The sequence below is a fragment of the Lactiplantibacillus sp. ME-2 genome, from assembly GCF_022549155.1.
In the GTDB taxonomy this organism is placed as follows: domain Bacteria; phylum Bacillota; class Bacilli; order Lactobacillales; family Lactobacillaceae; genus Lactiplantibacillus; species Lactiplantibacillus plantarum.
This window is the reverse complement of record NZ_JAKZEQ010000027.1, coordinates 1-48,502: the sequence shown is the minus strand read 5'-3', so window position 1 is coordinate 48,502 and position 48,502 is coordinate 1. Positions and strand designations below refer to the sequence as shown.

At 44.9% G+C, this 48,502-nt stretch carries 44 protein-coding genes, 1 other RNA gene and 1 pseudogene; 37 read left to right on the top strand and 9 right to left on the bottom strand.

Annotated elements, in window-relative coordinates:
• Positions 1–56 precede the first annotated feature (56 nt).
• The 3 genes and pseudogenes from MMY95_RS10550 to MMY95_RS10540 all read left to right on the top strand — a co-directional run.
• Positions 57–365: pseudogene (locus MMY95_RS10550) on the top strand (DapH/DapD/GlmU-related protein); the annotation flags it as partial.
• Between the two features lie 175 nt (positions 366–540).
• Positions 541–1,314: a TerC family protein gene (locus MMY95_RS10545; protein ID WP_003646594.1), complete on the top strand. Its 774-nt coding sequence runs from the start codon at positions 541–543 to the stop codon at positions 1,312–1,314.
• Positions 1,311–2,171, top strand: coding sequence for an NAD(P)-dependent oxidoreductase (locus MMY95_RS10540; RefSeq protein WP_202861110.1), 861 nt, complete (start codon positions 1,311–1,313; stop codon positions 2,169–2,171). Before MMY95_RS10545 ends, MMY95_RS10540 begins: the two co-directional genes overlap by 4 nt.
• Positions 2,172–3,357: 1,186 nt before the next feature.
• Here the strand turns inward: MMY95_RS10540 and MMY95_RS10535 are convergent.
• The 4 genes from MMY95_RS10535 to trpX all read right to left on the bottom strand — a co-directional run bounded on the left by MMY95_RS10535 (position 3,358) and on the right by trpX (position 7,660).
• Positions 3,358–4,713: an FAD-dependent oxidoreductase gene (locus MMY95_RS10535; RefSeq protein ID WP_003646597.1), complete on the bottom strand. Its 1,356-nt coding sequence runs from the start codon at positions 4,711–4,713 to the stop codon at positions 3,358–3,360.
• Between the two features lie 274 nt (positions 4,714–4,987).
• The gene (locus MMY95_RS10530) at positions 4,988–5,770 is read right to left on the bottom strand and encodes an ATP-binding cassette domain-containing protein (RefSeq protein ID WP_003642726.1); all 783 of its coding nucleotides are present in this window, start codon (positions 5,768–5,770) and stop codon (positions 4,988–4,990) included.
• Positions 5,757–6,665, bottom strand: a complete 909-nt coding sequence (locus MMY95_RS10525) for an ABC transporter permease (protein ID WP_003642727.1) — start codon at positions 6,663–6,665, stop codon at positions 5,757–5,759. Before MMY95_RS10525 ends, MMY95_RS10530 begins: the two co-directional genes overlap by 14 nt.
• Positions 6,662–7,660 (bottom strand): tryptophan ABC transporter substrate-binding protein, encoded by a 999-nt coding sequence (gene trpX, locus MMY95_RS10520; protein ID WP_241277637.1) that lies wholly within the window; start codon positions 7,658–7,660, stop codon positions 6,662–6,664. The genes MMY95_RS10525 and trpX overlap by 4 nt, the downstream gene beginning before the upstream one ends.
• Positions 7,661–8,278: 618 nt before the next feature.
• On the opposite strand from trpX, the gene MMY95_RS15980 reads away from it, so the two are divergent.
• The 9 genes from MMY95_RS15980 to MMY95_RS10480 all read left to right on the top strand — a co-directional run bounded on the left by MMY95_RS15980 (position 8,279) and on the right by MMY95_RS10480 (position 17,922).
• Entirely contained in the window at positions 8,279–8,413 is a 135-nt protein-coding gene (locus tag MMY95_RS15980; RefSeq protein WP_003642730.1) for a hypothetical protein, read from the top strand.
• A gap of 669 nt (positions 8,414–9,082) precedes the next feature.
• The gene (locus MMY95_RS10515; protein ID WP_015380668.1) at positions 9,083–9,958 is read left to right on the top strand and encodes a homoserine O-succinyltransferase; all 876 of its coding nucleotides are present in this window, start codon (positions 9,083–9,085) and stop codon (positions 9,956–9,958) included.
• Positions 9,959–9,960: 2 nt separating this feature from the next.
• Positions 9,961–11,247, top strand: coding sequence for an O-acetylhomoserine aminocarboxypropyltransferase/cysteine synthase family protein (locus tag MMY95_RS10510; protein ID WP_003642732.1), 1,287 nt, complete (start codon positions 9,961–9,963; stop codon positions 11,245–11,247).
• Positions 11,248–11,297: 50 nt separating this feature from the next.
• A complete protein-coding gene (locus tag MMY95_RS10505) occupies positions 11,298–12,113 on the top strand; it encodes a homoserine dehydrogenase (RefSeq protein WP_238352226.1) in 816 nt (271 codons plus the stop codon).
• Positions 12,103–12,579, top strand: coding sequence for a hypothetical protein (locus MMY95_RS10500; RefSeq protein ID WP_238352225.1), 477 nt, complete (start codon positions 12,103–12,105; stop codon positions 12,577–12,579). Before MMY95_RS10505 ends, MMY95_RS10500 begins: the two co-directional genes overlap by 11 nt.
• Positions 12,580–12,729: 150 nt before the next feature.
• Positions 12,730–13,626, top strand: a complete 897-nt coding sequence (locus tag MMY95_RS10495) for a DegV family protein (protein ID WP_003644677.1) — start codon at positions 12,730–12,732, stop codon at positions 13,624–13,626.
• A 605-nt stretch (positions 13,627–14,231) separates the two neighbouring features.
• Entirely contained in the window at positions 14,232–15,206 is a 975-nt protein-coding gene (locus MMY95_RS10490; RefSeq protein ID WP_013355767.1) for a 2-dehydropantoate 2-reductase, read from the top strand.
• 189 nt (positions 15,207–15,395) lie between these two features.
• Positions 15,396–17,384 carry an N-acetylglucosamine-specific PTS transporter subunit IIBC gene (gene nagE, locus MMY95_RS10485; RefSeq protein WP_016527245.1) on the top strand — a complete coding sequence of 663 codons (1,989 nt, stop codon included), beginning with the start codon at positions 15,396–15,398 and terminating at the stop codon, positions 17,382–17,384.
• A 196-nt stretch (positions 17,385–17,580) separates the two neighbouring features.
• Entirely contained in the window at positions 17,581–17,922 is a 342-nt protein-coding gene (locus tag MMY95_RS10480; RefSeq protein ID WP_003646603.1) for a hypothetical protein, read from the top strand.
• 86 nt (positions 17,923–18,008) lie between these two features.
• On the opposite strand, the gene MMY95_RS10475 is transcribed toward MMY95_RS10480, so the two are convergent.
• Positions 18,009–18,458, bottom strand: coding sequence for a VOC family protein (locus MMY95_RS10475; protein WP_016511435.1), 450 nt, complete (start codon positions 18,456–18,458; stop codon positions 18,009–18,011).
• 1,060 nt (positions 18,459–19,518) lie between these two features.
• Here MMY95_RS10475 and MMY95_RS10470 point away from each other — a divergent pair.
• Both MMY95_RS10470 and MMY95_RS10465 read left to right on the top strand, forming a co-directional pair.
• Entirely contained in the window at positions 19,519–20,106 is a 588-nt protein-coding gene (locus MMY95_RS10470; protein WP_104795876.1) for a GNAT family N-acetyltransferase, read from the top strand.
• A gap of 84 nt (positions 20,107–20,190) precedes the next feature.
• Positions 20,191–21,744, top strand: a complete 1,554-nt coding sequence (locus MMY95_RS10465; RefSeq protein ID WP_003646605.1) for an ABC-F family ATP-binding cassette domain-containing protein — start codon at positions 20,191–20,193, stop codon at positions 21,742–21,744.
• A gap of 260 nt (positions 21,745–22,004) precedes the next feature.
• Here MMY95_RS10465 and MMY95_RS10460 read toward each other — a convergent pair whose 3' ends face one another.
• Positions 22,005–23,195, bottom strand: a complete 1,191-nt coding sequence (locus MMY95_RS10460) for a GGDEF domain-containing protein (protein ID WP_003646606.1) — start codon at positions 23,193–23,195, stop codon at positions 22,005–22,007.
• Positions 23,196–23,418: 223 nt separating this feature from the next.
• Between MMY95_RS10460 and MMY95_RS10455 the strand changes: the two genes are divergently transcribed.
• Positions 23,419–23,649, top strand: a complete 231-nt coding sequence (locus MMY95_RS10455; RefSeq protein ID WP_003646607.1) for a hypothetical protein — start codon at positions 23,419–23,421, stop codon at positions 23,647–23,649.
• Positions 23,650–23,674: 25 nt separating this feature from the next.
• Positions 23,675–23,896: a hypothetical protein gene (locus MMY95_RS10450; RefSeq protein WP_053267711.1), complete on the top strand. Its 222-nt coding sequence runs from the start codon at positions 23,675–23,677 to the stop codon at positions 23,894–23,896.
• A gap of 146 nt (positions 23,897–24,042) precedes the next feature.
• Here MMY95_RS10450 and MMY95_RS10445 read toward each other — a convergent pair whose 3' ends face one another.
• A complete protein-coding gene (locus MMY95_RS10445; protein ID WP_003646608.1) occupies positions 24,043–24,507 on the bottom strand; it encodes an Lrp/AsnC family transcriptional regulator in 465 nt (154 codons plus the stop codon).
• Between the two features lie 221 nt (positions 24,508–24,728).
• On the opposite strand from MMY95_RS10445, the gene MMY95_RS10440 reads away from it, so the two are divergent.
• The 7 genes from MMY95_RS10440 to MMY95_RS10410 all read left to right on the top strand — a co-directional run bounded on the left by MMY95_RS10440 (position 24,729) and on the right by MMY95_RS10410 (position 30,540).
• A complete protein-coding gene (locus MMY95_RS10440; protein WP_241277636.1) occupies positions 24,729–25,622 on the top strand; it encodes a C40 family peptidase in 894 nt (297 codons plus the stop codon).
• Between the two features lie 66 nt (positions 25,623–25,688).
• Positions 25,689–26,552, top strand: coding sequence for an alpha/beta hydrolase (locus MMY95_RS10435; protein WP_015380656.1), 864 nt, complete (start codon positions 25,689–25,691; stop codon positions 26,550–26,552).
• 561 nt (positions 26,553–27,113) lie between these two features.
• Complete coding sequence (locus MMY95_RS10430; protein WP_003642746.1) at positions 27,114–27,278, top strand: hypothetical protein; 165 nt, start codon at positions 27,114–27,116, stop codon at positions 27,276–27,278.
• 58 nt (positions 27,279–27,336) lie between these two features.
• Positions 27,337–28,080, top strand: coding sequence for an NUDIX domain-containing protein (locus tag MMY95_RS10425; protein ID WP_003642747.1), 744 nt, complete (start codon positions 27,337–27,339; stop codon positions 28,078–28,080).
• 105 nt (positions 28,081–28,185) lie between these two features.
• Entirely contained in the window at positions 28,186–29,373 is a 1,188-nt protein-coding gene (locus tag MMY95_RS10420; protein ID WP_003642748.1) for an MFS transporter, read from the top strand.
• Positions 29,374–29,586: 213 nt separating this feature from the next.
• Positions 29,587–29,904 carry a hypothetical protein gene (locus MMY95_RS10415; RefSeq protein ID WP_003644671.1) on the top strand — a complete coding sequence of 106 codons (318 nt, stop codon included), beginning with the start codon at positions 29,587–29,589 and terminating at the stop codon, positions 29,902–29,904.
• Positions 29,905–29,979: 75 nt separating this feature from the next.
• The gene (locus MMY95_RS10410) at positions 29,980–30,540 is read left to right on the top strand and encodes an ECF transporter S component (protein ID WP_003642750.1); all 561 of its coding nucleotides are present in this window, start codon (positions 29,980–29,982) and stop codon (positions 30,538–30,540) included.
• Positions 30,541–30,842: 302 nt separating this feature from the next.
• Here the strand turns inward: MMY95_RS10410 and ssrA are convergent.
• Both ssrA and MMY95_RS10400 read right to left on the bottom strand, forming a co-directional pair.
• Positions 30,843–31,214, bottom strand: a transfer-messenger RNA (tmRNA) gene (ssrA, locus tag MMY95_RS10405).
• Positions 31,215–31,296: 82 nt separating this feature from the next.
• Positions 31,297–32,235 carry a DMT family transporter gene (locus MMY95_RS10400; RefSeq protein WP_011101810.1) on the bottom strand — a complete coding sequence of 313 codons (939 nt, stop codon included), beginning with the start codon at positions 32,233–32,235 and terminating at the stop codon, positions 31,297–31,299.
• 196 nt (positions 32,236–32,431) lie between these two features.
• Here MMY95_RS10400 and MMY95_RS10395 point away from each other — a divergent pair, with 196 nt between their 5' ends.
• From MMY95_RS10395 to MMY95_RS10335, 14 genes are all read left to right on the top strand, one after another.
• Positions 32,432–32,701 (top strand): ACT domain-containing protein, encoded by a 270-nt coding sequence (locus MMY95_RS10395; RefSeq protein WP_015380652.1) that lies wholly within the window; start codon positions 32,432–32,434, stop codon positions 32,699–32,701.
• A 9-nt stretch (positions 32,702–32,710) separates the two neighbouring features.
• Positions 32,711–34,054, top strand: a complete 1,344-nt coding sequence (locus MMY95_RS10390) for a PFL family protein (protein ID WP_003642754.1) — start codon at positions 32,711–32,713, stop codon at positions 34,052–34,054.
• A 372-nt stretch (positions 34,055–34,426) separates the two neighbouring features.
• On the top strand, positions 34,427–35,155 hold the full coding sequence (locus tag MMY95_RS10385; RefSeq protein WP_003646617.1) for a response regulator transcription factor: 729 nt from the start codon (positions 34,427–34,429) through the stop codon (positions 35,153–35,155).
• Positions 35,152–36,675, top strand: a complete 1,524-nt coding sequence (locus tag MMY95_RS10380) for a HAMP domain-containing sensor histidine kinase (protein ID WP_003642756.1) — start codon at positions 35,152–35,154, stop codon at positions 36,673–36,675. Before MMY95_RS10385 ends, MMY95_RS10380 begins: the two co-directional genes overlap by 4 nt.
• 295 nt (positions 36,676–36,970) lie before the next feature.
• Positions 36,971–38,152 (top strand): class I SAM-dependent methyltransferase, encoded by a 1,182-nt coding sequence (locus MMY95_RS10375; protein WP_011101808.1) that lies wholly within the window; start codon positions 36,971–36,973, stop codon positions 38,150–38,152.
• A gap of 234 nt (positions 38,153–38,386) precedes the next feature.
• Positions 38,387–39,244, top strand: a complete 858-nt coding sequence (locus tag MMY95_RS10370) for a GRP family sugar transporter (RefSeq protein ID WP_003642758.1) — start codon at positions 38,387–38,389, stop codon at positions 39,242–39,244.
• Between the two features lie 220 nt (positions 39,245–39,464).
• Positions 39,465–40,817, top strand: a complete 1,353-nt coding sequence (locus tag MMY95_RS10365; RefSeq protein WP_003644669.1) for a glucose-6-phosphate isomerase — start codon at positions 39,465–39,467, stop codon at positions 40,815–40,817.
• A gap of 425 nt (positions 40,818–41,242) precedes the next feature.
• On the top strand, positions 41,243–41,434 hold the full coding sequence (locus MMY95_RS10360) for a hypothetical protein (protein WP_003646619.1): 192 nt from the start codon (positions 41,243–41,245) through the stop codon (positions 41,432–41,434).
• A 404-nt stretch (positions 41,435–41,838) separates the two neighbouring features.
• Positions 41,839–43,833: an ABC transporter ATP-binding protein/permease gene (locus MMY95_RS10355; RefSeq protein WP_241277635.1), complete on the top strand. Its 1,995-nt coding sequence runs from the start codon at positions 41,839–41,841 to the stop codon at positions 43,831–43,833.
• 17 nt (positions 43,834–43,850) lie between these two features.
• Positions 43,851–45,428 (top strand): glycosyltransferase, encoded by a 1,578-nt coding sequence (locus tag MMY95_RS10350; protein WP_047673776.1) that lies wholly within the window; start codon positions 43,851–43,853, stop codon positions 45,426–45,428.
• The gene (locus MMY95_RS10345; protein WP_087614988.1) at positions 45,400–47,163 is read left to right on the top strand and encodes an ABC transporter ATP-binding protein; all 1,764 of its coding nucleotides are present in this window, start codon (positions 45,400–45,402) and stop codon (positions 47,161–47,163) included. Before MMY95_RS10350 ends, MMY95_RS10345 begins: the two co-directional genes overlap by 29 nt.
• A gap of 636 nt (positions 47,164–47,799) precedes the next feature.
• Positions 47,800–47,931, top strand: coding sequence for a hypothetical protein (locus MMY95_RS15975; protein WP_003642764.1), 132 nt, complete (start codon positions 47,800–47,802; stop codon positions 47,929–47,931).
• A gap of 171 nt (positions 47,932–48,102) precedes the next feature.
• Positions 48,103–48,246 carry a hypothetical protein gene (locus MMY95_RS10340; protein WP_003639252.1) on the top strand — a complete coding sequence of 48 codons (144 nt, stop codon included), beginning with the start codon at positions 48,103–48,105 and terminating at the stop codon, positions 48,244–48,246.
• 30 nt (positions 48,247–48,276) lie between these two features.
• Positions 48,277–48,420 (top strand): hypothetical protein, encoded by a 144-nt coding sequence (locus MMY95_RS10335; RefSeq protein ID WP_011101805.1) that lies wholly within the window; start codon positions 48,277–48,279, stop codon positions 48,418–48,420.
• Positions 48,421–48,502: the final 82 nt, after the last annotated feature.

Genomic DNA, 48,502 nt, shown 5'->3' with positions numbered 1-48,502 from the left:
TAAGTGATTGCTTTGGGCTTTTTAATTTCTGTTCGGATTAATTATAGAATTTGCCTAATTATAACTTAACTATTTTGGATATCGCGCCAGTTCATATAGGGGATAACGTGATGATTGGCCCCAATGTTGATATTTATACGGTCAATCACCCGTTGACGGCTAGTGGTCGACGTGCTAGCTTGGCCCAGGGTCATCCAGTCACGATTGGTCATGATGTTTGGATTGGGGGGAGAGCGGTGATTACGCCCGGCGTGACGATTGGTAATAATGTTGTGATTGCGGCTGGAGCAGTCGTTACTCATGACATGCCTGATAATACGTTGGTGGCCGGGGTACCAGCCAAAGTTATTCGACAATTAGAATAAGAAAGGTCGCAATTGGCTAGCTTTTTGGGCACTTATTTTACTCATTGGCATGATGAGTCGTAAATACGACGAAAATAAGGTTTATTTTTGAAAATTAGTCCACGTAAGCGGCACCAATTATTTTTACAGGTATACTTAGATTAACAAACTAATATTAAGAGAAAGAGGATGCCGTTTGTTATATTTAATCGAACAGTTGTATGGACCCTTCTTCAGTGCGACTAACTGGGGTAACGTCATCACATCTGCTAATGACTGGTTAATCATTTTATCGTTAGCAATTATTGAGTGTTTACTATCAGTTGATAATGCCGTTGTCTTAGCTGCTCAGACCCAGAGTTTAGATAATTTACAAGAGCGGGAAAAATCGTTATTCTATGGCTTGTGGGGGGCCTATATCTTTCGGTTTTTAATCATTGGGATTGGCACGTATTTGATCAGTTTTTGGGAGATCAAAGTGTTAGGTGCGGCTTACCTTGGGTACTTGGTGTATCGATACTTTAGTCAGCCGAAAAATGGGGCCAAGGTGGCACAGAAACCCAAGCAACAACGACGCTTCTTCGGACTAAGCAACTTCTGGTCGGTCGTCATTCAGATTGAAATGATGGATATCATTTTCTCAATTGATTCTGTATTGGCGTCATTGGCAATTTCGGATAATCCGGTGATTGTTTTGATTGGTGGGATGATTGGGATTGCCTGCATGCGGGGCATTGCCGAGGTCATTATGCGCTTAATGCGCAAGATTCCCGAGTTGGAAACCATGGCGTATTGCTTGATTGTCTTGATTGCCATCAAATTATTTATCTCAATTCCTGCCATTGGTTGGGATATTCCCGCAACGGCTTTTGGTGGTATCGTATTAGTAGCATTTATTATTACGTTGCTGATTCATTTTTGGCGTCGGCGCCGCAATGAACAGTGCGTGGAAGGAAAGGTGCGTAAATGATGAAATTAGGTTGGATTGGTACCGGCGTCATGGGGGCAGCGATTGTCCGTAACCTGATGACGGCCGGCTATGACGTAACGGTTTATAATCGAACAAAAAGTAAGGCGGATGCGCTAGTTGCGGCGGAGGCCACTTGGGCTGATACACCGGCTGCCGTGGCAGAAACGAGTGACGTGATTTTCACCATGGTTGGGTTCCCACGGGACGTCGAACAAGTTTATTTTGGTGATCACGGGATTTTCAGTGGATTGGCCGCTGGAAAAACGGTAATTGACATGACGACGAGCCAACCCAAGTTAGCCGTTAAAATTGCGACGTACGCGCGTGAACATGACATGCACGCTTTGGATGCGCCCGTGTCCGGCGGTGATATTGGCGCCCAAAACGCCACTTTGACGGTGATGGTCGGTGGCGATGCCGATACGTACGAGGCGATGTTACCATTATTTAATGTGCTTGGTCACAAGGTCAATCATTTTGGGGATGCTGGTACTGGTCAACATGCCAAGATGGCCAATCAGATCATGATTGCAGGGACGATGACTGGGTTAACTGAAATGTTATTGTATACCAAGGCAGCCGGTCTTGATCCGGAAAAAGTCTTGGCAACGTTATCTAGCGGTGGTGCTGACAACTGGAGCATGGATAATTACGTGCCCCGGATTCTGAAGGACGATTACACGCCTGGCTTTTTTGCCCGCCATTTTCTTAAAGATTTGCGGATTGCTTTGAGCGAGGCGGATGCGATGGGACTTAATCTGGTTGCGACGGCGCAGGCTAAACGACTTTATGAAGTAATGGTCGATGTCAAAGGCTTGGGTGATCAAGGAACTCAGGGATTGATTAATATTTATTAGCGCGTGGCTGACTTGATGAAAGTCGCTCAAACATCATATATTTATTGAAATAATAGTTATCAAGGCGGGGATTCAGCGAGTTTAATCTTTCTGAATCCCCGCCTTTTATTAACATGATACGCATTATGCGAGTTAATTTGTCATGAATCGTGATTAAAACGTGCCAGTTAAATTACTGTTCGTCAGCCGGTGCGCGTCCTATGCCGACCTCCGGGGCTGGGTGCCAATTGCTGGAACGCAGCCGACGTCGATTTGAGCTAACGCATAACCCGCGTCATCTCAAATACGAGTCTTATTCTAAGCCGGAAGAAAAACACTTCCAGCTAAGAATAATTTGGCTACTGAGCATTGTCACCCAGCCCCTCCAGTCGGGAAGCCGCTCAAATGGCAAATGAACAGCCACTTAACTTGGTACAATTAGTCGCTGACTATATTTTTTACTGGAAATTTAAACATAACGTTAGGGTGGCGTTAACCACTTTGTCGAGACGTTTAATTATTACTATGGTGATTTGGGAATAGTAAATTATCACAATATCATTTTCTGTCTGACAGTTGATTGACAAAGTTATCGTTTATAAAAAGCAATGACAAGTCCATCAATGATTGGGTACATCCATGTCCGCCATTCGAACACTGTCCCGACTGGAAGGCGTTTCGGCCAATGCTCAGCACTGCCAAGAGTGTGAGGTTCAGACGGGTGAGACTGAGGATTAGCCTAGCTAGGGCGTTAAGCGGTGAATTTCCGCTTGACGTCATAGCGTAGCTAACCGGAAGTCTCAGTCTGACCCGAGCACGTTTCACTAATATGCCATTAAAGCGTGGAAGACCAGTATTTAAGACTGGTCTGCGGCTTAAATCTGTGTCCACCGCGTTCCAGCAATTGGAAGAAATACCTGGAAGTCGGCGTAGGACGCGCCAACTAAGTAATTTTACGCTAACTCGAACTTTTTCCAGCAGGCCTAAGCTGGCTGCTTTTGAACTGACATAACTGGCACGTTTTAATCACGATTAATGCTAAGTAATAACTAGTACAACGTCTAGCATGGTATTTTATGAAACGATATCTGAAAATAAACTTGGTATACTGTCAATCTTGATGACTAGCATTTTGATGCATTAAAAAACGGATTCTTCAGCGATGTGTGGCTGAGGGATCCGTTTGATGTATTAAGGCTTAATTGATTTAGTTTAAGGTTGCGGCTGCTTTTTGGGCAGCGAGGTTGATGATGTTCCAAGGACGGTCAAAGCCTGGTTGGAAGAAGAAGTCCGTGTAAGCTAAGTCAGCAACAGTCAGTTTAGCTTGAATAGCCACTGAGATGGCGTTGATGTTAGCAGTAACATCGTACTTCGACATGATTTGCGCACCAAGCACGCGACCATCAGTTGGGTCAAAGGTTAGTTTGAACCAAACTTTGGTGTTGCCAGCATCTTCAGAGACAAATTTAGGCCGAATGGTATCGGTGACTAACACGGATGCCGTCTTAACGCCCAGCTTGTCAGCCGTGCCTTCTTTAACACCAGTGGAAGCAAAGTGGTAGTCAAAGACGGAAAGTGCGGATGAACCAGAAACAGCAGGCATTGGTACGTTTTCGCCAAGTAAGTTCTTAGCGGCAATCCGACCTTGCCGACGAGCGTTAGTGGCTAACGCAATGCGGTTATCCTTGCCAGTTGGGGCAAATGGGACTAAGGTCGCGTCCCCGACGGCGTAAATGTCAGTGTCACTCGTTTGGAGGTGGTCGTTGATCTTGATCAAACCGTGATCATCTAAGTCGACAACGCCTTTCAAGAAGCCAGTTGCTGGCCGAATCCCGGCGGCAGTTACGACCAGGTCAGCTGGATATTCGCCTTGATCGGTCACTACTTTGGTGACGTGGCCGTCAACACCTTCATACGCTTTAATACCTTGGCCAACTGCAGCATAGATGCCGTGATCGGCCATCGTCTTAGTCAAGATATCCGTGAATTCTTGATCAAGGTAAAGACTAAGTAAACGTGGTAATAGGTCGATAACCGTGACGTGCATGCCAGCTTTGGCAAAGACTTCAGCCGCCTCAATCCCAATATAACCGGAGCCAATGACAACCACATTCTTAACGCTAGGGTCAACGGTCTTGGCCTTTAATTTGATGGCCCAGTCGCGTCCACGCATTGCGTAGATGTTGGCTAAGTCATGGCCGGGTACTGGTAGGTCAAATGGTACCGCGCCGACACTTAGGACTAGTTTGTCATAAGTTTCATCACGTTCGTCACCAGTGGCGTGGTCAATGACGTGCACACTGTGACTAGCAGGGTCGACCTTACTAATTTCACTATTTACAAAAACGTGGACGCCTTGGGCTTGCATGCCAGCAGGAGTGGCATAGCTGACGGAGTTAACGTCTTTAACGGCACCTTCGAGGTATAATTGCATCCCACATGAGAGGAATGACAGAAAATCACCTTTTTCATACCATTGAATTTCAGTATCTGGTTGAGCGGCTAAAATACCGCGAACCGTTTCATAACCACCATGAGAAGAACCAACGACAATAACTTTCATAATTGTAAAGCCTCCAAATTTTAGTTTAGAACTGTTCTAAATAGAATATAACACGAACTAAGTTTGTCGGCAAGGGCAGTTTGTAATTATTCTAAATTATCAGTGAAAAATAGCTGTGCCCGTCGACACCATTTAGTTTAGAAATATTCTAGTTAGAATATAGCACTAAAATAAATTGTTCACAACTAAAACGGTTACAATTAGCTGCAAAAAACACCCAATCATCAAAAAATTGATGACTGGGTGTCAGTATTAATAGGGATGGACTTAATGATTATTCAATAATATCGAAGAAACTTAGCAACTTTTCTTTGGTCAATTGGGCTTTTTCCTCATCACGAACATCATACTTAATCTGGCCCTGATCAAGGACAATCAGGCGATTACCATAGCGAAGCGCATCGTCTAAATGGTGGGTGATCATCAGACACGTTAACTTTTCCTCCGTGACCCGTTGATTCGTTTGTGTCATTAGTTGAGCGCTGGTCTTAGGATCGAGTGCGGCTGTGTGTTCATCTAGTAACAAGAGATCAGGGCGCTGCTCGGTAGCCATTAAAAAGCTCAGAGCCTGGCGCTGCCCCCCAGATAAATTTTCTGTTGCCGTGTTGAGCCGAGCTGAAAGACCGTTGCCATCCATCGTTTCCGTTAAGGCTTGAAAGTGGGGCAGGTGCTTTTTCAATTGGCGTAATTTTAACGTACGTCGCTTACCACGTTGGCTGGCAAGCAGTAAGTTTTCGGCAACGGTCATCCGGGGTGCGGTGCCCATCTTGGGGTCTTGGAAAACGCGCGCCAGGAAAGCGGTCCGCTTTTCAACGGATAGTCGGGTGATGTCCTGGTCACGTAACTGGATGGTGCCACTATCAACCGGCAACTCGCCACTGATCGTGTTGAAGAGGGTCGACTTACCAGCACCATTTGAACCAAGTACGGTAATAAAATCACCATCATAGACGTCTAAGTTCAGGCCCCGCAAAATTTTGACCTCATTCGGGGTTCCCGAATTAACTTTGGTCACGATATTTTTTAATGATAATAATGGGGCACTACTGTTCGTCATAACGGGCCACTCCCTTCTTTAAAACGTGATTAAGATGTAGAACTTTACTGAATTGCGGTAACATTAAGCAGATTGCCAGAATTAATGCGGATAACAGGTTCATGTCGTTGGTGTTGAAGCCCAGTTGGAGGACTAACAGGCGCACGAACTGATACAAAATACTGCCGAGGGTAACCGCAACGAGTCGTTGATTCAACGTTAATTCACCAAAGACAACTTCACCGATGATGATCGAGGCTAGCGCAATTACGATGATTCCGATTCCCATGCTGACATCGGCATAACCGTTATTTTGCGCAATTAATGCGCCGCCCAGGCCAATGATACCGTTAGAGACCATCAATCCCATGATGGTCATGTTATCGGTGTTAATACCAATTGAACGTGCCATTTCACGATTGTCACCAGTGACAATGAAGGCTTGGCCGAGGTTAGTTTGCAAGAAGACAATCAGAAGCACGGTAATGATACTGATCACTACTAGGCCAACAAAGACGCTGTCAAAATATTTAGGCAGTGATTCCAAAAAGTGATTAGAAAAAATAGTTTGTTTGCCTAGCAATGAAACGTTGGAACTGCCGCCCATAATGCGCAAATTGATTGATAAGCACGCGGTCATCACTAGAATCCCGGCTAAGAGAATGGGCACTTTACCCTTGGTATAAAGTAGGCCGGTGACCAGGCCGGTAATCGCGCCCGCAACGAAGGCTAACAGGGAAGCGGTAACGGGGCCCATTCCATGGCTAATCGCCATGACAGCAGTGGCCGCACCGAGTGGAAACGTCCCTTCGACGGTCATATCAGGAAAATCAAGAATTCGAAATGTCAAAAATAATGCGACGCCTAAGGTTGCCCACAAGAGGCCTTGGCCGATACTCGATACGATCATACTCATTTGTAAATAACCCCTTTCGCTTTGGCTTCTTTAAGGACACTTGCTGGGAACTTGATGCCGAGCTTTTTAGCTTCACTTAAATTGATGGTCATCTTACCCTTAGTGATGACTTTGATTGGGTAGTCGCTAGTTGCTTTGCCCTTTAAAACTTGGGCTGCCATTTCACCAGTTAGTTTACCAAGTTGATACTGGTCAACGGATAAGGTTGCGAGCCCGCCCGCTTTAACCATCGTATCAACGGCTGGAATGACTGGTACCTTAGCCTTATTTGTAACGGAGACTAGCGTTTTCATGGCACTTGCGACGCCATTATCTTGCGGCGCATAAACGGCGTCGACATTGGCGGCCATGGTTTCAGCCACTTGCTGCATATCGTTGGTGTTAGAGATAGTATATAACTTGTATTTCACACCTTCTTGTTTACAAATCCGTGCAAACTTTTTGGCGTTATATTCACCACCATGATCTGAAGTGGTGTAAATAATTCCGATTGTTTTAGCGCTGGGAACGAGCTTCCGCAACAAGTCTAAGTGGGATTTCAATGGAGATTCACCAGAAGTCCCCGTAACATTGGCACCGGGATGTTGGTCGCTTTTAATTAGGCCGCTACCCGATGGATCAGTAATACCTGCTAACATAACAGGGTTTTGCTTGTTAGCCGCAGAAGCGAGGGCCTGCGCGGCGGGGGTGGCAATTCCGACTGTTAACGCGGCGTTTTCGTTCATGAATTTTTGGCTCATGGTTTTCAAGTTACTTTGATCGCCCTGGGCATTTTGATAGTCGATTTTGACCGTCTTGCCATCGACATAACCATATTCCTTTAGACCAGCGACCACGCCACGATGAATCGCGTCGAGTGCGGGGTGGGTCTGGAGTTGAAGAATGCCGACCGTCGGCACTTTCTTTGTACTGGTCGTCTTCGTGGCGGTGGTTTTGCCTGTCATGACAAAGGCCACTCCCAGAAAGACGATCAAGGCACTAATGAATGCAATCATACGTTTCAATCTAATCACCTCAAAAAATTTCTTAAGCTCGGGCAAGTTCAAAGCCAATAAAAAAGGGCAAACCAGTAAGCTCTGGTTTGCCCTTTACGGAACCGAAGCCTGCTGTGTTAAAACCCATGCAGACTTCTTTGAATATCAAAGTGAGCCGGCACAGATACAAACTGTTTGCCAGATTGTATCCGTGTGGACGGCATTACAATCTGAACGGCCGGCTTTGCCATGAACTGTTCAAGTTAGTAACTGACTTTGACATGCTTGGTTCCTCGCTTTCGTTATTGAATGAGTTCAGTATAGGCAAAGTCGAAAAAAGTGTCAAGGATAAATTTCACCAAATATTAAAATTTGTGGTGAAAATCTTGTGAGATGCGGATGCTTGGTCGTCGGCATTTGTTCGTTCTAGTCCGACCTCCGGGGCGGGGTGCCAATGGCTGGAACGCAGCCGACGTCGATTTAAGCCCGAGCAAAACCCGCCTGGTCTCAAGCCTATGAGGGGCCACGGTTGAAGCCGAACATTGTCTAGTAACGGATTAATACGGTTTTGACATTAGTCTGTTGGCGTAGCAAGCACAGAATTTAGTGGTACCGAACACGTTTCGGGAAACCGCTCGAATGGCTGATGAACGACCACCGAGCTTAGCGCAACTTATCGGTGCCTATTTTGATACTGGCACTTTAAACAAAGCGTTAGGTTCATTAAAGCATTCTGTTGAGAGATTAAATCTTACTACACCGATTCAGGATTAGTGAGCTATCTCAATATCACTTTCAGTCTGACAGTTGATTGACAAAATAACTGTTGATAAAAAGCAACGACGAATTCATCAACAGTTGAGTACATCTTTGTCCGCCATTCGAATACTATCCCGACTGGAAGACGTTCCGGCAATTGGCAGAAATGCCTGTAAGTTGGCTTAGGACGAACCAGCAAAGCATGTTTACGCTAACTCGCACGTTTTCCAGCGGGCCTAAGCTGGCTGCTTTTGATTTTAGTTATTCAGCAAGTTTTGAATAAGCATTCAAGTAAAACATAACGAAAAACAATAAAATGAGTTGACAATGAATAAAGGTGGTGCTAAATTAGTTTTAAATTAAAAACAGATTAAGACGTTGAAGAGAAGAGTAATCGCATCACTGATTTGCAGAGAGCTTCGTAATGGTGAGAGAAGTATTCAGGAGTGCGGTGAAGATGAGCTTGGAGTCATGATGCGGGTCGTAGTGGCTACGCATGCGGTGGCAACCGATATATTGCGGGGTTTCCTAGATTTTTCAGGGTACTCGTCGAGGTTGTGATCGTGAGATGGCAGCGAACAACGGTGGTAACGCGAAAGCTTTCGTCCGTTAGTTTCTAACATATTAGAGACTAATGGATGGGAGCTTTTTTTTGTTTCAATACAGGTGAGAGGGAGCGGTTAGATGACAGTCACAGCAAATAATGGATTATTAGCGGCCCGTGGAGAATGGGCGAACGCAACGTGTCAAGAAAGTCATCAGGCACAACAGATTTTAATTTTAAACTTGATGCCGACTAAGGTAACGACGGAGCGGCAGTTCCTAAAGCGTTTTGCAGCCGGTAACACAGATGTGGCTGTGACGTTTATGTATCCCGCGAGTCACCATTTCAAGAGCCTGCCACAAGCAGTCGTCGCGGCACATTACGTGACGTTGGCTGATATTCAAGATCAGTATTTTGATGGCTTGATCGTCACCGGCGCGCCAGTTGAGACGTTACCGTTTGAAGCAGTCGATTACTGGAACGAATTGTTAACAATCATTGATTGGTCACGACAGCACGTTAGCCAGACTTTATTTGAATGCTGGGCAGCACAAGCAGGGCTATACGCACAGTTTGGAATCGCAAAGCGCGCTGTTGCTCACAAGATATTCGGTATTTATAGTGCGACTAGTACTGATGTTAAGTCGCCGCTGATTAGTGGACTGAATGCAGGAGGTTTGCTAAAAATGCCACAGTCACGGCATACAGCACTAGTGATGCCGGAACGCTTACCCGCTGGATTGCAGGTTGTCGCTGACAATCCGAAGGTGGGACCGCTCGTCTTATCTGCCCCCAAGCTGCACGCGGTCTATGTGACCGGTCATCCTGAATACGAGCGCCGCACGCTTGCCGATGAATATTTGCGCGACCGACGTAAGCACTTGCCGATTCAGTTACCTGAACATTACTTTGCTACTGAACAATTAACAACAGTTGATTACAGTTGGCAAACTTCAAGCAATCAACTGTATCAAAACTGGTTAGCAACTTTGAATTTAACGAAAGTAGGTTATTAATTATGACAACAACGAATCCTGAAAATTATCACTTTGAAACGTTACAAGTCCATGCGGGCCAGACGGTTGATGAAACGGGCGCACGGGCCGTGCCAATCTATCAAACGACTTCATACGTCTTTAAGGATGCCAAGCAAGCCGCGGGTCGCTTTGCCCTGACTGATGCCGGCAATATTTATACACGACTGACGAACCCAACGACGGACGTGGTCGACAAACGAGTGGCCGCCTTGGAGCACGGGACGGCTGGGGTAACGCTCGCAACGGGTTCTGCTGCGATAACCGCGGCAATTTTAAACATTGCGCAACAGGGGGATGAAATTGTGGCGGCCAACACCTTGTATGGTGGGACCTATGACCTGTTTAGCGTGACGTTAAAGAAGTTGGGCATCACAACGCACTTTGTTGATCCTGACGAACCGGCAAATTTTGAGACGGCAATTAACGATCATACTAAGGCCTTGTACGTTGAAAGTATCGGTAATCCTGGCATTAACTTAGTTGATTTTGAAGCCATCGGAAAAATCGCTCATGATCATGGCATTATTTTTATTGTTGATAATACCTTTGGGACACCATACCTAGTTCGACCACTTGAACATGGGGCCGACGTGGTCGTACATTCAGCAACTAAGTTTATCGGTGGTCACGGGACGACCATGGGTGGCGTTATTGTTGAAGGCGGCCAATTTGACTGGCGTGCGAGTGGCAAGTATCCAGATTTCACAACGCCAGATCCGCAATATAACGGCCTCGTTTTTGCCGATTTGGGTGGGGCAGCCTTTACGACTAAGGTCCGGGCGGAAACGCTGCGAGATACCGGTGCAACTATCAGTCCCTTTAATTCCTTCTTGTTGTTGCAAGGTCTAGAATCCTTGTCATTGCGAGTAGAACGACACGTGACCAATACACGCAAGATTGTTGCCTTCTTAAAAGCACATCCAAAAGTTGCCTGGATCAATTATCCAGAACTGGAAGATAGCCCGTACCATGACTTAGCAACTAAGTACTTCCCGAATGGGGTTGGTTCGATCTTCACCCTGGGATTGACTGGTGGCGAGGCTGCTGGTAAGGCATTAATTGAACATCTACAACTCTTTTCATTGTTAGCAAACGTCGCTGATGCTAAATCATTAATTATCCATCCCGCTTCCACCACGCATGCGCAATTAAATGAACAGGAATTGTTAGCAGCTGGTGTAACGCCTGACTTGATTCGAATTTCAGTAGGTGTCGAAAATGCCGATGATTTAATTGCTGATTTGGATCAAGCATTGGCACAGGTTTAATAGGTCGGAATGGTCGATGATTGAAAGTATGTGAAACGGAGGGTGCGACAATGACAACGACAATTGAAGTGGGCATGTTAGGGTTAGGAACTGTGGGTAGTGGGGTGGTTGAACGGTTGACCCGCTCGGCTGCCAAAATTGAACAAACGCAGGGTATTCGGTTGCACCTAGCAGCAGTTGCCGTTAATCATTTGAACGCGCCTCGGACTGTTCAGTTACCGATTGGGACGCGCTTGACCGATTCATTAACGAACGTTGTTTGTGACCGAAAAATCCAACTAGTCATTGAAGTCATGGGGACGGTCGGAACTGCTAAAAAGGCCATTGTGGCAGCACTTAATCAGGGTAAGGCTGTCGTGACCGCTAATAAAGACTTAATTGCAACGGCGGGACCTGAATTGGCTGCGTTAGCCAAAAAACAGGGCTGTGATTTATTTTACGAGGCTAGTGTTGCGGGGGGAATTCCGATCTTGCGGACATTAACAGATAGTTACGTGACGGACAATGTGCAGGCGGTCAGCGGAATCATCAACGGGACGGCTAATTATATGCTAAGTGCAATGGCAACCGGGCAATCGTACGAACAAGCTTTAGCTACTGCACAAGCAGCCGGGTACGCCGAAGCTAATCCGACTAATGATGTTGCGGGCATTGATGCGGCGTACAAATTGATGATCCTCAGTCGCTTTGCTTTTGGGCAAGAGTTGAGCCTGCCGCAGATTGCACCCACGGGAATCACGCATTTAAGCGCTTCGGTTTGTCGATTAGCAGCTGAAAATGGCTGGCAGATTAAATTGCTCGCGCAGATTCAGCGACACGGATCTGGTTTGTATTGTCGTGTGGCGCCCAGTGGCCATGCCGGTTGATCAACCCCTGAGTCAGATCAATGGGGTCCAAAACGCTGTAGCTGTTCAAAGTGAAGCCATTGGTACCAGCTTGTATACCGGACCGGGTGCGGGAAGTACGGCGACGGCTAATAGTGTTCTAAATGACGTCTTAGTAGCGGCCAAGCACCTTATCAATGGTTATCGAATGATTCGTAACCAGAAAAGAAGTGTCTCGTTAACGGTCACTCGATTTGACCAGTTACCACAAACATACTTAGGCATTGGTTCGGTCGCACCAGAAGCCGTGAAATATTACGCTAATGAAGCTGATTTCTCAGTAAAAACGATTGCCGATGATTGTTATCAGATTACTGGATTAAGTGCGGTGAAACGCAAAAAGCTGCGTGCGAACTTGCCACTGACTTTGATACCAATTGCCGGTACAACGGACTGGAAGCAAGTGACCGAAAATTCAATAACATCTCCCATAAATGTTGCAATTTGAAAAAGAACGCTCAGGTACAGTATACTGTATCTGAGCGTCTTTTTTTGATGCTAAGTTCCCATGGGATACCCATGGCTAAGTGGATGAGCTAATTGAAATGAGTTAGCGAGACGTGGCAGTTGGTTGACTGACACGATGAGGAGTGAAATTATGAAAATTGCGGTGGTGACCGAAAGCTCTGCTAATTTAAAAGCGCAGGCGGTGAAAGACTACCAAATTACGGTGGTGAACGACCCGATTATGTTCGGTAATCATGTTTACCACGAGAACGTAGATATCACGACGGATCAATTTTACCGATTACTAAAAGTTGAAAAAGAAATTCCAACGATTTCTCAAATTTCAATGCCAGAGATGCAAGTCGTTTTTGATCAGCTGCAAGCGGCGGGCTATGACCAAATTCTAGTTATTGGGTTGAGTAGTGGTATCAGTGGCTGGATCAATAATTTGAAGACCTATGCGCCGTCAGTTGACGGTATTGACGTGCGGGTGTTTGATTCACGAACTGCTTGCGCGGGGACGGCGAACATGGTGAAGCTGGCTGCGGCCATGGCATTGGCGGACTACACCTTAGATGAAATTATTGCGCAACTGACGCGCTTGCGGGCGGCTACGACGACGGTCTTAATTGTTAACTCGATGCGCCATCTAGTTAAAAATGGCCGGATTTATAACAATAGTAGTCTGGCCGGAACGATGGTGTTGCGCAATAAGCCGATTATTACGTTCAATGGGCATGGGAAGATTCAACTTTTAGGTAAGGAACGGACGCTCAAAAATGCACAACAGGCTGTTCAAGATGAATTTAGTCAGTTTGTGATGAACAGTCAATTACCAGTTCGGCTGGACGTCATCAGCGCTAATGACGCGCAGATTGCCGAAGACTGGGCGAGCGAACTACGTTATCAGTTTCCAGCAGTCCGGGTCAAGACTGGGGTTATCGGTCCAGTTTTAGGCGTCTTGACTGGAGACCATGCGCTCGGAATGATCTGGTCATTAGATTGGAAGCCATTGTTGACGACCCTCAATCAGGAGCAAAAACAATAGGCCGTTGGGGTTGCCCGTGTGCGGTTTGCTGATGATACTGTCGTATACAGACAGCTGGGTTTTAAAAAAGTTTTGCATCGAAGGTTGACATTTTACTAAAATGATATTATGGTTATAACATTAAAACTTGATGAAAAGCTATAATGCTTTAAGGAGTAACTGACTTGTGATGCTCAGAAAGCGCCGTTGCTGTGAAGGTGTGATGACAAGTGAGTAAAAGTTAAAGGATTGGCGTGAATTTTACGAGATTCACTGGTAGCACCCATTATTGTGCACGTGTTTAGTTGTTGTGAACGCGATGAGTAGCCGGATGTGAGTTCGGTTAGCAATAAGGTGGTACCGCGCGTAAGCGCCCTTTGGATAATTTGATCGATTATTCAAAGGGCGCTTTTTCGTCAAGTGACACATAGCATTATTTTTTAGTTAACACATAGTAGTCATTATTTAGGTCGCGCATCGCGGTTAATCATCGTAAACACATAGTTGTTCGACATCACGTGACAGCACATAGTAGATCGTAAGCACGGGCCCGTTTATTGGAAAAGCACTGAAGCGAGCGGGGAACATATACACATAGTGGGCAAGACGAAAGGATGGTTTTACTTATGAAATATGGCATTATTGGCGCAGGCGCAATGGGATATCGGTATGGTGTAATGTTACAAGAAAACGCCGGTGTTGACGTTGATTTTATCGACACGTGGGAACCAAACGTCGCAAAGGTCCGTGAGCAGGGCGGCGTTGATGTGGCGCGTGATCATCAAAATCACCATGTCGTTCCAATCAATATTTATTATCCTGAAGAATATCAGGGTCATCCAGATGTTTGGATTGTTTTTAAGAAGCAAATGCAGTTAGCCGATGAGCTCAAGCGCGATGCGTCGTTATTTCATGAGGACCAGTACGTTTTCGCCGCAATGAACGGGATGGGGCACTTTGAAAAGATTGCACAATATTTCCCAGAAAATCACATTATTGGTGGTACGGCGATGATTGCAACGGTCTTGAATGGTCCGGGTACGGTTGATTTTATGGGGCCTAAGGGTAGTGAGGCGATGCATATGAGTAAGTATGCAGGTCATATTGATACGACTACCAAGCAAGTGATGGCCGATTTTAAGGCGGCTGATTTAAATCCGATTTGGTCTGATAATTTTATGGGCATGTGCATGTCCAAAGTTGTGTTTAACGCGGTCACCAATAGTTTGTGCACGATGTTCGAGATTCAGATGGGCCAATTCATCGAATATCCGGGCGTCAAGGATATGGCGACTCAAATGTTCAACGAAGCCTATGATGCTTGCGAAAGGGCAGGCATCAAACTCATTGAGACGCGGCAAGAAGAAATCGACTCGGTTGAAACGGTCAGTCGAGCCTATAAGTACCATTATCCATCAATGTATCAAGACTTCTCAAAGGGACGGCCAACCGAAGTTGATTATATTAATGGCTATATTGCTAAGATTGGGCGGGAACATGACTACGTTTGTCGCGTGCATGAGTTTGTGACTCACGAGGTCCATTTAGCAGAAATGATGCGGCAATACCGGCACCCGGAAATCCCCGTTGCTGAAAAATAAGATTATTAATGAAAAAGTTCTGAGTATTTTCAGAACTTTTTTTGTGGGCGGAAAAACTTAATTTAGTAAGGTTGAAATCGGTTTCTTTGACATTGGTCTATACACTTAGATGACCTTGTAAACTTGCAATGAAAACATGTTGTGATAGGATTTATAACGTGCTTAAAAAGAGAACGAGGAGAAATTGGTATGAAGACATATTTTCAGAAAATCGGTCAGTCATTGATGCTACCGATTGCAACGTTGCCCGCAGCAGCGATTTTGGTTGGGATTGGGAATTACTTGCCAAAACAGTGGTTGTTTGCAAATTACTTGATTCAGGGTGGTAACGTTGTCCTGAATAACTTAGCCTTGCTGTTTGCAGTCGGCTTAGCTATCGGGATGTCAGTCAATAAGGACGGCGCGGCAGCTATTGCTGGTTTGATCGCGTTTGAAGTTCCGGTGATGGTGTTAAAACCAGCGACATTAGCGACGATGCTGAATGTTAAAGTGAGTCAGATCAATCCAGCATTTAGCGCGTTAGATAACAATGTGCTGATTGGAATCAGTGCTGGACTGATTGCGGCTGCGCTCTATAATCGGTTCCACGAAGTAAAATTACCAATGGCGCTCTCATTCTTTAGTGGTAAACGCCTAGTGCCAATTATGGCTGCTTTTGTGATGCTGATTGTGACGGCGGTATTGTACCTTGTTTGGCCGTTTGTCTACGATGCCATCGTCCTCTTTGCAACGGGGATTTCAAAATTAGGTTTCGTGGGGGCTGGTCTATATGGCTTTTTCAATCGTTTATTGATCCCGACTGGTTTGCACCACGCCTTAAATTCCGTATTCTGGTATAACGTTGCAGGTATCAATGATATTGGCAATTTCTGGGCCAGCCATGGTGTTAAAGGAATCACAGGGATGTATGAAGCTGGATTCTTCCCAATTATGATGTTTGGCTTGCCAGCTGGTGCGTATGCAATTTATCGTAATGCACGACCGGACCGAAAAAAAGAAGTGGGTTCATTGATGTTAGCGGGTGCGTTTGCGTCGTTCTTTACGGGGGTGACCGAACCGCTTGAATTTTCATTCATGTTCGTGGCATGGCCGCTCTACTTATTACATGCCGTTTTTATGGGGCTATCATTAGGATTCGCCGCGTTAATGCACTGGACCGCCAGCTTTTCGTTTAGTGGCGGGTTAGTCGATTATTTATTGAGTTTTCGGATGCCGTTAGCCAACCAACCCTATATGTTACTGGTTCAAGGGCTGGTGATGGCCGTCATTTATTACTTTGGTTTTGACTTTGCAATCAAACGGTTTAATTTGAAGACGCCTGGTCGTGAAGTTGTGTCTGCAGATGTCGATGGGGTGGGTGCACCTGCTAGTCCAGCGGTGGCCGTTGCAGCAACGGATGATAAGTATATGCGCCAAGCAAAGCAAATTTATGCGGCTATTGGTGGTCATGACAATATTAGTGTGATCAACAATTGTACGACGCGGCTGCGGTTACAACTTAAGGATACGGAAAAAGTCGATCAGCCGGCCGTAATGGCTGCTGGCGTGCCTGGTTTGAACGTACTGGATGTTCATAACATCCACATTGTGATCGGTACGGAAGTCCAGTTCGTCGCGGAGGCTTTACAAAAATTATTTTCTGGTCAGGTGGCGACGACCCCGGCATCTGATGCTGAATCAAAGGCCCCGCTTGAACCGCAAACTGCTACTGTAACGGAAGCGCCGGTGACAACGATTTTGCGGGCACCAGCAACGGGACAATTAATGCCGATTAGTGCGGTTGCGGATGAGACGTTTGCTGGTAAACTCTTAGGTGATGGTTACGCTGTTGAACCCGAAGATGGTGAAGTCGTTGCTCCGGTTAGTGGGACAGTGACAAGTGTCTTTCCGACCAAACACGCTATCGGGTTGAAGACGACGAGTGGTTTAGAAGTCTTATTACACATGGGGATCAATACCGTGGAAATGAATGGTACGCCGTTCAAGTTACACGTGGCAACGGGTGACGAAATTGCGGCCGGTACTGCGGTAGCGACGGTTGACTTGGCTGCTATCAAGTCAACCGGTAAAGCGACAACCATGATGGTCGTTATCACCAATATGGATCACGTTAACAAACTAACCCTTAATCCAACTGGTCATGTGACTAGCGGTGATTTGATTGGCGCAGCTGAATAAGTTACGCGCTGTCGACGTTGGGTTTATTGAAAAAGTTTCGTCTAAATCTTTTCGATTTAGGCGGAACTTTTTTTGTCGCATTGGTTATCGAGGCAACGGATGACAGCAAATGAACAACTTGATGCGGGGACAGTGCGTTTGATTGCTTCCCACTGACTCCCACGATATACTATTGGCATTATAGGGGGGCGGTAACATGATTGACGAAGTATTAGTATTGAACTCAACGCCAACGGGGATTTTACAGAATTCAGTTTCAGGAAGCATGGTGATTGACGCGGCACTTGATGCACGACTAGTCAAGCGACTAATGCAGGCGCTAACTCAATCGATGCTTAAGGTCAGGGTTGCAACCGCGGACGACTTACCGGTGACCGACCACCAATTGCTGGTCGTCAGTCGACCAGTGGCAGCCGTGTTGGACTTACAAGCTAGTGCGCGAGTTCTGATTTATCCAGAAGAAACGGGACTGACAGCCGCTGGAATGACACAGCTAGCAGTGCAGATTGATCAACGATTGACTAAAATATCCAGATAACGATCAAAAAACGCCCAGGGCAGTTGTTCGCAAGTTACTGAACAGTTGCCCTGGGCGTCTTCGATGATTAGTCTTTGTGGTGTTTTTTAATGATAGTTACTAATTTCAATCAAGTTGTTATCAGGATCACGAACATACAGTGACGTCAACTTTCCGTGGGCACCAGTTCTTTCAACCGGCCCGGCAATCACATCCACGAAATAACTCTTTAAGTGATGCTGGATATCATCAATATTATCTTTCGCAATCAAGCAAAGATCTGCACTGCCGGGTGTCGGCTTAGCCGCAATGGGTTGGTGTGGCTGGTCAGTGGTCTGAAAGTTAATTTTTTGTTTACCCACTAAGACAGCTTGGCGGTCACCATCGAAGGTCACAATGGGAAGGTCAAATACTTCATGGTAAAACCGTAATGACCGTGCAATGTCAGTAACGGTTAGGGTCAAATGATCGATATCGCGAATATTCACAAGCTCAAATCCCTTCAAAAATAATTCATTATTAAACGTGTCGTACTCATCAGATTTGGCATGAACCATGATTAAAATGTACCAGTTGTGTAAGTTCAAAAGCAGCCAGCTTTAGGCCCGCTGGAAAACGTGCGAGTTAGCGTAAACATGCTTTGCTGGTTCGTCCTACGCCGACTTCCAGGCATTTCCGTCAATTGCTGGAACGCGGTGGACACAGATTTAAGCCGCAACCCACGTCTTAAATACTGGTCTTCCACTAACCAAGCAAAGGACGCTTGCTAAGTGGAATTTCACCGCTGAGCATTGACCGAAACGCCTTCCAGTCGGGACAGTATTCGAATGGCTGACGGTGATGTACCCAACCTTTGATGGACTTATCATTGTTCCTCATAAACGGTAATTTTGTTAATTAACTGTCAGTCTGAAAGTGATATTGTGGGAGATCACTATTCCTCAAGCGGCATAGTAATAATCGAACGTCTCGACAAAGTGGTTAATGGAACCCTGACGTTTCGTTTGAGGTTCCGGTATCAAAATAGTCAGCGACAAATTTTACCAAGTTAAGTGGCCGTTAATCTGCCATTCGAGGGGGTTCCCAAAACGTGTTCGGTGCCACTAAAGCCTGTGCTTGCTACGCCGACGGACAAATGCCAAAACCACATTAATCTGTTGGCCAGGCAATACTCGGCTTCAACCCGTGGCCCCTCACAGGCTTGAGACTGGAGGGGCTGGGTGACAATGCTCAGTAGCCAAATTATTCTTAGTCGGAAGTGTCTTTCTTCCGGCTTAGAATAAGACTCGTATTTGAGATGACGCGGGTTATGCGTTAGCTCAAATCGACGTCGGCTGCGTTCCAGCAATTGTCACCCAGCCCCGGAGGTCGGCATAGGACGCACAACGGCTGACGAACAGCAATCTAACTGGTACGTTTTAATCATGATTCATGCCAATAATAATGAGTATAAGACGGTGTTATTCAGTATACCACGATTGATAATGGGACGGATATGACAGTATTTGGGAAGCAACTCAAAAAATAACAACTGTAACCGTTCACACCGGACGCGACTTTTGACAATGCTTGCTTTTCATAGTAATGTAGGTGTTACTATAAGAAGGAGGGCTATTCGTGATAACAATTCGACCAGCCGATCAAGACGACGCGGGCCAGATAGCACCGCTAATTAATATGATTTTTGATGAAATGCAACTTGAGGAACTAGACGACATTCCTGAACCTGACTTAGAGAAGGCCATTACTGCCGCTTACCGGACACCTGATTATTTGTCTGGTAAGGCAACGACGGTAGTGGCCGAGGCCGATGGTCAAGTGGTCGGGGTAGCGTTTGGTTATCCTGACAAAAATGAGGACGCGGTGGACGACGTGTTAGCACGAGTTACTGCGAATAATGATGCGTTTGGTTCAGCATTTGAAGCTGAAGCTGAAAGTTATGAGCACGAATGGTACCTGGATTCGATTGCGGTCGACCCGAATTATCAGGGTCATGGGATTGGCGGGAAGTTACTCGCCGCCCTGCCAAGATACGCGCGACAAGCTGGTCAAAAGCGGATTGGTTTGAACGTTGACATGGCTAATTTAGGAGCTAAGAAGCTCTATGACCGTTATCATTACGAATCGGTAGGAATTAAGCCTATCGGTGATCGGATGTACTTCCATATGCAATATGAACTAGATAAAGACTTGGTGCTAGCTTAGTATCAGGGCTATCGCAACGGGCCTCGTGATATGACGGGGCCCGTTTTAATACGGGTCAAAATGAAAGTGTAGGTTGAAAACAACATGGCTTTACTAGAAGTAACGGATTTATCGCAAAGCTTTGCGGACCGTAAATTATATGACGATGCGAATTTTACGCTGGAACGAGCGGATCATATGGGTATCGTTGGTCAAAATGGGGCGGGTAAGAGTACCCTAATTAAGATTTTAACTGGCCAGATCTTACCATTATCTGGTCAGATCAAGTGGCAGCGCAACGTTCGAACTGGCTATCTGGATCAATACGCCGATATTCCAGCCGGCATGACGCTATACGCCTTTTTGAAAACGGCTTTTCAACGCTTGTATGATTTAGATGCGCAGATGCAACAACTTTATGCGGATTATGCTGAAAAGATGGATGACCAGTTATTGGAACGTGCAGGTAGGATTCAGGAGACCTTGGAAGCCAATAATTTTTATGATATTGAGACAGAAATGGAACGGGTAATTACCGGACTAGGATTAGATGAAATCGGTCGGGATCACGTCATCAGTGAGATGTCTGGTGGTCAACGGTCGAAGATCATCTTGGCTAAACTATTGCTGGAAAACCCGGATGTGATTATTCTTGATGAACCGACGAACTACCTCGATACGGCGCATATCAGTTGGTTGGAAGATTATTTGAACGGCTTTGAAGGGGCCGTTATGGTGATCTCTCATGACTATGATTTCTTGCAACAGGTCACAAACTGTATTTGTGACGTGGCATTCGGTAAAATTATTAAGTACCGGGGCGATTTTAAAGCGGCTATGCGGCAAAAAGAAGCACGTAAGGAAGCCCAACTGAAGGCGTTTGAAAAGCAACAAGTTGTGATTGAAAAAGCCGAAAAGTTCATTCGCAAGAACAAGGCCGGTTCAAAGTCAACGATGGCGAAGTCACGGGAAAAGATGCTATCGCATTTGGATCGGGTTGATCCACCGAGTGAAAATGAACACGCTAAGTTTGCCTTTCCATACCTTGATACGGGTTCTCAAAATGCATTGAGTGTGACGAAGCTGTCTGTTGGGTACGGAAAGCCGTTGTTGGAACCCGTGACTTTTACGATGACCAACGGTGAAAAATTAGCGTTTAAGGGCTTTAATGGGGTTGGTAAATCAACTTTGATCAAGTCAATTTTAGGTGTAATTCCAGCGTTAAGTGGTAAGTCAGATTTTTCGCCATCTGCTAAAATCAATTATTTCAATCAAGATTTGGAATGGGATAACCCACAGTTGACACCGTTACAGACGATTCAAAATGAATACCCTACGATGTTACCGAAGACAATTCGGACTAAGTTGGCTAAGTGTGGGATTAATGCGGCGAATGCGATGAAGCCAATGCACTTACTCAGTGGGGGCGAACAGACTAAGGTTAAATTAGCCTTGCTTGAATTGGTTCCAAGTAACTTCTTAATTATGGACGAACCAACGAACCATTTGGACGATGAAACTAAAGAAGGCCTCAAGCGTGCATTACAGGCTTTCCAAGGTAATCTAATCTTGGTTAGTCATGAGAGCAGTTTTGTGAATGGCTGGGTTGACAAGGAATTGAACGTCGAGAAACTCAGTTTGAAAGAACGACAAGGCTAATTCTTATCCTTTTTAATAGCAGTCCATGCTTGGGCTTGTCTGTGGACAGACATTCAAGCATGGACTGTTTTTGGATGTCCTGATTAGGAGAAAATTATTTTTAGCTGACTAGTTAATTTGAAAATGGACTGCTGGCGATTCAGTAATTATTGGACCGTCAGCGCGCCATTGTCCCCATCGGTAATCGCTAAACCCAAAAAGGCCGTTAATTTGTAAATCGGGAACGAATTTACAAATTAACGGCCTTTTGGGAACAATTATTAATCCGTTAGTAATTGACTTTCAACCGTGGTCTGGTCGCGACCGGCCTGCTTGGACTGATAGAGGTAGTCGTCAACGCGGACGAACCAATCAGTGAAAGTCTGGTCGGTTGGTTGCAATTCTGAAATGCCAATTGAAACGGTCACGTTCAACGTTTGAGCGTTAAATTTGATTGGTACTGTTTTCAGTTTACGCTGAATCGTACGCATTATTTGACCAGCTTCAAGCGCTGAGATGCCACGAAAAATGATGACGAATTCTTCACCGCCATAGCGGAAGATCTGACCGTGAGTGCTACGCTGATTAAGTTCAAGTTCAACAAAATGCGCCACGTGTCGGAGTACGGCGTCGCCAGCCAGATGGCCGTACTGATCGTTAAAGGCTTTAAAGTGGTCAATATCGAACATGACCATAGTGACGGGCCCCATTTGATGGTGCTGATACGCGGCAAACACTTCACGCGCATGCGTGTCAAAGCTGGCGCGGTTACGAATACCGGTTAATTCATCGTAATTGACTTGTTGATCAAAGGTGAGCACTTCATTGAAAAACTTTTGGACGCGATTGACTGCTAAACGAATCAACCACATGTAAAGGACAAAGGCTAGAATGATGACGAGTGTATGGCTCAATTTGAACGGATGAACTGACCAAATAACGCCCCACCAAGTGCCACTATATAGTATTTGGAACAGGAGATACTTCCATTGAGTAGCGTGTAATTCTTGATAGTTATGAGTAATATAGACGACTGTACTAATCAAGATAATGGCCATGGCCAGAAAAACTGGCAGGTACTGCGTGCTGTGGCCCAACCAGATGGCCTGACCATAAATGAACAATGGCATTAACAGGTTAATAATTTCAACGGCCAGGTTGCGCATGGTGTTAAGGCTGAACAGAAGAATCGTTAATTGAACCGTTGCGTAGGTCCAACTGATAATGCTACCTGAATTCAGCGTAATGAATATTTGTCGTAATAGGATCATACTAATGAGGACACTTAAAGCCTCGGCACCATGGGCCCCAATAGTCCAATGTCGATTTTGACGACGATGGACCTGTTGCTCTAGGAGGTAGGTCAGAATGGTCATTAGGGTGATCAGGCCAATTGTAATGAGAATGACAATTAGCATTTTGATATTAAAAAGATCTCGGCCTAAGCTCGATAGCGTAAGTAGATGTAACACAGTGCGCCCCCATAATTGTTGCGTTTAATTAATTTGTCCTTTAATCATAACACGTTACGCAGGTAACTGTTAACAGCAGTTTGCAATAATTTAAAAATCATCAAACAGTCTTTACTGAAAAATAACCTAGTCTTTACATAAATATGATGATGATTTAGGCCTCAATACGGCATACTTACCATGTAAGGTTAGATAGCAAACGCAATAAAAAGGAGTTTGTAAAATGCTGCATGAAACGTTCTATGGTGTGATCTTGATTAGTTTCTTGATTGGTATCGGCGTGCAGTGGTATTTTCGTGAATACTTTCAATTATTAGTGTTCGGCCATAGTGTTGAGATTTTATTTATGATGGTATTAGGTTGGTACCAGTTCGGCATGCTCGTTTTACTACCGCTGTTAGTTTTATGGGGAATTGGACTTGGTGCAATTTATGTGATGAACCGATTCGCGTAATTAGTTTGTGTCGTGGAGGTGCCCAATGAGACGATGGTTTGTGAGTTACACGCTAGGAATGATTGTTGGTGCGGTGTTATTTTTGTGTAGTTTAGTTGCCATTCATTGGTTGGGACCACAATTATGGGTGGGCGTGGCTTTAGGTGGGAGTCTATTGGTAGGCTGTAATATTGGCTTAGAAGTTCTCAAGCATCATTATCAAGTGACGACACCACAAGCGATTTTTAGGTTATTGAATTGGTCCTGAGGTGCCCATAACTGATAGTTGGGTTTGATTTGAAGCGGGCTACCGATCTCTGACATTGCAATTGGAATTCATTAAATAGGCGCACCGAGAAACTAACATGGTTTCTCGGTGCGCCTATTAAGCTACAGTTTCCCTGTGCATGCGGATTAATGACTAATTTTAGACATGTCGTGATCATCTGGCAACGTGAGGCCACGGTTAGGGACACTTGTTGAAAAGACGATCTGGGTACTCGTTTTTCCAAATGTTTGTAATTGGTTGACAAACTCGTCTAATGCCTGCGTTGATTCGAAAATCACTTTCAAAATTTGAGAGTATTCACCCGTGACACAGTCACATTCCAGAATATTAGGAATGCCGGCAACAAATGGGTAAAAGCGCTCCTTTTGCGTTGGTTCAAGTTGGAGTTGAATATAGGCTTTTATGTGGTAATTGAGCTTTTCAAAGTTAAGATTTGCTTGATAGTCACGAATTATGCCACTCTTTTTCAGACGAGTGATGCGAGCGGAAATTGCGGGCGAAGAAATGAAGCATTGATCGGCGAGCGCTTTTAAGGAGATTCGCGCGTCGGCCTGCAAGGCGTTCAAAATCTTCAAATCGGTTTTATCCATCGTTAAAACGCCTCCTAAGTAATTATTAGTATCATAGCATACTTTCACAGTGATTTTTAATATTTAGTGTAAAGTTTCTACTGAAAGGATAGCTTCTTAACGTGCCGAGGTGCCACGGCGGTGGGGGGCGATCGATTAAAGTTAAAATCACTTCAAGGTTTGATCAGGAAGCCAGACGTGGTTCCGGAGATATGGTAAACTGAAAAAATGAGGTGACTAGAATGCAATCAACACGGATTATTGCGGCCGTTGCGAACGTGTGGCGGCAGCCGAACAATACGTCCATCGATACTCCGGCACTAGCAAATGTCGGCTTACAACCATGGTTGGCGCAGTTATCAGATGAAGATACTGTGGCTTTGGAACGCGACAATCGCATCGTGACGCAGGCGTTATTTAACGACGTCTTTTTAGTCGAACAGTTTGTCAATGGCTGGGCCTATGGTTACGTTGTTAATCAGGCCGACTCCCGGCATCCACAGGGGTATCCAGGATGGGTATGGGCGGCGCAATTGTCGACCGTCCCATTGCCGGTTCAAACTGGGCCGATGATTACGATACGGCGTGGTTTTACGCCGTTACTATGCTTAGATGGCCGTACGTTCTTAAATCTTAGCCTTGGAACGGAACTACCCGTTATTAGTAGCAAAGATCATCGTTATTATACGGTCCAGACCCCACTCGGAACGGGAAAAATTGCAAAACGTGCGACGCAGTTTGCATTTAGAACCGCGCGCTTGACACCGGGAGCGACACTCGTTCGACTCGGTGAAGAATTCTTGGATTTACGCTACCTATGGGGTGGCATCAGTGCTTATGGTTTCGATTGTTCTGGATTCGCCTATACCTTGCATCGCAGTCTAGGTATTCGCTTACCGCGCGATGCTCAGGATCAGATCAAGCAAGGAGTGGCGGTCGACATAGCAAATGCCCAGCTTGGGGATCTGTGTTTCTTTGCTCATAATCATGGGAACGGTGCGGTACACCACGTTGCCCTATATGCCGGTGATGGCTGGCTATTACATGCACCCACGCCTGGCAAACACGTGACATACTTGCAGTTAGCAAGCACTTATTTACAAGATGAGTTGGTCGCTGTCAAACGAAATTGGTAATGTGAGTTCAATTGACTTAGATTTAATTAAAGTAGAATATTTCAAAATATTAATGGGGCGGATAAAGTGAAACAAATTAAATGGTGGCTGTTGGCAGTCTTATTAGTCGTTGGCTTAACCGGTTGCGGTTCTCAAACCACTAAGAAACAAGCAACGCAACAGGCGGCAAGTACTAAAAAAATATCGCCGTATGTGAATCAACAGACCCCCACATTTTACGTCCACGGGTTTCAGGGGAGTGCGAAGTCAACGAATACCCTGATTGCGCATGCTGAAAAGACTGCTCATGCTCACAAAGTTTTGGTGGCAACGGTCAGTACCAGTGGTCAAGTGACGTTGACGGGTAAATGGCGTGGTCGGGTGCGTAACCCGATAATTCAAGTCGTGTTCAAGAACAATCTGGCCCAGTATGACCAACAGAGTGCTTGGCTGGCTAAGGTGATTACCACGGTTCAACAACAGCACGCGTTTAAACATTATAATATCGTCGCCCATTCTGCGGGCTGTGTCGCTAGCGTTAATATGCTGATGACGCAACAAACGACGACTTTTCCGAAGATCAGTAAGTTAGTAACGATCGCTGGCCCGTTTGATGGGGTGGTCGGGGAAGATGATGTTGCTAATCAGAACTCGTTTCTGACTTCTGGGCAACCGAAATATTTGCATGCAGCCTATGAATTATTGGCAGCCAAGCGGAACAATTTTCCTAAAAATGTGCAACTATTGAATATCGTGGGAACCTTGAACGATGGTAGTCATTCGGACAGCTTGGTCACCAACGTGTCGGCCCGTTCCATCAAGTATTTATTGCGTGGGCGGGATGTCGATTACACCGAAAAAGACTTTTATGGGGCCCATGCGCAGCACAGCCAGTTACATGAAAATACTAAGGTAGCACTGGCAGTTGACCGCTTTTTATGGCATCGATGATATGACTGGGGCTCTGCTAATCAGTAGTTGGTTTGGGATTGTGAGTCAGTCACGTTACGCAATTAGAATCAAAATCAAACAAGCTCATCCGGCCTTAGTCAGGTCAGATGAGCTTGTTTGATGATCGTCATCCTGAAGTCAGCGGGTTGGTCTGGGCTAGAGAAAGAATAGAATATAAGCCGTTCGAATAAGGTGGTACAACGCATATAGGGTAATTAAATAAACAACTGAGATACCGCCATATACGGCATATTTATAATTGCGCATGTAAAAACCTCCCTTATAATATTACCTTTAGTGTAAATCGGAATCTGTTTTTACACAATGCAAACGCCTTCATTATTAGGGCTAAATTTAAATTAAGTCAAAGAAAGAGCATTCTGTTAGCGATAACTTCAAAAATATGATAATGTTAATTGTTAGTTCGGTGGACTTCACGCTGCCGGATTAAATTTACCTCAGATTTTGGATAAATTAATTTTTAGTATCATGTACTTGCCCCAGTATTGAGTATTAGAATTATTTACAGATTTCCTGAGCATTAGGAAAGGATGTAATTCAATGCGCGTTACCATTAATCGCGGTCAAGAGGTCTACACTGATATTCCCTTAATGACCGCCCGACATCGCTATATCAAAGCGGATGTCTGGGAAATAAAAAAAGCAATTATTGAAAAGTCAGCCATTAACGGGTGGACGGTTCAAGCGCTACAAGCAATGAATTAAAAAATAAACAACGGCCACGGCATTTGCCAGTGGCCGTTTTTGTAGGAGGACGATTTGAATGGCGCATGAAGTCAGTTATCGGCCATTAATCAGTATTACGAACGTAATCTGGAGTTTCGATGCAGTGACCAAGCAACTGCTGGTCCTGCTTATTCAGCGTGATCACGCTCCTTTTGAGAATACCTGGGGATTACCGACGACGTATTTGAGAACGGATGAGAGTGCGGATGAAGCCGCATTGCGATTAGTTCGTGAGAAGTTGGGCGTCCAGCTTGCCCAATTCCATACAGAACAGTTAGGGACGTTTACCGCGGTCGATCGCGTGCCGGGTGAACGCTCACTGGCGTTGACGTATATGGTTTATTTGCCAGTCAAGCCGGAACTAGTTCCGGGGTATGGTGCGCGCGATGTCAAGTGGTTTGCCATTACGCCGCGGGTGGATCGTGATGATCTGGTCGCTGATGGTTTGGCATTTGCTGGTGTTCCCGATTCGCAGACGGAGCGGGAGTTTTATCAACGAATCGCCAAGCAGTTGTTAACCGCCGATCATGGCCTGATCTTAAGAAACGCCCTACAACGTGTGCGCAATCGCCTGGACTATGCTCCTACGATCTTATTAGTGTTAGGTGAGCAGTTCACACTCAAACAGGCGCGCCAGCTGTATGCGATTTTGTGGCGGCAGCCAGTGGCAACCATCGACAATTCAAACTTTCGTAAAACCCACGTTCATTTATTTACAGAGGTGGGGACAGCCCGACCTGGCTCTTCTGGACGCCCCGCTAAGGTATACCGGCTAAAGTAGTTCATTTGACACGTCCAAGTCGGTATGCTACTTTTATAGCACCATAAAGGTAAAAAATACCTAAATTAGTGGAAGGCTAATTAGGAAATTTGGGAGAGTATTGGAATGGTCGAAAGTAAAAGAAATAGTGCTAAGCTATTATGGGTCATCGGGACGGCCTGGCTTTTTGATGCGTTAGACGTGGCCCTGCTATCATTTGTGATGCCGGTTATTAAAGAAAGTTGGCAGCTAACTGCAGGACAGTTGGGAGCAGTCAGTGCGATCACCACGCTTGGCATGATGATTGGGGCCTTGGTATGCGGCTATTTAGCAGATAAATTGGGGCGTAAGCCAGTCCTTATTGGGACGCTACTGCTTTTTTCGCTTGGTAATTTGTTATTGACGATTACCCCGAACGTCGAGTGGTTCTTAGTCGTTCGGTTGTTGACTGGCATTGGTCTGGGGGGTGAACTACCGGTTGCTGCGACAATGATTGCTGATCATTATACGGGAACACAGCGCTCACGCATGCTAGTCCTGGTAGATAGTTTTTGGGCGTTTGGCTGGATTGCAGCATCGTTATTGGCCTTTTTAGTGATGCCACACATTGGTTGGCGGATGACGGTCTTAATCACCGCCTTAATGGGGTTGTATGCGTTGCTGTTACGCCGACACTTACCTGCAGAACAGGAGGCTAATCGGCCACAAAAAGTTGATTTTAGACAGGCATTGCGGCAAGTGTGGTCCGCTAAATATCGACGAGCTACGATTTGCCTCAGCATTCTATGGTTTGTGATTATGTTTGCCTATTACGGTATGTTTTTATGGCTTCCAAGCGTTTTGGTGTTGCGCGGATTTTCATTAGTACATGGGTTTGGCTATACGATGTTGATGAGCTTGGCGCAACTTCCCGGCTATTATCTAGCTGCGTGGTTGATCGGCGTCGTCAAGCGTAAGGCGGTATTGGCAACTTATCTGATTGGGACGGTCGTCAGTGCCGCAGCTTTTGGGACGGCCAATAATCCAACGATGATTCTGATTAGTGGTGCATGGTTGTCGTTCTTTACGCTAGGGGCGTGGGGAATTATGATTGCTTTCACACCGGGGCAATTTGCGCCCGCGGTACGGGGAATTGGTATGGGCGTTGCCCAGTCAATTGGTCGCATTGGCGCAACCATCGGCCCATTTTTAGTTGGTGCGCTGATGGCAATTGGATTTGGCATTCCGGCAATTTTTATGGTGTTCGTGGCCGTACTCTTACTCGGTGTTGGGGTATTGCTATTCGGGTTACCGAATCAAGAGACGGATGATTAAGTATCGGTGGCAGATATAAATTAAATCGTAAGTTAAATTTACTTATATGGAATGGACTAGTGATGTGGGCGCTGTTGCTGAATTTGAATTGAAATGATTCAATAATATTTTTTGTGAAAGTTAAACGAGCTCAGTGATGACGCGGCTTTGAGGGTGTCATTCGTTGCGAAGCCAAAGTGAAACTCCTATGATTACACTGAGGAGTTGAAAAAAATGGCAAAGGCAAAAGCACGTACGACCCAACCGAATGAACGATTAAGTGCCCAACTAGCACTTGCCAGCATGGCAATTGAGATTCGAAGCGATGTTGTGTTGACCAGGTTAGTTGCGCGGGCTCGTCGCCGGCTTAATCGTAGTGGTGACAGTATTGCTATCGCGCACCAAATCGCTGTTGATCTAGGTTATTATTTAGTGTGTCATCAATACAAAATGCCCCGAGCTGCTTATGATTTGTTGGCAGTTGCGTATGAAGTAAGTGTTGAGACGCCCACACGAGCGACTATTATTCAGTTACCGTCACGAAAAAAATAGACTAGGACTATCAATTGATTCACACTTATATTAGAATATAATGATAAATAGATGTGCAAAATTGGAGGAAATTGAATGGGAAGGTCTGAACAATTAAAAAAGCTCGTCTTGGCAGGGTTATTTGCCGCCATTATTTTTATTGGTATCAGTGTATTACGAATTCCGTTGCCCGCGATTGTTGGGCGGCCATTTATTCATTTTGGTAATATTTTGACAGTGCTCGCAGTGATGTTGCTTGGTTTTGGCTATGGTGCTACGGCTGGTGCAGTGGGGCTTGGCTTGTTTGATATTCTGAATGGGTATGCCGCAACTTCGTGGTTAACAATTATTGAAGCAATTATTCTGGCCGCGATGGTCAACCTGAGTTTCAAGTCAATCGGCTATCGTGAAGATCGTATTGGCCGGCTTTACTGGGTATCGTTAGTCGCAGGGCTCACAAAAATCGTCACTTCGTGGTGTACAGGCGTGATTGAAGCCTTAATGGTGGGGACAACGCTCAAGGTCGCCATGATTGGGTCCTTCACGAGTTTATTAGCAGCGACCATTAATGCGGTGGCATGTGTCATCATTGTGCCGTTATTGTATCGGATCTTAGTACAGGTTGGGTTTAACCGCCAGCGGGTCGGTACGGTCTAAATGGCCGCATGCTAACGCAGCTGGATTAGTGCCGTGAGCACTTATTATTTTAACAGACTGGTTGCAATCCACTTTAACACCGTTGGCTGTGGCGTTTATAATTATTGGACAGATTTTGGTTGATCAGGTTAACCATGGTTGTATTATCGGTAAAAAAAGCCCTTTCCAATTTGGAAAAGGGCTTTTTACTGAAGTAGCACGCTAATCAAAATAGGACAAAAAAAGCTATCCCGTTAGGATAGCTTTAATGAATATTGATATAACAAGTGTTCTGGAGCTTATTACATCACTTTGAAACTCAGTAATGGAGATGGCGAGAGTCGAACTCGCGTCCAAGCATATTGCCCCTCGGATATCTACGCTCATATTCATACTATTTAAATTTCATCATTGCAAACGCCGTATGACAGGGCACCCAGCAATGACTAACCTGATTAGTCTCTTCTCGCAACTCCAGGTGGAAGCTTTGAGCGTAAGTCCACTAAATTTAGGACCCAGATCCAGAACATGGACGATCCTGGGAGGATCTACGTTAAGCGCTTATTAGGCAGCTAAAGCGTAAGAATTGTTATTATTTTTTGCAGTTATAATTTAAACTGAGCGTTTTTACGTAGACGCAACCTACGAAGCGCAATCCGAACTCAAACTATACCTGTCGAATCCAGAACATCCCCAAATTCAACAATCCTAGTTTAGCACAGCTCAACTGTTCTGCCAACTAATCTGTCTACTGGTCATGACAATCATTACAGCAGTTTAAGATGAAGAGTGTGCTCGGCGGCGCCGCAAAAAGTGCAACATTTTATGTGTGTTCAGTGAAAGTGCCATGACTGCCAAGATAATCAGTAAGCCGCCGATAAAATCGAAGCTAGTGAGTTGAACGTTTAGAAAAGTAATCGAGAAAACCGTCGCGGCTAAGGGCTCGAAGGCGTCCATCAAACTGGCCGTTGTCGGTAGAATATCGCTTAAACTACGCGCAAACATCAGGAAGGGGGCCACCGTTCCTAAGAGAATAATGACGATTAACAAGCCTAATTGGGGCCAGGTAATCGTCAGGTGGACACGCCACATGGGTTGTAACAAGGTTAGAAACAGACCCGCAATCAGTAACCCCCAGCCAGTGACGGTTAATGCGCCATACTTTGGTAAAATGGTTCGCGGAATCAAGGTGTTCGTGGCGACCCCGATGGCGGATAAGCCGCCCCAGAACAAGATGACGGGTGAAATTGCTAGACTGTTTAAGTGACCGTGTGTCACGATCAATAGTGTCCCGATAAAGGCCATGATCATACCAATCAGTTCGATACGACTGGGTGTCACGTGCTTAAATAAGAAGTAATAGATGCTGATAATGAATGGGCCAAGAAATTGGATAATCGTGGCAATCGGGGCATTACCAACGCGAACCGCTTCGAAATAGCAAAGTTGAACCGGAATCAGCCCCAGCAAACCGTAACTCACCGCTGTCCAAGCGGCATGGCGGTGATGCCAGATTTTAAAGGGATGTTTACCAGCCACCATCCCCCAGACGAGTAAAATCAAGCCTGCACTGATCATGCGGACCTGCGTTAGCCACATTGCGGTTAGATGCGGATTATTGATGAAGAGGGTACTCGCAGCCACCCCTGAGATACCCCACAGAATACAGGCACTACTAGCGAGTAAGACGCCCCGTAAATGATTTTGTTGTGTCAAATTACGACTCCTTTCTGAAAATAATAAGCAATTTTCATTATAGCAAAGGTGCGTCTGGGAACCTATGTTTATGAGGAATCTCTTATTATTCTCATGGGTTACTTCATCAAAAGTAACGGGTGCGTTTCAGAAGAACTCATGCTATGATATGAACAATCAAACGCGAATAATGATGCGTCTAACGGAGGCTATAAAGATGAAAGCAATTATTACCGTTGTGGGACAGGACCAAGTGGGAATTGTCGCAAAAGTAGCGAACGAGTTAGCACGTTTAAAAATCAATATTGTCGATATTTCGCAAACCTTGATGGATCATAATTTTACCATGATGCTATCGGCGGAATGGGATGACCAGCAATTAAGTTTTGCGGCGGCCAAAGAGGCGTTAGAATCGCTCGGTGAGGCATCAGAGTTAACGATTCGAATTCAACGGCAAGCGGTTTTTGACGCAATTCAGAAGTTATAGGAGGCGGCCATGGAAAGTCGTTCAATTTTAGAAACAATTCAGATGGTGGCCGAGGAAAATCTTGATATTCGTACAATCACAATGGGCATTTCGCTCTTTGATTGTGTTGATAGTGATGGTGAGCGGGCCCGGCAAAAAATCTATGATAAGATCACGACTAGCGCGAAGGACCTGGTCAAAGTGGCCGCTCAAATTCAAGAAGAGTACGGTATTCCTATCATCAATAAGCGAATTGCGGTAACGCCGATTGCATTGATTGCGGCTGCGAGTCAGGATCAAGACTATGTCGCGTACGCAGTAACCATGGAACGGGCAGCTCAAGCGCTAGGTGTCGATCTCATTGGTGGTTTCTCCGCCCTGGTTCAGAAGGGGTATCAGAGTGGGGACCGCAAACTGATTGCATCGATTCCCGCCGCGTTAGCTGCAACTAGCCGTGTTTGCAGTTCGGTAAATGTCGGGTCGACACGGGCTGGAATCAACTTGGACGCGGTCGGTGAAATGGGTCGTATTATAAAGCAGATTGCGGCTGACGATCCGGTCAATTGCATGAGTTTAGTGGTATTTGCCAATGCGGTCGACGATAATCCGTTCATGGCGGGCGCTTTTCACGGTGTTGGTGAAGCTGATCGAGTTATTAACGTTGGGATCAGTGGCCCTGGTGTCGTAAAACGAGCCTTAGAAGAAGTTCGCGGTCAGTCGATCGACATTGTGTCGGAACAAATTAAGAAGACGGCGTTTAAAGTGACACGGATGGGGCAATTTGTTGGGTCCATCGCGTCAGAACGGTTGCACGTCCCATTTGGGATTGTTGATCTATCACTGGCACCAACGCCTAACGAAGGCGATTCGGTTGCTGAGATCCTGGAAGAAATCGGGTTGGAAAGTGTCGGTGCGCCGGGAACAACGGCGGCGTTGGCCTTACTGAATGATGCCGTGAAGAAGGGTGGCGTGATGGCCTGCGAACATGTCGGTGGACTGTCGGGTGCCTTTATTCCGGTTTCTGAAGATGCTGAGATGATTCGGGCGGTCAGTGCTGGTCGTTTGAATATTGAAAAACTTGAAGCGATGACAGCAGTGTGTTCAGTTGGTCTGGATATGATTGCAGTACCTGGTGATACTAGTGCCGCGACTATCAGTGGGATGATTGCCGATGAAGCTGCGATTGGGATGATCAACAACAAAACAACGGCGGTGCGCGTCATACCAGCTACCGGCAAAGGTGTTGGTGATGCGGTTGAATTTGGGGGCTTGTTCGGTCAAGCACCAGTTATGCCGGTCAACACCAATCAACCAACGACGTTCATTAAGCGTGGGGGTCATATTCCGGCACCAATCCACTCCTTTAAGAATTAGGCACAGTGGACGTTGTGAAGGGGCGAACCGGCAGTCATCCTGAACTTAAATGGTGACTTTACGCTCGCAACTCGTGAAATGTAACTGAATGATGCACGATTTCCTGGTCGGTATGAACGGCAGAAAATCGTGCTTTTTATGTCAGTGAGCATGACTCTGGTATGATGTGTGACTGATGTGCCAAGATTATTAAGTGTCCCTCAATGATGGGATGACACAGTTATTTCACAAATCGTGCACGCTTTGTTATTAATTTGTTGTTATACTAATCCTGAATCCTAGCGCGAAGTAGGGTATGATAATAGATAGGTTAATAAATGATGATTAATCAACAAAGTTAGCAATCGTAATTAACTTGGAGGACGTTGCACTATGAAATTATTAATGATTGAAGATAATAAATCGGTCTCTGAAATGATGGCCATGTTTTTTAAGAAGGAAAAGTGGGATGCCCATTTTGCTTATGATGGCAATGAAGCTGTCGAAATGTTCAATGAAGATGTCGATGGCTGGGATATGGTGACGCTCGACTTGAACTTGCCAGGCAAGGATGGCATGCAAGTTAGTGCGGATATTCGCAAGGCTTCCCCAACTGTACCAATTATTATGTTGACGGCCCGTGATTCGGAAAGTGATCAGGTACTTGGCTTAGAGATGGGCGCTGATGATTATGTCACCAAGCCGTTTTCACCGATTACACTGATTGCTCGGATCAAGGCCCTTCATCGCCGAGCAGATTTAGCTAAGACCACGCCGGCTGACCAACCTGCCAGCACGGTGAGTTCCTTTGATGTTCAGACGGACCATTTTAAACTGAATACCAAGACGCGGGAAGCCTATTTAGCAGACAAACAAATTCAAGACTTGACCCCCAAAGAATTTGATTTATTGAAGACCTTAGCTCAAAAGCCGCGGCAAGTTTTCTCACGCGAACAACTTTTGCAACTGGTCTGGGACTATGAATATTATGGTGACGAACGTACTGTGGATGCACATATCAAAAAATTGCGCCAAAAGATTGAAAAAGCTGGGCCACAAATTATTCAGACGGTTTGGGGGGTCGGCTACAAGTTTGATGATAGTGGAGTTGACGCTCAATGAAACTGATTTATCAACAAATGCTAGCGTTCTTTGCCGTCATTATTACGGTAATCGTCGTCCTCGGATTTTCATTTATTCGAACGACTAGAACGATGCTTTATCAAAACTCATGGCAACAATTGCAGCAGTACGCCGCGAGTATTGAAAAGGAAGCTATTCGGTATAATACGAAGACTAATCAAGTTGTCGGGTTTAATCAACAATTTCTAAATGATGGGACCGTCATCTTACGAGATCAACATATTCACTTTTCGGTATATGATGCTAACAAAAAGTTGGTCTATCCAAGTGGTATGGGGACAACAATGAGTGGGACCCCTGGTGGCTCGATTTATGATCCCAAGATCTCAGCCAAAGATTGGAAGAAGCTGAAGCGGAATAAGATTATTACGCAGTCGCCCCACGTAACGTTCAGAACACGCAATCGTGATCAACCCGTGAATACACCGTCGTTGCGAACCATTGACGTTTTAGTGCCCCTTTTCTATAAGAATGGAGCAACGAAGAAGTTTGTTGGGGCCATCTCGATTGGGTCGTTTGAACAGACCTTGCAGGCCAATGAACAGCAGATCGAAAAAAATCTGTTCATTGCACTGTTAGTCTCGGGGATTGCGGCTCTGTTGTTAAGTTACATTTTGGCACGTTATTCCGTTCGTCGTATTAATCGATTGCGGTACGCGACGCACTCGGTCGCAAATGGTGATTTTGACATTCAAGTTGACAGTAATCATAAGGATGAGATTGATGACTTGGCGGATGATTTCAACGGCATGGTCAACTCCCTGCGAACTTCCAATGAAGAAATTAAGCGACAGGAAAAGCGGCGTCGGGAGTTTATGGCCGATGCGGCCCACGAAATGCGAACGCCGTTGACTACGATCAATGGTATTTTGGAAGGGTTAGCGTACGATGCTATTCCAGAAGAAGACAAGGGTCATTCAATTGAACTGATGCAAAATGAGACGAAACGGTTGATTCGACTAGTCAATGAGAACTTGGATTACGAAAAAATTCGAACCGGACAGATTGCTTTGAACAAGACCAATTTTGATGGCGCCGAGGTTTTGCATAACTTAGTTGAACAGCTCACAAAGAAAGCGGCCGCCGCGGATGATGAATTCAAGCTGACGGTTCCCGAGAAACTGCCAGTATGGGCCGATTATGATCGCTTTGTTCAGGTCTTGTTTAACATCATGCAGAATGCCATTCAGTTTTCACAAGCTAACGTGATCGAAGTAACGGGTAGCCGTACGGATCATGCGACGGTTGTCGCGATTCAAGACCATGGGATTGGGATGACACCGGACCAAGTCAAAAATATTTGGGAACGGTATTATAAGGCTGACCCATCACGAAAGAATACGAAGTATGGTGAATCAGGTTTAGGGCTAGCGATTTCACATCAATTAGTCCAACAACATGGTGGTTCGATCAAGGTTGACAGTGTGGAGAACGAAGGGACGTGCTTTACCGTTACTTTCCCAGATGAAGGTTTTGATAAACCGATTATTGATGATTAACGTGATAGTTTAAAGCGGGTAAATCCGTACGGACCGGGCTTGGGGATCGTAATGATCTCGAGGCCCGGTTTTGCTAATGCGGGGTAACGGTGGGCCATAGCAATAACCCATCATTAATAGTAGGAACGGACGTTTAATAGTAATCGATTGCGGACCTTAAGCCTAATACTTTTCAGCGATTGACACTGTTCTACCTCGCACTCTGAGGCTAAATATGTTACCCTTAACAAGGCTGCAAACAGCGATTTATCAATAGTTTAGATAAGATTTGAAATGAATAGGAGAAACAACAACTATGCAAAGAGTACAAATTACGGGAAATTCGCAACGTAAAGTCAAGGACGGCTATCCTTTACTCGTACAAGATGATCTCAAGGATCCGAGTATGAAACTAACCGATGGCTCTTTTGTGGCGTTAATGGCAAGTTCTCAATTTATGGGCTACGCGCTGATTGCGAAGCATCGTCGGCAACTAGGCTGGGTCTTGAGCTTGGATGAAAGTGAGACGCCAACGACCGATTACTTTCGTAAGTTATTCAAACAGGCGTTGGTCCGGCGAGCAACGAGCATGGATCCACAGTTACCACAACGGGTCTTCAATGCGGATGGCGACGGTCTCGGCGGGTTAGCAATCGATCGTTATCAAGATTACTATGTCTTTACATGGTACGCACAAGGTGTTTACCAGCAACGCGAAATGATCTATGCGGCTTTTGAAGCGGCTACTGAACATCAATTTAAAGGCATCTATGCGAAATTACGATTTAATGTCGAAGAAGCTAACTTAAAGAGTCAACTCGTCACGGGTGAAGCAGCACCAGAGCCGTTATTAGTGACTGAAGGCGCGGTGACGTATCCATTACACCTTGCTGATGATTTAACGACCGGGTTACTATTAGATATGCGTCCCATCCGGGAATGGTTGGCCGGAGCCGAATTGCAAGGTAAGACGGTCTTGAACTTGTTTAGCCAGGAAAATGGGGTTACGGCTGCTGCTGCCGTTGCGGGTGCTGCCAAGACGATTTCCATTGAAACAAGTAAGAAGGGTGCCAAAGAGACCGCTGATCAATTGGCGGTCAATAATATTGACCCTGATAAGCAGGAAATTCGAGCAATCGAAGTGAACAGCTATCTAGATTACGCCCAGAAGCACCGACTAAGTTATGACGTTGTTGTCGTAACGGCACCGACTTTTGCGCGGGTGAAAAAGCAGAAGTTCCAAGTTGCAACTGATTTAACTGACTTATTGACAGCGACCTTACCAGTTGTTCGGCGTGATGGGCAATTAGTGATTGCAACGACTGCGAATAATTTTTCAATGAAGAAGTTTAAAGCCGCGGTCACGGCGGCCTTTGTGGGCAGTGATCGGCACTTCACACTTAGTGAGACGTTCCGGTTACCAGCAGACTTCGTGACGCGCAAGGCTTACTTGGCAAGCAACTATTTGAAGGTTCTGGTTTTGACACTCGATAAGTAGTGTGTGCGCCATAATTTAAGTGGAATAGAAAAAAATTTTAAAGGGTATTTCGGGGACCGTTTTCATTAATTGAAAACGGTCCCTATCGCTAAGAAAACGAATTCATGAAAATATAAAAATAATTATATTTAACCCTGAATCCCTGATTGTGACTGGTAAAACGGTTACTTAACTGGTAAAATAATTCCTTGTCGTTAGGCAAGAGAGAAAACATAGAAATGAGGATTATTAGTAATGGGAATTCTAATTGCACTGATTCCTGCGATTGCGTGGGGCAGTATCGGCTTAATTAGTGGCCGAATGGGCGGTACCGCTCGGCAACAGACCCTTGGGATGACCATGGGAGCCTTGGTATTTGGCTTGGCACTCTGGGCCGTAGAACAGCCAACTTTAACAAGCAAAATTTGGTTGATTGGGATTGTTTCTGGGTTATTCTGGAGTATTGGTCAAGGTCAACAATTTACGTCAATGAAGGCGGTTGGTATTTCACGGACTACGCCGATTTCAACTGGGATGCAACTGGTTGCTAATGCGTTGGCCGGTGTGCTGTTATTCAATGAATGGCACGGAAACATGTATTGGATTGGCTCCGCTTCTGTAATTGTGTTGATTGCCGGGGCTGTTTTAACTTCCTTAACTGATAAGACTGATCCGAACCGTAGTGCTTCTGAAAATTGGGGTGTTGGGATTCGTGCCTTGATCTTATCAACGATTGGATACGCTGGCTATACGATTGTGGTCCATTATGGTAACGTCAATGCACAGGCAGTTGTAATGCCTCAAGCTGTTGGGATGTTGCTGGGTGCTTTGATCTGGTCCTTTAAGGATAAGCCATGGGTTGTTAAAGCAACTTATCGTAATATCGTCACTGGTCTGGTCTGGGGTATTGGGAATCTATTCATGTTTATGGCAATGGCCCAAATCGGACAAGCTGTCGCATACTCCCTTTCGCAAATGGGAATTGTTATTTCGACGTTTGGGAGTATCTACCTCTTAGGAGAGCACAAGACGAAGCGAGAAATGGTTTACGTGGTGATTGGCTCGATCCTGGTCATTGTTGGTGGGGTCGCGTTATCCTTAATGAAGGCTTAGTAAAGCTTTACTAAAAAATTAATTATTTGATTTACAGATTAAAAAAATCTGTTGAAGGTGCGGTAACGGTAAGTTATCAGCACCTTTTTTGTTAATAATTGTATTTATTTTTTACACAAATGACGAAAATTTACGAAAAAAGGGAGGAAGCGCTTTTCATTATTAGGCGAGCTATTGTATAATATGACATGTAAATACGTATAGAAAGAGGTAATAGTAAATGGCACACATTTCATTTGACAGCTCTAATTTAACTAAGTTCGTCCATGATAACGAACTTGGCGAAATGCAAGCTATGGTCACAGCTGCTGATAAGGAGCTGCGTGAAGGAACCGGCGCCGGTAATGATTTCCGTGGCTGGTTAAATTTACCAACAGATTACGATAAGGAAGAATTTGCACGGATTAAAACCGCTGCAAAGAAGATTCAAGACGATTCAGACGTCCTCGTTGTAATCGGGATTGGTGGTTCATACCTCGGTGCACGGGCAGCCATTGAATTCTTACACGAAACTTTCTGGTCATCACTTTCACGTGAAGACCGTAAATTCCCACAAGTTGTCTTTGCTGGGAACTCAATCTCATCTTCATACGTCAACGACTTAATTCACTTAATCGGCGACCGTGACTTCTCTGTTAACATCATTTCGAAGTCAGGGACTACGACGGAACCTTCAATTGCATTCCGGGTCTTCAAGGAACGTTTAATCGCGAAGTATGGTGAAGAAGCTGCTAAGGGCCGGATCTATGCCACAACTGACCGCAAGCGCGGTGCGTTGAAGCAAGAAGCTGACGCTGAAGGCTACGAAACCTTTGTTATTCCTGATGATGTTGGTGGTCGTTTCACTGTTTTGACACCAGTTGGTTTGTTACCAATTGCGGTATCAGGCGGCGACATCGATTCATTAATGAAGGGTGCTGCGGATGCCCAAAATGAATACAAAGATGCCGATTTATCTAAGAACGAAGCTTACCAATACGCTGCTTACCGGAACATCTTGTACCGGAAGGGCTACACCACTGAAATTCTTGAAAACTACGAACCAAACATGGCGATGTTCTCAGAATGGTGGAAGCAATTAATGGGTGAATCTGAAGGGAAAGACCAAAAGGGGATCTACCCATCATCAGCTAACTTTACGACTGACTTACACTCATTGGGTCAATATATCCAAGAAGGCCGTCGTAACTTGATGGAAACGGTCGTTAAAGTTGACAACGCTACTAGTGATGTTGACATTCCTAAGGAAACCGAAAACCTTGATGGGTTGAAGTATCTTGAAGGCAAGACGATGGCTCAAGTTAACACCAAAGCTTTCGAAGGGGTTATTATGGCCCACGTTGATGGCGGTGTTCCTAACATGGTCGTTAACATTCCTTCACAGGATGCCTATACGTTAGGTTACACGATGTATTTCTTTGAAGCTGCAGTTGCCATTTCTGGTTACTTGAACGGGATCAACCCATTCAACCAACCTGGTGTTGAAGCTTACAAGAACAACATGTTCGCCTTACTTGGCAAGCCTGGTTACGAAGAATTAACTAAGAAGTTAACCGCACGTCTTAGTGACTAAGGTGCTAGCACTTTAGAAATTAAGATGGAAGCTCCTAAAACAAACAACTATCAGCTGGCTGATAGGCTGCTTGTTTTGGGGGCTTTTTGCTTGTCTTTCTGACGCTGTGTTCGTAGCTGTTATTGAGCGTCGTCGCTAATCTAAAATTTATGAATCACAACGTTGTTGGCGAAATGAATCGCTACGTCCGCAAGATGACCCTAATTTAACATGGTGACGCTCGTAATTTTTGACCGCACTGGTCGCACTAACTTTGAATGACATCACGCAATGAAAAATCTGCCGACCTATCTCGAGTTTAATCGTGAGTGGTTGGCATGTGATTTAACAGCAGACGGGTTATAATAGATTAGGTGTTAAAGGACAAATATAGTCATGCATGGTAGTTGCTCGCAACGATGTGTGATGTACGTGAGGAGTTTGAGATGCGTAAATTAAACATTATCGAAAGTATCATTATTGTTCTCGGGTTACTAGTCTTTTGGCTGGGGAGTGAAGTGACAGTAATCAGGCAACAATTGCCATGGTTGCAATTTGCAGGGCTGATTGTCGTATTTGTGACTGGTTTAGCGGATGCGATTTACCGCGTGGTCACGAAGCGGTCCTTTTTTAAGTAGGAATCCTGCTGATTGAAGTTGGAGTCATTAGGTGTAATTTAATACGATGAAGCGTCCGTTACTGGCAGTCAGTGTGCCTAGTAATGGACGCTTTTTAGTTCATGCCTTGAATGTGTGGGGTGCTTGGATTTATCTCTGCTGACGGTTAAGTCGTGATTGCCGTCATAAAATAAGTTCGAAATAGAAAAAATTTTATTGTAAAAATCAGCAAAATGGGTGATGTTTTACAAATTGTAACTACCAAGTAGGCGGTTTATTAGGATTTAGGATGATTATAATTTTAATTATGAATGATGACCACAGGTATTCAATAACACTTTACATCATTCACCAAAAATCGCAATGTTATTAATGAGGAAATACATTGTGGGGAATGTAGTTAATAAAATAGTGGAGGTACATATATGAGCTTTTTAGAATTACACGATATTCGTAAGGCCTATACCTTAAATCACCAAGAGAATGTCATCTTGAAGGGCATTAATCTAAACTTCGAACGGGGGGAGTTTATTTCCATTCTTGGGGAGTCTGGTGGTGGTAAGTCAACGTTAATGAATATTATTGGTGGCTTGGATCATCATTATGATGGAGATGTCTTGTTAGACGGCCAATCCTTGCGTTCAATGAATGTGCGGCAAATGGACCGGTATCGTCGGGAGACAATCGGGTTTATCTTTCAGAACTTTAACTTGGTAAGTTACCTAACTGTCTTGGATAACGTCATGCTTTCATTAAAGATGACTAAGACGTCCCATGCGCAACAAGTCCAGCAAGCACAGGACCTACTCAAGCGGGTGGGACTTGAGCAGCAGACGCACCAGTATCCAAATGAACTATCCGGTGGTCAAAAGCAACGGGTCGCCATCGCTCGCGCACTAGCCAGTGACCCCGATATTATTATCGCAGATGAGCCGACCGGGGCGTTGGATAGTGAAAATACCCAAGAAGTAATGGATATTTTATACTCAATCGCTGCGGAAGGTAAACTTGTGATCACCGTGACCCATTCGCAGGAAGTGGCTGACTACGGGACGCGGATCGTTCATTTGGATGACGGCCAGATTCATGACGAATTAGTGATCGGGGCGCCTTTCGACGTGGTCGATAAGCAACCGACGCGTTACCGAACACTTGGCTTTCGGCAGATGTTCCGGATGTCCATGCAACATATGCGTCGAATGTGGCTTCGTTACCTGCTGATTATCTTTGGATCGTCGATCGGGATCAGTAGTATCGTCGTAATGCTGGGCTTGGGATCAGGGATTCAAAATTATATGAATCACCAGATTACGTCTCAAGTTAATCCAACCGCTGTCCAAGTATCAAAGAAGACGGGGAAAGTCAGCACGGCTGCGCGTAAAAAAGCAACCAGTGCAGCAGCTTACAAAGCAGCGGTTAACCAAGAACAAGTCACAGCCGCGAAGAATGCCGAAGTGACGACTGCAAACGTCAAACAATTAGCGGCTATTAAACATGTTAAGTCTGCTAAGCTGGGCTATTACACGAGCACACAAGTGAGTTATAAAAAAACAACCGTGACGGCCAGTCTCCAGACGGATAACCCCACAATTTTGAGTAAGACAATTAAGGACGGTTCACGTCCTGAAAATGGTCAAGTTTTGATTGGTCGTAAGTTAGCTAAGAAGATGGTGGGTAAGAAAAATTATCAACAAGCGCTCAATAAGAAGTTGACCGTTAAATTGGCAACGGTTAATCGCAAGAATCAGTCCGTAACGGTCAGTCAGACGCTGACCGTCAGCGGAATTACGGGTAGCGATGATACTAGCGTCGTGGTCTTACCACAAACCGTCAAAAAGATGTTAACTGCTAAGAATGTGGCTTATCGACCAAATTTTGCCATTGTTCAAATAGATAAATTGGCGAATGTTAAGCAAGTCGAACACCAAATCAAGGCAATCAAGGGAACGAATAAGAAGCAACAGTATAACTATACCGGAATCGGTGATTTAATTGATTCATTGAATACCTATATTCGTTTAGCCACTAACGTATTGACCGGGGTGGCTGGTATTGCGTTATTAGTCTCAGCAATTATGATCATTGTTGTCCTGTACGTCAGCGTTTCTGAACGGACTCGTGAAATTGGGGTTTTGCGCGCACTTGGCGCCCACAAACGCGATATTAGTCATTTGTTCTTTGCTGAGGCCTTAACTATCGGGGTATTAGCCGCCGTTATGGGGTTACTGTTTGGAGAAGGTTGGCAATTCTTAGGCAATATGGCCATCTATAGCTTAATTAAGTATCCAATCGTTCGAATCTCCGGGGCAGCAATGCTGGGCGGCATTACAGTCAGTGTTGTCATCAGTTTATTGGCTGCTTTGGCACCGGCACATATGGCGGCACGGTTGGATCCAGTCGAGAGTTTATCACATGAATAAAAGCGGGGGCGTAGCAAATGTATTTCTTTATTACGAGCAAAATTGATTCGACGCCATCAGCTATTGAGTTAGCCATGATTCAGCGTCAAAAATTATTCACAAAGCACCGGGTACCTGCGTTGATCGTGACCCGTAACTTTGTACGCGACTTACATCATAATATGCAACTCATTGGGTATGATGATGAGTTCCAGGTCAATATGTATGATTATTTTCAGGGCACTACGAATTACGAAGGCGAACCGTTAACTGCGGCCAATTATCCACGGGTGACGGGTGAAACGCTGGAACGGGTCAGTGCTAATGAATTTGACGTCATTCAACGGGAACAACGGCAAAAAGCACTGATGTTAAATGCGCAGGGGAATATTGATTACGTCGATATTCTCAATCCACAGGGCGCGGTCAGCCGTCGAGACTATTATGATACGCGGGGCTTCTTAACGGTGGCCCAGTACTTTGATGACAAGCAGAATATTGTGTTAGAGCAACACTGTAATTTACAACAACAGCCTGTCTTAGAGACGTTTTTCCGCCCAAATGAGAAGCAACAACCAGTTGCCACTCATCAACGGCTGTTAAACTATCACGGGCATAATTACGAATTTGAGGACTGGGATCAGCTGACTGCCTTTTTCTTAGACGCGTTAAATACTGAGTATGGCGGTCACGGAACCATGATCGTGGATCGTAGTGATGCTGGGATGAATCCGATTGTTAAAATGACCACAGCAGCGCGCAAGTATGAGTTCTTACACAGTAATTTCACGCTGGACCCACTTGACGTTGTGAACTCGCCAATTGTGCCGTACACTCAAATCGGGTTAGATCACGCCAGTCAAATGGCTGGTTTGATCATGTCCACGCAAGAAGAATGTGATGATATGACGAACCACATTCATAATGTGATTCCAACTTTAGCGATTCCAGTTGGTAGTGTAAGTGACGAACAATTAGCAGCTCGTCCGGTTGACTTTAAGGATCGGATTGAGGGCAAGGTGATTGCCGTTGCTCGCTTGTCGGCAGAGAAAAATTTGGAACAATTGATTAAGGCGGTCGCCTATGTTCATGAAAAACAGTCGAATGTGACCTTAGATATTTATGGTTATGGTGATTCATGGACTGGATTTAAAGAAGAAAATCGGTTGCGAGCCTTGGTCAGTTCGCAACGTTGGCAGTCATTTATCACGTTTAAGGGCTTTGAGCGCGATTTGACACCGGTCTATAACCAAGCACAACTGATGGTCCTTACTAGCCAATATGAGGGCTTTAACTTAGGCATTTTAGAAGGGTTAAGTCATGGCGTTCCGGTGGTTGCCTATGACATTAAGTATGGTCCGGCAACGATGATTACGGATGGTGAAAATGGGCGATTGATCACCCCCAATAATTTAGTTGAATTGGGCAAGGTGATATTAACGCTCTTACAACACCCTAAACAGTTGGCGAAGATGAGTGAACGGGCATATGGCAACAGTAGCCGTTTTTCTGAGGCTATGATTTGGCAACGGTGGAATGATCATGTCATTCAGCCTGATATTCAAGCAATGAGGGGAGTTACAACCAATGGAAACGCATATCACGTCATCGGCTAAACAACCACATGCCAAGTATGGGACCCGTGATTTATTGAGATTGATCATGACCCATGCTCACCCGAAGAAGGGACTCTTTGTGATTGGAATCCTGTTGTCGTTTGTCGCAACGATTTGTAGTCTTGGCATTACGTTGATGTTGAAGGAGTTTATCGACGCCTTTAACCATGGTACTTCGGGTCAACTGTTGCTTCGGTTAGGCGCTGTGATTGTCGTGCAGCTATTTGCAAGTGTTGCGTCGAGTTTTCTACTTAGTTATACGGGGGTCGACGCCGTTTCGACGTTGCGGAGCGCGTTATGGCAACATATCGTGGACTTGCCGATTCCATATTTTGACCATAACCGGACGGGGGAACTGTCTAGTCGGGTAGTTAACGATACATCGACGATTTTTGAATTGATTTCAAGTCAGTTTTCGAATGCCATTAATGGGATCATCTCAATTGTGGGTTCCTTGACATTAATGTTGTTATTAAACTTCCGCTTAACGATTATTATTTTAATTGTGGTTCCATTGATGGCCGTGATCATTGTGCCAATGGGTCAAGTGTTAGCGCGGATCTCCAAAGCGATTCAAAAAGAAACGGCCAACTTAAATAGTGCAGCAGTACAAATGATTGGTCAAAATCGGTTAGTGAAAGCAATGGTTGCTGAAAAGGCACTGAAACAACAGGGAAAAGATCAAGTTGATCGGATCAAAGGCTTCAGTGTCCGTCAAATCAAGCTGATCTCGGTGCTTAATCCAGTGCTAAACATCATGTTACTGGCTGCAATTTTCATTATCATTGTTTATGGTGGGATCTTGGTACAAACGAACGCGTTGACAATTGGAAGTTTAGTAGCTTTCTTAATGTATGCCGTTCAAATGATTTCACCACTGAGTAGCGTAACTGGCTTAGTGACTGCCTTGCAACAAACGGTCGGGGCAACTGAGCGAATCGACAACATTTTAGATAGTCCGGAAGAAGATAAGCGGTTGTCAGGCGAAACGCTGTCAACAATCGATACGGTCGACTTTGATCACGTCGATTTTGGCTACGAAAGTGATAAACCGGTGCTTAAGGACATTGATTTGACAATTCATCGCGGTGAGCGGATTGCCTTGATTGGTGAGAGTGGTAGCGGGAAAACGACCTTAGTTTCGCTCTTAGAAGCTTACTATACGCCAACTCGTGGTGAGCTGGACGTGAATGGCGAGACAATGGCCAGTTATACGATTCCCTCGATTCGTAATCAGATCGGCTACGTGAGTCAAGAAGTAGACTTGATGCCCGGGACGATTCGCGATAATCTCCTGTTAGGTTCGACGGAACCGGTCTCTGATGAACAATTGAGTGCGTTGTTGACACAAGTCGGCTTAGCGGACTGGCTAGCTGAACTGTCAGCTGGTCTTGATACGGACGTCGGTGAACGGGGCTTGAATGTTTCTGGTGGGCAGCGGCAACGTTTGGCCATCGTCCGGGCACTCGTCCGCCACCCGTCGTTATTGATTTTAGACGAAGCGACGGCTAGTCTTGATAATCAGAACCAAGAACGGGTGACCCAGCTCTTGGCGACGTTACCAGCTGACCTGACGACTATTACGATTGTCCATCGGTTAAACCAGATCGAAGCTTATCCGCGAATTCTCTTCATGGAGGATGGTCAGATTACGGGTGATGGCAATCATGAGTCCTTATTAGCAACCCATGAACGTTATCGTGACTTTTATCGGCTGCAGTATCAACACGGTTAAAAAGGCCTTAGTGAAATATTGTTTGATTATTAAAATTAGTAAGTGGTTATTGCTGAGTGTTGGCAATAGCCACTTTTTTGATCCCAAAATATGTATTCAACTGGATAACGCGGGTTAAGGCATGAAATAAAACCGCCGTAAAAAATATAAAAAGTATTAATAATTTTAATAATAAGTCGAAAAAAGCGATATTTATAATTATTTTTTAGGGAATAAATTTCCCGATGGTATGGTTCATAATTCGGAAAAAAAGAGGGGATGTCGCACCAAGCAACTACGCTGAAATGCTGATATTATCAGGGGTTTAAACGCTTTCTGTTGGCATAGTTAACTGGTGATAAATATAAATAATATTGATATTGGACACAAATTTTGACCGTTAATGAAACGCGTAAGTTGTCCATAGTATACACATTTACTGATTGAATATGATACTGCCCTGTATTTATTCAAATATTAGTAATTTTATTGACGATTGTGGGGCGAATTAGTTAATATTTAAATCGTAAACGAGGTTACTTGTTTCACGTTCGCATTAGTAATCAATATTAGTTATTTAACAGACTAAATTAAATTAATGATTATTGAGCTGCTAATTTGTGAACAATTTGTAAATTTTCTAAGGAGGATATTAACATGAGTTTCTTCAGTGATTTACATCTCTTACCAGGGACCCACACATCATCACATACTAGTTATGTCAGCAACCAACCACTTGGTACTTTCTATCAGTTTGTGTTGAACGTGATTGCCGCAATCAAAGGTTAAGCGTTGCTAGAGACGGGTGTTAGGGAATTCAATGATTAATTAGTTGAATTTTCTAACCGTTTAATCAAGTTTGTCGGAATTTAATTTGTTTTCCAAACTCTCAAGTCTTGCCATACAAGTGGCTAGGCTTGGGGATTTAACCATTAACTAACTTAAAAGGAGGAGTTATTCATGAGTTTCTTTACTGATTTGCACTTCTTACCGGGAACCCACACGTCATCATACACATCAAGTGTTTCAAATGACATCTTCGGTGGCTTCCACAGCTTCATCTTAAACTTGATTCCTGCAATCAAGAGTTTGTTTAGCAAATAATCATAGTTAATTTTATAGGAGGATTTCAACATGAGTTTCTTTAACGATTTCCACGTATTACCAGGTACGCATACGTCATCATACACATCAAGTGTTTCAAACGATATCTTCGGTGGCTTCCACAGTTTCATCTTAAACTTGATTCCAGCAATCAAGAGCTTGTTCAGCAAATAATCACAGTCAATCATATAGGAGGATTTCACAATGAGTTTCTTTAACGATTTTCACGTATTACCAGGTACCCATACATCATCAT

Coding starts and splice junctions, on each gene's coding strand:
- MMY95_RS10475 (WP_016511435.1), bottom strand. CDS start 18,458: ATGGTTCATGCCAAATCTGATGAGTACGACACGTTTAATAATGAATTA.
- MMY95_RS10445 (WP_003646608.1), bottom strand. CDS start 24,507: ATGGATAAAACCGATTTGAAGATTTTGAACGCCTTGCAGGCCGACGCG.
- MMY95_RS10440 (WP_241277636.1), top strand. CDS start 24,729: ATGCAATCAACACGGATTATTGCGGCCGTTGCGAACGTGTGGCGGCAG.
- MMY95_RS10535 (WP_003646597.1), bottom strand. CDS start 4,713: ATGAAAGTTATTGTCGTTGGTTCTTCTCATGGTGGTTATGAAACGGTT.
- MMY95_RS10490 (WP_013355767.1), top strand. CDS start 14,232: ATGAAATATGGCATTATTGGCGCAGGCGCAATGGGATATCGGTATGGT.
- MMY95_RS10375 (WP_011101808.1), top strand. CDS start 36,971: ATGCAAAGAGTACAAATTACGGGAAATTCGCAACGTAAAGTCAAGGAC.
- MMY95_RS10380 (WP_003642756.1), top strand. CDS start 35,152: ATGAAACTGATTTATCAACAAATGCTAGCGTTCTTTGCCGTCATTATT.
- MMY95_RS10540 (WP_202861110.1), top strand. CDS start 1,311: ATGATGAAATTAGGTTGGATTGGTACCGGCGTCATGGGGGCAGCGATT.
- MMY95_RS10370 (WP_003642758.1), top strand. CDS start 38,387: ATGGGAATTCTAATTGCACTGATTCCTGCGATTGCGTGGGGCAGTATC.
- MMY95_RS15975 (WP_003642764.1), top strand. CDS start 47,800: ATGAGTTTCTTCAGTGATTTACATCTCTTACCAGGGACCCACACATCA.
- MMY95_RS10425 (WP_003642747.1), top strand. CDS start 27,337: ATGGCGCATGAAGTCAGTTATCGGCCATTAATCAGTATTACGAACGTA.
- MMY95_RS15980 (WP_003642730.1), top strand. CDS start 8,279: ATGGCTGATGAACGACCACCGAGCTTAGCGCAACTTATCGGTGCCTAT.
- MMY95_RS10510 (WP_003642732.1), top strand. CDS start 9,961: ATGACAACAACGAATCCTGAAAATTATCACTTTGAAACGTTACAAGTC.
- MMY95_RS10465 (WP_003646605.1), top strand. CDS start 20,191: ATGGCTTTACTAGAAGTAACGGATTTATCGCAAAGCTTTGCGGACCGT.
- MMY95_RS10335 (WP_011101805.1), top strand. CDS start 48,277: ATGAGTTTCTTTAACGATTTCCACGTATTACCAGGTACGCATACGTCA.
- MMY95_RS10415 (WP_003644671.1), top strand. CDS start 29,587: ATGGCAAAGGCAAAAGCACGTACGACCCAACCGAATGAACGATTAAGT.
- MMY95_RS10500 (WP_238352225.1), top strand. CDS start 12,103: ATGCCGGTTGATCAACCCCTGAGTCAGATCAATGGGGTCCAAAACGCT.
- MMY95_RS10365 (WP_003644669.1), top strand. CDS start 39,465: ATGGCACACATTTCATTTGACAGCTCTAATTTAACTAAGTTCGTCCAT.
- MMY95_RS10480 (WP_003646603.1), top strand. CDS start 17,581: ATGATTGACGAAGTATTAGTATTGAACTCAACGCCAACGGGGATTTTA.
- MMY95_RS10530 (WP_003642726.1), bottom strand. CDS start 5,770: ATGACGAACAGTAGTGCCCCATTATTATCATTAAAAAATATCGTGACC.
- nagE (WP_016527245.1), top strand. CDS start 15,396: ATGAAGACATATTTTCAGAAAATCGGTCAGTCATTGATGCTACCGATT.
- MMY95_RS10420 (WP_003642748.1), top strand. CDS start 28,186: ATGGTCGAAAGTAAAAGAAATAGTGCTAAGCTATTATGGGTCATCGGG.
- MMY95_RS10495 (WP_003644677.1), top strand. CDS start 12,730: ATGAAAATTGCGGTGGTGACCGAAAGCTCTGCTAATTTAAAAGCGCAG.
- MMY95_RS10525 (WP_003642727.1), bottom strand. CDS start 6,665: ATGAGTATGATCGTATCGAGTATCGGCCAAGGCCTCTTGTGGGCAACC.
- trpX (WP_241277637.1), bottom strand. CDS start 7,660: ATGATTGCATTCATTAGTGCCTTGATCGTCTTTCTGGGAGTGGCCTTT.
- MMY95_RS10395 (WP_015380652.1), top strand. CDS start 32,432: ATGAAAGCAATTATTACCGTTGTGGGACAGGACCAAGTGGGAATTGTC.
- MMY95_RS10430 (WP_003642746.1), top strand. CDS start 27,114: ATGCGCGTTACCATTAATCGCGGTCAAGAGGTCTACACTGATATTCCC.
- MMY95_RS10450 (WP_053267711.1), top strand. CDS start 23,675: ATGAGACGATGGTTTGTGAGTTACACGCTAGGAATGATTGTTGGTGCG.
- MMY95_RS10355 (WP_241277635.1), top strand. CDS start 41,839: ATGAGCTTTTTAGAATTACACGATATTCGTAAGGCCTATACCTTAAAT.
- MMY95_RS10455 (WP_003646607.1), top strand. CDS start 23,419: ATGCTGCATGAAACGTTCTATGGTGTGATCTTGATTAGTTTCTTGATT.
- MMY95_RS10340 (WP_003639252.1), top strand. CDS start 48,103: ATGAGTTTCTTTACTGATTTGCACTTCTTACCGGGAACCCACACGTCA.
- MMY95_RS10390 (WP_003642754.1), top strand. CDS start 32,711: ATGGAAAGTCGTTCAATTTTAGAAACAATTCAGATGGTGGCCGAGGAA.
- MMY95_RS10410 (WP_003642750.1), top strand. CDS start 29,980: ATGGGAAGGTCTGAACAATTAAAAAAGCTCGTCTTGGCAGGGTTATTT.
- MMY95_RS10515 (WP_015380668.1), top strand. CDS start 9,083: ATGACAGTCACAGCAAATAATGGATTATTAGCGGCCCGTGGAGAATGG.
- MMY95_RS10360 (WP_003646619.1), top strand. CDS start 41,243: ATGCGTAAATTAAACATTATCGAAAGTATCATTATTGTTCTCGGGTTA.
- MMY95_RS10385 (WP_003646617.1), top strand. CDS start 34,427: ATGAAATTATTAATGATTGAAGATAATAAATCGGTCTCTGAAATGATG.
- MMY95_RS10505 (WP_238352226.1), top strand. CDS start 11,298: ATGACAACGACAATTGAAGTGGGCATGTTAGGGTTAGGAACTGTGGGT.
- MMY95_RS10350 (WP_047673776.1), top strand. CDS start 43,851: ATGTATTTCTTTATTACGAGCAAAATTGATTCGACGCCATCAGCTATT.
- MMY95_RS10345 (WP_087614988.1), top strand. CDS start 45,400: ATGGAAACGCATATCACGTCATCGGCTAAACAACCACATGCCAAGTAT.